General features: G+C 43.3%; 50 protein-coding genes and 3 pseudogenes. 34 read left to right on the top strand and 19 right to left on the bottom strand.

Annotated elements, in window-relative coordinates; translation table 11 throughout:
• Positions 1-828: 828 nt before the first annotated feature.
• The gene (locus V7K76_RS02160) at positions 829-1,029 is read right to left on the bottom strand and encodes an IS1-like element transposase (protein WP_334775164.1); all 201 of its coding nucleotides are present in this window, start codon (positions 1,027-1,029) and stop codon (positions 829-831) included.
• Between the two features lie 92 nt (positions 1,030-1,121).
• Between V7K76_RS02160 and nifH the strand changes: the two genes are divergently transcribed.
• From nifH to V7K76_RS02105, 11 genes are all read left to right on the top strand, one after another.
• Positions 1,122-2,021, top strand: a complete 900-nt coding sequence (nifH, locus tag V7K76_RS02155; protein ID WP_334775165.1) for a nitrogenase iron protein — start codon at positions 1,122-1,124, stop codon at positions 2,019-2,021.
• Between the two features lie 167 nt (positions 2,022-2,188).
• A complete protein-coding gene (locus tag V7K76_RS02150) occupies positions 2,189-2,575 on the top strand; it encodes a hypothetical protein (RefSeq protein ID WP_334775166.1) in 387 nt (128 codons plus the stop codon).
• 219 nt (positions 2,576-2,794) lie between these two features.
• Entirely contained in the window at positions 2,795-2,947 is a 153-nt protein-coding gene (locus V7K76_RS02145) for a hypothetical protein (RefSeq protein ID WP_334953409.1), read from the top strand.
• A gap of 28 nt (positions 2,948-2,975) precedes the next feature.
• Positions 2,976-4,184 (top strand): substrate-binding domain-containing protein, encoded by a 1,209-nt coding sequence (locus V7K76_RS02140; RefSeq protein WP_442936244.1) that lies wholly within the window; start codon positions 2,976-2,978, stop codon positions 4,182-4,184.
• 384 nt (positions 4,185-4,568) lie between these two features.
• Entirely contained in the window at positions 4,569-5,687 is a 1,119-nt protein-coding gene (gene nifV, locus V7K76_RS02135; RefSeq protein WP_334953381.1) for a homocitrate synthase, read from the top strand.
• A gap of 131 nt (positions 5,688-5,818) precedes the next feature.
• A complete protein-coding gene (locus V7K76_RS02130; protein ID WP_334775169.1) occupies positions 5,819-6,016 on the top strand; it encodes a hypothetical protein in 198 nt (65 codons plus the stop codon).
• Between the two features lie 371 nt (positions 6,017-6,387).
• On the top strand, positions 6,388-7,098 hold the full coding sequence (locus tag V7K76_RS02125) for a 2OG-Fe(II) oxygenase (protein WP_334775170.1): 711 nt from the start codon (positions 6,388-6,390) through the stop codon (positions 7,096-7,098).
• Between the two features lie 163 nt (positions 7,099-7,261).
• Entirely contained in the window at positions 7,262-8,083 is an 822-nt protein-coding gene (locus V7K76_RS02120; RefSeq protein ID WP_334775171.1) for an NADPH-dependent oxidoreductase, read from the top strand.
• 650 nt (positions 8,084-8,733) lie between these two features.
• Positions 8,734-8,967 (top strand): hypothetical protein, encoded by a 234-nt coding sequence (locus V7K76_RS02115; protein ID WP_334775172.1) that lies wholly within the window; start codon positions 8,734-8,736, stop codon positions 8,965-8,967.
• 300 nt (positions 8,968-9,267) lie between these two features.
• On the top strand, positions 9,268-9,768 hold the full coding sequence (locus V7K76_RS02110; RefSeq protein ID WP_334775209.1) for a phosphate-starvation-inducible PsiE family protein: 501 nt from the start codon (positions 9,268-9,270) through the stop codon (positions 9,766-9,768).
• A 439-nt stretch (positions 9,769-10,207) separates the two neighbouring features.
• Positions 10,208-10,657 carry a hypothetical protein gene (locus V7K76_RS02105; RefSeq protein WP_334775173.1) on the top strand — a complete coding sequence of 150 codons (450 nt, stop codon included), beginning with the start codon at positions 10,208-10,210 and terminating at the stop codon, positions 10,655-10,657.
• Positions 10,658-11,176: 519 nt separating this feature from the next.
• On the opposite strand, the gene V7K76_RS02100 is transcribed toward V7K76_RS02105, so the two are convergent.
• Complete coding sequence (locus V7K76_RS02100) at positions 11,177-11,782, bottom strand: flavin reductase family protein (RefSeq protein WP_334775174.1); 606 nt, start codon at positions 11,780-11,782, stop codon at positions 11,177-11,179.
• 294 nt (positions 11,783-12,076) lie between these two features.
• On the opposite strand from V7K76_RS02100, the gene V7K76_RS02095 reads away from it, so the two are divergent.
• From V7K76_RS02095 to V7K76_RS02065, 7 genes and pseudogenes are all read left to right on the top strand, one after another.
• Positions 12,077-13,387 carry an LLM class flavin-dependent oxidoreductase gene (locus tag V7K76_RS02095; RefSeq protein WP_334775175.1) on the top strand — a complete coding sequence of 437 codons (1,311 nt, stop codon included), beginning with the start codon at positions 12,077-12,079 and terminating at the stop codon, positions 13,385-13,387.
• 273 nt (positions 13,388-13,660) lie between these two features.
• Positions 13,661-14,716, top strand: coding sequence for an LLM class flavin-dependent oxidoreductase (locus V7K76_RS02090; protein WP_334775176.1), 1,056 nt, complete (start codon positions 13,661-13,663; stop codon positions 14,714-14,716).
• 354 nt (positions 14,717-15,070) lie between these two features.
• Positions 15,071-16,165, top strand: coding sequence for a phosphotransacetylase family protein (locus V7K76_RS02085; protein WP_334775177.1), 1,095 nt, complete (start codon positions 15,071-15,073; stop codon positions 16,163-16,165).
• A 118-nt stretch (positions 16,166-16,283) separates the two neighbouring features.
• Positions 16,284-16,850, top strand: a pseudogene (locus V7K76_RS02080) (PadR family transcriptional regulator).
• Positions 16,851-16,934: 84 nt separating this feature from the next.
• Complete coding sequence (locus V7K76_RS02075) at positions 16,935-17,438, top strand: hypothetical protein (RefSeq protein ID WP_041565591.1); 504 nt, start codon at positions 16,935-16,937, stop codon at positions 17,436-17,438.
• A gap of 87 nt (positions 17,439-17,525) precedes the next feature.
• The gene (locus V7K76_RS02070) at positions 17,526-17,924 is read left to right on the top strand and encodes an MAPEG family protein (RefSeq protein ID WP_334775178.1); all 399 of its coding nucleotides are present in this window, start codon (positions 17,526-17,528) and stop codon (positions 17,922-17,924) included.
• Positions 17,925-18,027: 103 nt separating this feature from the next.
• A complete protein-coding gene (locus V7K76_RS02065; RefSeq protein ID WP_012411046.1) occupies positions 18,028-18,519 on the top strand; it encodes a YajQ family cyclic di-GMP-binding protein in 492 nt (163 codons plus the stop codon).
• Positions 18,520-18,568: 49 nt separating this feature from the next.
• Here the strand turns inward: V7K76_RS02065 and V7K76_RS02060 are convergent, their stop codons facing one another.
• Together V7K76_RS02060 and V7K76_RS02055 are read right to left on the bottom strand one after the other, a co-directional pair.
• The gene (locus V7K76_RS02060; RefSeq protein WP_334775179.1) at positions 18,569-19,126 is read right to left on the bottom strand and encodes a glutathione S-transferase family protein; all 558 of its coding nucleotides are present in this window, start codon (positions 19,124-19,126) and stop codon (positions 18,569-18,571) included.
• Between the two features lie 6 nt (positions 19,127-19,132).
• Positions 19,133-19,597 (bottom strand): hypothetical protein, encoded by a 465-nt coding sequence (locus tag V7K76_RS02055; protein ID WP_334775180.1) that lies wholly within the window; start codon positions 19,595-19,597, stop codon positions 19,133-19,135.
• Between the two features lie 570 nt (positions 19,598-20,167).
• On the opposite strand from V7K76_RS02055, the gene V7K76_RS02050 reads away from it, so the two are divergent.
• Entirely contained in the window at positions 20,168-20,887 is a 720-nt protein-coding gene (locus tag V7K76_RS02050) for a tetratricopeptide repeat protein (protein WP_334775182.1), read from the top strand.
• Between the two features lie 235 nt (positions 20,888-21,122).
• Here V7K76_RS02050 and V7K76_RS02045 read toward each other — a convergent pair whose 3' ends face one another.
• Both V7K76_RS02045 and psaM read right to left on the bottom strand, forming a co-directional pair.
• Complete coding sequence (locus tag V7K76_RS02045; protein WP_334775183.1) at positions 21,123-21,533, bottom strand: hypothetical protein; 411 nt, start codon at positions 21,531-21,533, stop codon at positions 21,123-21,125.
• Between the two features lie 482 nt (positions 21,534-22,015).
• Entirely contained in the window at positions 22,016-22,114 is a 99-nt protein-coding gene (gene psaM / locus V7K76_RS02040) for a photosystem I reaction center subunit XII (RefSeq protein ID WP_334709783.1), read from the bottom strand.
• A gap of 190 nt (positions 22,115-22,304) precedes the next feature.
• Between psaM and V7K76_RS02035 the strand changes: the two genes are divergently transcribed.
• From V7K76_RS02035 to V7K76_RS02025, 3 genes are all read left to right on the top strand, one after another.
• A complete protein-coding gene (locus V7K76_RS02035; RefSeq protein WP_334775184.1) occupies positions 22,305-23,567 on the top strand; it encodes an FGGY-family carbohydrate kinase in 1,263 nt (420 codons plus the stop codon).
• A 308-nt stretch (positions 23,568-23,875) separates the two neighbouring features.
• Positions 23,876-24,142, top strand: a complete 267-nt coding sequence (locus tag V7K76_RS02030) for a hypothetical protein (protein ID WP_334775185.1) — start codon at positions 23,876-23,878, stop codon at positions 24,140-24,142.
• Positions 24,112-24,852, top strand: coding sequence for a dienelactone hydrolase family protein (locus V7K76_RS02025; RefSeq protein ID WP_334775186.1), 741 nt, complete (start codon positions 24,112-24,114; stop codon positions 24,850-24,852). The genes V7K76_RS02030 and V7K76_RS02025 overlap by 31 nt, the downstream gene beginning before the upstream one ends.
• Positions 24,853-24,878: 26 nt before the next feature.
• On the opposite strand, the gene V7K76_RS02020 is transcribed toward V7K76_RS02025, so the two are convergent.
• From V7K76_RS02020 to V7K76_RS02010, 3 genes and pseudogenes are all read right to left on the bottom strand, one after another.
• A complete protein-coding gene (locus V7K76_RS02020; protein WP_334775187.1) occupies positions 24,879-25,838 on the bottom strand; it encodes an N-acetylglucosamine kinase in 960 nt (319 codons plus the stop codon).
• Positions 25,839-26,138: 300 nt separating this feature from the next.
• On the bottom strand, positions 26,139-27,404 hold the full coding sequence (locus V7K76_RS02015) for an MFS transporter (RefSeq protein ID WP_334775188.1): 1,266 nt from the start codon (positions 27,402-27,404) through the stop codon (positions 26,139-26,141).
• Positions 27,405-27,450: 46 nt separating this feature from the next.
• A pseudogene (locus V7K76_RS02010) lies at positions 27,451-27,873 on the bottom strand (GxxExxY protein).
• 57 nt (positions 27,874-27,930) lie between these two features.
• Between V7K76_RS02010 and V7K76_RS02005 the strand changes: the two are divergent.
• Positions 27,931-30,915 carry a valine--tRNA ligase gene (locus V7K76_RS02005; protein ID WP_334775189.1) on the top strand — a complete coding sequence of 995 codons (2,985 nt, stop codon included), beginning with the start codon at positions 27,931-27,933 and terminating at the stop codon, positions 30,913-30,915.
• 207 nt (positions 30,916-31,122) lie between these two features.
• Complete coding sequence (locus V7K76_RS02000; protein ID WP_334775190.1) at positions 31,123-31,557, top strand: hypothetical protein; 435 nt, start codon at positions 31,123-31,125, stop codon at positions 31,555-31,557.
• Between the two features lie 304 nt (positions 31,558-31,861).
• On the opposite strand, the gene V7K76_RS01995 is transcribed toward V7K76_RS02000, so the two are convergent.
• Positions 31,862-36,586: a beta strand repeat-containing protein gene (locus V7K76_RS01995; RefSeq protein ID WP_334775191.1), complete on the bottom strand. Its 4,725-nt coding sequence runs from the start codon at positions 36,584-36,586 to the stop codon at positions 31,862-31,864.
• A 68-nt stretch (positions 36,587-36,654) separates the two neighbouring features.
• Positions 36,655-37,755 carry a TIGR03032 family protein gene (locus tag V7K76_RS01990; RefSeq protein WP_334775192.1) on the bottom strand — a complete coding sequence of 367 codons (1,101 nt, stop codon included), beginning with the start codon at positions 37,753-37,755 and terminating at the stop codon, positions 36,655-36,657.
• Between the two features lie 1,388 nt (positions 37,756-39,143).
• On the opposite strand from V7K76_RS01990, the gene cysC reads away from it, so the two are divergent.
• Positions 39,144-39,683 carry an adenylyl-sulfate kinase gene (gene cysC / locus V7K76_RS01985; protein WP_334775193.1) on the top strand — a complete coding sequence of 180 codons (540 nt, stop codon included), beginning with the start codon at positions 39,144-39,146 and terminating at the stop codon, positions 39,681-39,683.
• A 304-nt stretch (positions 39,684-39,987) separates the two neighbouring features.
• Here cysC and V7K76_RS01980 read toward each other — a convergent pair whose 3' ends face one another.
• A complete protein-coding gene (locus V7K76_RS01980) occupies positions 39,988-42,000 on the bottom strand; it encodes an ABC1 kinase family protein (RefSeq protein WP_334775194.1) in 2,013 nt (670 codons plus the stop codon).
• Between the two features lie 525 nt (positions 42,001-42,525).
• On the opposite strand from V7K76_RS01980, the gene recN reads away from it, so the two are divergent.
• From recN to V7K76_RS01965, 3 genes are all read left to right on the top strand, one after another.
• Entirely contained in the window at positions 42,526-44,274 is a 1,749-nt protein-coding gene (gene recN / locus V7K76_RS01975; RefSeq protein ID WP_334775195.1) for a DNA repair protein RecN, read from the top strand.
• 369 nt (positions 44,275-44,643) lie between these two features.
• Positions 44,644-45,618 (top strand): DNA polymerase III subunit delta', encoded by a 975-nt coding sequence (locus V7K76_RS01970; protein WP_334775196.1) that lies wholly within the window; start codon positions 44,644-44,646, stop codon positions 45,616-45,618.
• 358 nt (positions 45,619-45,976) lie between these two features.
• Positions 45,977-47,170, top strand: coding sequence for a Coenzyme F420 hydrogenase/dehydrogenase, beta subunit C-terminal domain (locus tag V7K76_RS01965; RefSeq protein WP_334953399.1), 1,194 nt, complete (start codon positions 45,977-45,979; stop codon positions 47,168-47,170).
• A gap of 179 nt (positions 47,171-47,349) precedes the next feature.
• Here the strand turns inward: V7K76_RS01965 and V7K76_RS01960 are convergent, their stop codons facing one another.
• From V7K76_RS01960 to ldpA, 5 genes are all read right to left on the bottom strand, one after another.
• A complete protein-coding gene (locus V7K76_RS01960; protein ID WP_334953401.1) occupies positions 47,350-47,856 on the bottom strand; it encodes an ATP-binding cassette domain-containing protein in 507 nt (168 codons plus the stop codon).
• 34 nt (positions 47,857-47,890) lie between these two features.
• Positions 47,891-48,121, bottom strand: coding sequence for an ATP-binding cassette domain-containing protein (locus V7K76_RS01955; RefSeq protein WP_334775200.1), 231 nt, complete (start codon positions 48,119-48,121; stop codon positions 47,891-47,893).
• A 294-nt stretch (positions 48,122-48,415) separates the two neighbouring features.
• Positions 48,416-49,024 (bottom strand): hypothetical protein, encoded by a 609-nt coding sequence (locus V7K76_RS01950; RefSeq protein ID WP_334775201.1) that lies wholly within the window; start codon positions 49,022-49,024, stop codon positions 48,416-48,418.
• A 55-nt stretch (positions 49,025-49,079) separates the two neighbouring features.
• Positions 49,080-50,813, bottom strand: coding sequence for a R3H domain-containing nucleic acid-binding protein (locus V7K76_RS01945; protein WP_334953404.1), 1,734 nt, complete (start codon positions 50,811-50,813; stop codon positions 49,080-49,082).
• A gap of 88 nt (positions 50,814-50,901) precedes the next feature.
• Positions 50,902-52,062 (bottom strand): circadian clock protein LdpA, encoded by a 1,161-nt coding sequence (gene ldpA / locus V7K76_RS01940; protein WP_334775203.1) that lies wholly within the window; start codon positions 52,060-52,062, stop codon positions 50,902-50,904.
• A gap of 39 nt (positions 52,063-52,101) precedes the next feature.
• Here ldpA and V7K76_RS01935 point away from each other — a divergent pair, with 39 nt between their 5' ends.
• Entirely contained in the window at positions 52,102-52,299 is a 198-nt protein-coding gene (locus V7K76_RS01935) for a hypothetical protein (protein ID WP_334775204.1), read from the top strand.
• Positions 52,300-52,362: 63 nt separating this feature from the next.
• A complete protein-coding gene (locus V7K76_RS01930) occupies positions 52,363-52,740 on the top strand; it encodes a response regulator (RefSeq protein WP_334775205.1) in 378 nt (125 codons plus the stop codon).
• A 179-nt stretch (positions 52,741-52,919) separates the two neighbouring features.
• Here the strand turns inward: V7K76_RS01930 and V7K76_RS01925 are convergent, their stop codons facing one another.
• Entirely contained in the window at positions 52,920-53,081 is a 162-nt protein-coding gene (locus tag V7K76_RS01925; protein ID WP_334775206.1) for a hypothetical protein, read from the bottom strand.
• 115 nt (positions 53,082-53,196) lie between these two features.
• Here V7K76_RS01925 and V7K76_RS01920 point away from each other — a divergent pair, with 115 nt between their 5' ends.
• Together V7K76_RS01920 and V7K76_RS01915 are read left to right on the top strand one after the other, a co-directional pair.
• The gene (locus V7K76_RS01920) at positions 53,197-53,556 is read left to right on the top strand and encodes a VOC family protein (protein ID WP_334706020.1); all 360 of its coding nucleotides are present in this window, start codon (positions 53,197-53,199) and stop codon (positions 53,554-53,556) included.
• Between the two features lie 104 nt (positions 53,557-53,660).
• Positions 53,661-54,968 (top strand): recombinase family protein, encoded by a 1,308-nt coding sequence (locus V7K76_RS01915; RefSeq protein ID WP_334775207.1) that lies wholly within the window; start codon positions 53,661-53,663, stop codon positions 54,966-54,968.
• A 318-nt stretch (positions 54,969-55,286) separates the two neighbouring features.
• Here the strand turns inward: V7K76_RS01915 and V7K76_RS01910 are convergent, their stop codons facing one another.
• Positions 55,287-55,778: an RNA-guided endonuclease InsQ/TnpB family protein gene (locus tag V7K76_RS01910; protein WP_335029643.1), complete on the bottom strand. Its 492-nt coding sequence runs from the start codon at positions 55,776-55,778 to the stop codon at positions 55,287-55,289.
• A gap of 110 nt (positions 55,779-55,888) precedes the next feature.
• Between V7K76_RS01910 and V7K76_RS01905 the strand changes: the two genes are divergently transcribed.
• Positions 55,889-56,041 (top strand): hypothetical protein, encoded by a 153-nt coding sequence (locus V7K76_RS01905; RefSeq protein ID WP_334775208.1) that lies wholly within the window; start codon positions 55,889-55,891, stop codon positions 56,039-56,041.
• 263 nt (positions 56,042-56,304) lie between these two features.
• A pseudogene (locus tag V7K76_RS01900) lies at positions 56,305-56,739 on the top strand (transposase family protein); the annotation flags it as partial.
• Positions 56,740-56,833 lie beyond the last annotated feature (94 nt).

Raw genomic sequence — 56,833 nt, 5'->3', positions numbered from 1 at the left:
TCTTCTCCTTTTTCTTTAATATATATATGCTTCTCCCGTTCAGGGATAGTTTCGTCGCACTTAAACAACTTCATTGGCATGGCTGATTGCTCCTTTTGTGCAATAGCTGATAAGAAGACAGACTCTTCTAATCTTTATTTTTGTCAGAAACTTGTTGGAGTTCCTTGATTTCAAAATCCTATCAACCTTTTTAATTAATAATAGTAAAGCTGATAACAATAACGCGAATTAATATTGCAAAATAGCAAGAAAACTAGTTTACAATAGACAGTTCTGTCTAGATTTCAAGCAACACATATACTTCTATATATAAGACTTTTACTCAAGAAAATAGACAGACTATTCTAACTATATATAAGAGCGTAAATGATTTAATTGCTATCCTGATTCTAGATATCTCAATTAGATAGATCGGCGATATTTGCTCAGATCAAAACAATAGGAAAAACGCAATTGTTTGCTTTTAAGCTTTCTAGCTAATGAGTAATTGTAACCACGAATACTGTTTGTAAATTAGTTTGTCAGCGCAAGTAAATTGGCTCGATGTATGATATTCTTTATTTATAGGGAATCTAATACCAGAATAAAAACTCCTTAGATTCCTTTGAAGTGAGTATCAGCCAGCCTCATCAGTTATTGGTGACGGTATAACGTAAATCGAAGTGGAGCAAAACCGCCTAAAAATCGGTTTTTCGTTTGGCGAAGCTGTTGCCATAGCATAGGCTGGACTGATTTTTTTATGTATCTTCTTTGCAGCGAAAACAATGCTTGTCTTGCTGTGATGAAGTAAAAATTTCTCATGCACCTGCCGTATCTATGGAAGTTTTTTTAATTTTTGGTGACAGGATTGGAACTAATTTTTAGCACCCTTGTTGTATCTCGCATCCCACTAATATTTACTGCCATATCTGTAAGAAGTTGTTTAATTTCTAGCAAATAACTGCAATATTTATAGTGCTGAATAGACAGCTGATGTCCACTATCTAACAGCATCAATGCAGTCACAAACTGGGTAGTAAATACTTTCAAGAATTACAACTTCAATTTGATTCAGTACTCTGCTTGATTACACCATAATCTTGGAGGCGAATCAATAAGTCTGCGCCATTATTGAGGTTTTTATGCGGAAAATCGCTATTTATGGAAGAGGGGGAGTTGGCAAATCCACAACGACTCAAAATGTAGTGGCTGGACTCACTGATCTGGATCGTAAGGTGATGGTTGTAGGGTGTGACTCAAAAGCAGACTCCACTCGGCTCCTCTTGGGGGGATTTCACCAGAAGATTGTACTCGACACGTTGCGTAAAGAAGAAGATGATGATGTGAATTTAGAAGACTTCCGTCAGGTGGGATGGGGGAAGACGCTGTGTGTGGAATCGGGTGGGCCGGAACCTGGTGTGGGATGTGCAGGTAGAGGCATTCTGACATCAATTGGGTTGCTGGAACAACTTGGTGCTTATGATGATGCAGTTAGACTTGATTATACATTTTATGACGGTCTGGGTGACGTGGTATGCGGTGGATTTGTCATGCCCATTCGTGAACGTAAAGCTCAAGAAATTTACATTATCACTTCTGGGGAAATTATGGCAATGTATACCGTCAACAACATCTGCCGAAGCATTCAAAAGTATGCGCCCATAGGCGGTATACGTCTGGGAGGATTGATTTGCAACTCTCGCCAAGTCGATGAGGAAGATGATTTGATCAAAGCTCTGGCAGAGAAACTGGGGACTCAAATGATCTACTCTATACCCAGAGACAATATGGTGCAGCAAGCAGAGTTCCACCGCAAGACGGTGATTGAGTATGCTCCTGAGTCTGAACAGGCGCAGCACTATCGCAACCTGGCAATGGCAATTGACCAGAATACAGATTTTGTCACTCCGAAATCTATGTCTAATGAGCAGCTAGAGGAACTGCTAGTACAGTTTGGGTTGTTTAGACATCTCCAAACATTAGGTATCAGCCCAAACTCCACAAGGGTTGCAGATTCATTTTCAGAGATGCCTCTTGAATAGGACGATGCAGTAGGGGTTATCCCTCATACCAAGTGTCTGGAGCAATTGGCAATCTCTGACTCAAAAAAGCAGAAAAAACTGCGTAAACTTCTTAACACCATTTGAGAAATCGGCATTGGTGAACCACGCCAAAATTCGTCTACCTCATTGAAGGAGGAGAACTCATTATGTTGACCGAAGAGGTTTTAGTCCAAAAATTTATCACCATAGCTCAGGGGCGCTGTCCCAAAGTCGGTGAGTTGCTCCAGTACTGCCATGTCGAACTCGTAAACTCTTACTGGGGCTATCCCCCAAAACTTATACAACATTTTGTTGTTTATTATCCTAATATGCTGTTTGCCTCAGTTAATGCCTACCAAGACGTTTTCAGAAGCGTTGCCCAAGATTTGGGGATATGTGAGGCTATTTGCATAAATGCCACACGCATTATCCGCGATCGCTCCTCAAGGTTGAAGGAAAAGAACCCGATCTTATGGTTGGAACTCCAGTGGGTGGCGGTACCAACTAAAAAAGGCGATTGGCATTTAGATCAGGACTTACCGCACTCAGATTAAGGGATTTCCAACAAATAAATTATCCAATCTTGTAGGGTGGGTAAGATGAGTACCCTTGGCTAAGGGCGGGCGAGACGCCCACCCCACAATAAGTAGTTGGGTGTTTTTTTGCAAGTCCCTAAGTTTTCTCTTGATGACGGCAAGCTACGCTAAATTGCTAAATAGTATCTAAAAAGGCAAGTATGCTGGCAATATGTATGCTATGCTTGCAGCAAATAAGTGAAATTGTCAAAATATCAATATGTCTTTCAACAAAAACGGCAAACACTAGAAAATCTTGCGATTGACCCAACAAATTTAAGTTTATCTACTGCGGCTTTTTCTAACGGAGATATACAGCCTCATGAAACTGGATGTGAATCTTTGCAATAACCTGAAGTCAATTAGAACTCGCTTGGGCATGAGTCAGCAAGAACTGGCTAATATAGCTGGCGTAACTCGTCAGAGTATTGGTGGTGTGGAATTAGGACAATATGCTCCTTCTGTTGCCATGTCACTGCGTTTAGCCAAGGCCCTTGGCTGCCAAGTCGAGGACTTATTCTGGTTTGAGGAAGATTTACCAGAAATTGAGGCAATTCTTGCGGGATCACTCCCTAAGCAACAGCAATCACGAGTTAGTCTGGCGCGAGTTGGGAATCAATGGATAGCTTATCCTCTTGTTGGGAATGATGCTTTTCGGATCGAAATGATTCCAGCTGATGGTGAGACGCTTGCAGTGATCTATCCTGATGCTAGGGTTAGCGTTAGCGAAGCGGTAGCGAGTAATCGAGCGTCCGTAGGAGCGTCATCCGTAAGGGTGAAAGAGGTAGCTAGTAATGAGCGTCAATCGGAGGGTGAAGCACAAAGCCAAAACGGTACAAATAAAGTCCTGGTTCGGCTTCTGGATGATATAGACAAACTGCACAATACAGTTGTGATTGCTGGTTGTACACCTGTGCTTTCCCTTTTGGCAAGAGCAACTGAACGTTGGCATCCGCAACTGCGAATTCATTATCGTTTCGCCCACAGCAAGGCGGCATTGCGTAGTCTATGCCAAGGTGAAGTTCATATTGCAGGAATGCACTTATACGATCCCAAAACTAGAGAACATAACATTCCCTTTGTGCGGGAAGCCTTAACAGGCAAGAGTGCCGTTTTGATTACCCTTGGAGTTTGGGAAGAAGGTTTGTTAGTCCCACCAGGAAACCCAAGGGGAATTAAAACAGTTTCCGACTTAGTAGAATTTGGAGCAACTATTGTCACCCATGAAGCGGGTTCTGGCGGTCAGATGCTTTTAGAACGGAAACTCCAAGAAGAAGGAGTGCCATTTCCGACTGTGAAAGGATTTACCCAGATCGTCCACAGCCATCAAGATGTTGCCTTATCTGTAGTGTCAGGAATCGCTGATGCCGGGATCAGTACAGCATCTATAGCTGCTGCCTTTGGGTTGGGATTTATCCCCCTTCATAGTGCGCGATACGACTTGGTGATTATTAAAGAATACTTGGAAGAAGAACCAGTAAAACAGTTCCTCAGTATCTTGGGACATCAGCTAGTGCGATCGCAATTAGAGATTCTCGGCGGCTATGACACTAGCAAGATTGGGGAAGTTGTAGCAAATATTTCGTAATTCGTAATTCGTAATTCGTAATTGTTACCCTCCAGTGAAGAAATATGTCTTTTAGTTTCCACAACTCAAGTTAGCTGCTCTGTCTTTCAATTACTAATTACTCAAGCAAATCAAAATCACCGAATTTTAGATTTTAGATTTTAAATTTTGGATTGAATAATTCAAAATCTAAAATTTAAAAAGGTCTGTTCGCGTAGCGTCTCGTAGAGAAGCCCCTGAATTTAAACGCGAGAACAAATCTAAAATCCAAAATTCTTGATCGTTCGCGCAGCGTCCCGTAGGGAAGAAAGAGCATTCATACATGGGGTCAATCTAAAATCCAAAATCCAAAATCCAAAATTGAGTCACCCAACAATTTAGCCAATGATGAATCATGAGTTCACTATGAATAAACATCCCGTTCACATTAACGATACAACCTTGCGAGATGGCGAACAAGCTGCGGGTGTAGCCTTTAATGTTGAAGAAAAAATTGCGATCGCCACTTTCTTAGATGCCATTGGTGTTCCAGAATTGGAAATTGGCGTGCCGGCAATGGGGCAAGAAGAAGCAGAATCGATCCGAGCGATCGCTAATTTGGGATTAAATGCCCAATTACTTGGCTGGAACCGTGCTAAATTGTCCGATATTCAGGCATCTATCGATTGTGGTTTGGAACGGGTGCATATTTCCGTTCCCGTTTCAGAAATTCAGATTGCCGCCAAGTTTGGGGGTAAGCAACAGGTAATGCTGGATCTGCTGCGGGATGCAATTAATTTCGCTTGCGATCGCGGTTTATCTGTATCTGTGGGTGCAGAAGATGCTTCTAGAGCCGATGAATCTTTTCTACTGGATGTGGCGTATTATGCTCAAGAGTTGGGAGCTTTCCGGTTTCGCTTCTGTGACACTGTAGGAATTCTCGATCCTCTGACTACTTTCAGCAAAGTTCGCTCCCTTGTGCATCATCTATTCATTCCTATAGAAATGCACACACATAATGATTTTGGACTGGCAATGGCCAACTCCCTAGCTGGTATTGAAGCAGGGGCGCGATCGGTCAACACTACGGTAAATGGGATTGGCGAACGTGCAGGTAATGCGGCGCTGGAAGAAATGGTGATGGCACTGAAACACCTCTACAACATCCCAACGGGTATTAATACAAAACGCCTGCTGGAACTGTCACGGTTAGTTGCGAAAGCTGCCAATTGGCCGGTTCCTCCCTGGAAAGCGATCGTGGGTGAAAATACTTTTGCACACGAATCGGGCATTCATGCTCATGGTGTGTTGCAAAATCCCGGTACTTACGAACCGTTTGCGCCGGAAGATGTTGGCTGGGAACGTCGCCTTGTTGTAGGCAAACATTCCGGTCGGCATCTAATCATCAGTGTGCTGCAAGAACATGGAATCATACTCAGTCAGCCAGAAATTCAATCAGTGATGGATGCTGTAAAGCATGAATCAGTAAAAGTTAAGCGCAGTCTCACAGTTGAAGAACTCCTGAGTTTTGTTCCCCAAAGGTGAATTTAATGGGGAATGGGGAGTAGGCAGTGGGGAGTAGGGAGGGTTAAGAAAGCATCACAATTCTGTTTCCGTTAACGAGCGCAATCATTGTACCAACTGCTAGAATACTACCAATAATGTTGGTAGTAGCTATGCCGAGAAAAGAGCAAGGATGGATCACTTTTCAATTGTCTCTAGAAGAACGGCAACTTCTAGAGCAGTACTGTAAGCGGTTTCAACGCACTAAGACTGATGTTTTGCGCTCCCTGTTGCGTAGTCTCCAAGGACAATCACTCAAAGAGCAGGGAAAGCAGTTTGATTCTGAAGAGGTTGATCTTGACCTACTTTGAGCAGTGTTGAAGAATCGCTATCGGTAAAGCCAGTTGTTTTGTAACCAAAGAAATTTGTAATGGGGTGGGTAATCCCTCTGAAATCGTAAAAAAGCGTTCAAGTTCAAAAGTTGATTATGACAAATCCTACAAAATTATTGCGATCGGGGCGCTTCGGGACTGGGTAATGGGGACTGGGTATTGGGTACTGGGTATTGGGTACTGGGTACTGGGCAAGAAAATATGAATCAGATTTGCTTGGGATCTAAATTCCCATCTAAATCTTCCCAGTCCCTAGTCCCCAGTCCCCAGTCCCCAGTCCCTAGTTCAATACCAGTTGATATCCAGGGTAGTCAGGATTGGTTAATTTTAGTAAAGCATTTTTTTCTACCATGCTTAATTTTGATTCCATTCGTACCACAGCAATGCAAAAAGTCCCATACAATTGGGCTTTGATCAAAAACCTGCTTTCACCAGAAGCCAGCTTAGAACTAACTGCGAGTTTTCCCCACGAAGAGTTTCGCCTGTCGGAGGGAGAAGGATATGGATATTCTTGGGGAAAGATGCTTGCTACTAGCGAGGATATTTCCTTGATGCTCAAATCTAGTGATAATCGCTGGCGAGAGCGGATGGCACAAGGCAGACTTACTTATGACTTGAGACACCTTAGTAAAGTCTGGCGACAGTTGATAGAAGGGCTGTGGACAGATTCTTACCGCAAAGCTTTAGCTGAAATGTCTGGGTTAGAACTAAAGGACTGTCTAATGGATATTGGATTTCGCCGATATAGCTCAGGACAGTTGCATCACCCTCATACAGACGAGCCGAACAAAGTTTTAACTCATCTGCTATTTTTCAATCAACAATGGTCTGTAGACTGGGGGGGTTGTTTGCGAATTCTCAAAGACTCCCAGCCGGAATCTGTCTTTCAAGATATTCTACCCCTGAGTGAATCCTCAGTTGCGATCGCCCGTTCTGATAATTCTTGGCATACGGTAACTCCGCTTAATTGCCCTGCTTCTGAGTCTCGGCTAGCCTTACGAGTTGCTTTTTTTCGGAACGATCGCCTTTCAGATTTCGGAGAAACCCAGCTAGCTGCGTAGCAATCAAACAATTTTGGATTTTAGATTTGCAATTTTGGATTGAAAAAGACCATTCGGTACTTAGCCAAAAAACTTTTTAATCCCAAATCCAAAATCGGTACGTTTTTCGTCGTTAGTAATCCCTCCGAAATCGTCAAAAAGTGTTCAAATTCAAAAGCTAACTATGACTAATCCTACAGAACTACTGCGCGAGCGCTACGGTGAAGTTCCCTTCAATCACGAAATTGACTGGAACGAATCTCTAGAAACGCTAATAGCCCACCGTTCAGTCCGGTCTTATCTATCTAAGCCTTTACCACCAGGAACCCTGGAATGGCTAGTTGCTGCTGCTCAATCTGCTCCTAGTTCAGCTAATATGCAAACCTGGAGTGTGGTAGCAGTTGAAGATCCAGAGCGCAAAGCCGAATTATGCAGGCTGGCTAATAACCAAGTATGGATTAACCAAGCTCCCGTATTCTTCATTTGGTTAGCAGATTTAGGTCGTCTGGCTCATGTTGCTGACAGTCGCGGACTAACTCCCGTAGCTCTGGATTATGTAGAACTGTTGGTTAAAGCAATAGTCGATGCTTCAGTCGCAGCCCAAAACGCGATTGTCGCTGCTGAATCTGTTGGTTTAGGAACAGTATATATCGGTGCAATCCGCAAAAGTACTCAAGAGGTAGCCACGTTATTGAATTTGCCACCTTTTGTGTTCCCTGTGTTTGGGTTGTGTGTGGGTTATCCCAATCCTGAAGCACAACCTGTTGTTAAACCACGTCTACCTCAGCCAGCTGTATTCCATCGGGAAACTTATAAATTGGCAGAGCAAGATGAAGCGATCACTCACTATAATGATATCATGAAAGAGTTCTACACTGAACAAAAGATGAATGTCCCTGGTGATTGGTCACAACATTCAGCCGAGCGAATCGCCACTTTAGACTATTTAAAAGGGTGCAAGGATTTGCGTGAGACTCTGAATAACTTCGGCTTCAAGTTGTTATAAAAGGAGTCAACAGCCAGAAGAGACAGAGAACTCTAAGCATTCACCGTACCTCTAGTAGTCTGTCAATAAATAATTGATGGATAAATCCCTTGTAGAGACGGCGATTTATCGCGTCTCTTTAACCGTCAAAATGAATTTGACAGACTACTCGTCTCAAGAAAAGTACACGCTGCGGCGACCAGAGGAGAACTTCTGATATCTGCACCAAAGCTTTTGACACTTCAAGACTCAAAACCCTACACTTCAGTCTCAAAAGATGATTTCGGTGCGTAAGTCTAAGAAATAGATGTATAACTTACGCACCATGACAAAATTATGTCATCGCGAGTGCTGCGATCGCATTCGCGTTGGCGAAGCCTCTCGTAGAGAAGCGTCTCGTAGAGAAGTAATCTCAAACCTTAGTTTTCAGTGCGTAAGTCCTAAAATAGACTCGCTAACTTGTCAGATATAGCAATATCTCCTGCTTGAAACCTTTGTACGAATTTGGGGAATCTGAAGGCATTTAAGCAGTCAACAGGCGAACAATTTAATTGGTATTCCAGCAAGTTTTATCTTTCAAAAAAGGGCTGACCTGTAAGAATCGCTCTTTGACTGAGAATTGCTGACCAAAAATGTAGAACTAACCCGCGAAACCAAAGGAACTTCAAACAATGAATAATCTATCTACCAAAGACCTCAACAGACTACGCTCTCAAAGCAAAATAATCATGAATCGAGTGGAGATTTTCATAGAAACTTACTTATTAGAAGCTCCCCCAGATGAAAGACTGATTAACGAAACCTTACAAGAGATTATCAAGGCTGCGAATAACTTAACAACCGCAGCATCCAAGATGAAAACTGCCGAAACCGCACATAACCTCAACGTCAATGGTTCAAAATAGTTTAACAAACTCCGTGGGTTTAAGTCCCCCGGTTCAATAACCGGCAAGTTTTGGGTCGGGGTCTAAATCCCCGGACGCGACGCTCGAGTACTCGCTAACGCTGCGCTATCGCAGACTCGCTAACACAAAACTTACTTGCGACTTGCGACTTGCGACTTGCGACTTGTTTTAATAGGGCTGAGTTGAACCTCATAGCTAAATGGGGATTGAATACAGTTCCAAGTGCTGAGTAATCGATGCTAGATACTCAGCACTATTTCAGTTATGGAAATAAATGAATTTAGACTGTTAGGAAATACGATGCTCAAAGGGCTAACCTTAAACTTAAATGACTGGTTACAAAGAAATACAATTGTACGTAACCTGGAATTTTTCCAAGACTTTATTATCATTTCTCTATGCGTTGGTTTATTCTGTGTGATGCTCATTCGGCTGGGAGATATGTTCTTCTCCTTTTTGAGTCCATTAGATTTACGGCAAGTAACATCTGATATCCTGTTCATTTTGATTTTAGTAGAGTTATTCCGCCTGTTAATTGATCATATACAACAACAACGGACATCCGTGGCGGCAGCAGTAGAGATTACTATGGTTTCTGCTTTAAGAGAAGTAATTTTACGCGGTGTTCTTGAAATTCCCCGTGACCAAATTTTTGGAATTGCAGTATTTTTAGTAGTATTAGCGGGAATTCTTGTGGCTTTACCTTGGGTATCTAACTTTTTTGAACAGATCAGAATTCCTCACACTGAAACAAAAGAAAAAACGCAATTATTAGCTGATAATCCTCTAGTTCATGATTAATTGTAACCACACATACTGTTTGAAAATTAGTTAGCGATCGCAAGTAGTTTTAACAAATATTATCAAGTAGGAACAACAAAAATATTTACAACAGTAGCCATAAAAGCAGCCCATAAATTCCAAGTAGAAAGCAAGAGTATCCATTTAGATAGGGCAAATTGAAAAAAATCTACTGCAACTCGTAGAACAATTAGCTCAAAGTTAGTAGCAAGGCGATAGGCGATCGCTCAAGTTTCCTCTCTACGAGAGGCTGAACGCGAACGCTTGAAAAATGGGCAGGCTACATCCCCTGAAACGGGCAAAATGTTGGGATTTGAGGGATTGACATAGATCAAACCGATGATTTCTCTAAAATCTGCATAAATAGCGAAAAATCAGCAGATAAGACTATTGAGTGTATATCCAGAGAATTTGTAAAAGTTAAACAAGGAGAATCATCATGAATTCATTGAAAATGTTCAGAAATCCAGCAAAGATTTTGGCATTTGCCCTGTCATTTATTATATTCTGTTTCACCACAGAGGCGATCGCAGCGCCAAGTACCTTTGCCACTTTAATTATCACGGAAAAAGCTCCAATTACCGGAGGTAATTTCAGTATCAACACAACAACTACCCCTTTACCAGCTACAACAGTTATTCGCTCTGCTAAACTTTCCTTAGCTGCTGGTGAAACTGGAACAATCAAGAAGATTAAAATTACTGGCCCAAATGGACTTGAATTTGGTTGTCAAGATATTAAGGTGAAGGACGGCGTTGATTTAATTAAAGCCTGTGGTGGCCCTGCTGTTTTAGAAGCAGGAGGAGCGATTACTTATGTAGCTGAAGGAAGTAGTTTTGCACCAAAACTTAACACCAACCTAACAGTTGTTTTATCGGATGATTTTTAGACACCATTTTTAACCGGAATTACAGCCACAAGTCTGGTGAATAAATTGATCTAACTTTTATTCCAAGCACAAATTAGCTGCATCAAATTCAGCACTCAATATTTGTGCTTGGAATAGATAGAGCTATCGAGTTGGTTCCAGTCTGGGTAGTCTAAACGGCAACCGATGGTAAAATTTGACTCTCCCTGATGGTAGAGATGCTGAATAGCGAAAGCTGATACCATTTTGGATTATGAAAGAGTCATCCAACAGGGAGTAGGGAACTCTTAGTTGGGTGTAGGGAAGACGGCATTGGTCGGGGCTTGAAACATTCATTAATTTTGAATTTTGTTAGCGCAGCGTTAGCGAGTCTTCTCCCTTGGCGTTAGCCTCTCCCTTTGGGAGAAGGGGAGACGCTAAGAGCGATAGCGCCGGCGGCAAGCGAGTCAGACGCTCCTACGTCGCTAACGCTGCGCTATCGAGCGTCACGAGCGTCATTTTGAATTTTGAATTCCGCCTTGCAGTACTAGTCCTAACTTTTTAAGTTGGGCGAGTAATTTCATACAAATCCTGAGTGCGGGTGTACCAGTTACCCGATAGACGACCGATCGCGTGCAATTTTTCGGCATCGATTGTATTTTGCGGTGTCAGTAAATCATCCCGAATATGCCACAGCACCGCCTCAGCAATAATTAATCCCGATTGGCTACCTTCATTCCCTACATAAACTACTTGCTTCAGCACACACTCAATATTAATGGGTGATTCTGCAACTCGTGGCGGACGCACCAGTTTTGAGGGAGCAGGAGTTAGTCCCGCTACTTGAAATTCGTCTACATCTGGCGGAAAGTCGCCAGATGTGGCGTTCATCTGTTCCCCCAATTCTTCAACAACTATGTTGACTACCAGTTCACCCGACTGCTCTACATTCAATAAAGTATCTTTTTTAACACCGCGCCGCAGTCCTGTGGAAATGGCTAGAGTCGGTGGGTTAGCTGTCACACCCATAAAAAAACTGAAAGGCGCGACATTAGGCGTATCATCGCTAGCGATCGTTGACACCCAAGCGATCGGTCGAGGAACCACTGAACCAACAAGTAATTGATAGGTATTTCGTGGGTCGTTCTGGGAGGGATCGATAATCATTGAGATTTTCCTCGCTAAAAATTACAGTTTTTCAAAACTCGATCTTGCCAAAGAGAAGCTTTCCGCCTTAATTGTGCGTAATTTTCATTGCCGCATCTTGCTTTTTCTCGCTATCTGTGAGATGTTCGTACTCAGTCATAAACTACGGTTAGTCTATCAAATTACTGTAGTTTTAATAGGTTAATTAATCCCAATGCTCACCTATTGAGTCTCATTTATATGTTAGAGCTACCAGCACAAGGGTGAAGCCAGTTATGTCAGAAAAACGTTGGAAAAAAGACAGGAGCTTTCAAGATGAAACAAATACATCTAGCAGGTTTCTTACTTGCTTCACAAGTTGTTCACTCTCATGCCGTTTGGCGTCACCCCAGAACTCAGCTAGGCTTTCTCGAACCTGAATATTATCAGAATATTGCCCGTGTTCTGGAACGTGGCAAGTTTGATTTAGTGTTTTTCGCTGACTCTTTAACGATGCCCGATACATACGGCGGTAGTTTTGTCGAGAGTCTGAAATATGGCGCTCAAGGGGCACTCAGGCTAGATCCACTAGTGCTTGCAACTGCGATGGCAGTTGTTACCAAGCATATTGGTATTGGTATCACCCGTTCTACTACTTACTATCAACCCTACGATCTGGCGCGGGGATTTGCCACCCTTGACCACATTAGCCGGGGGCGGGCTGCTTGGAATGTGGTGACATCCAGTAGGGCTAGCGAGGCAGGGAATTTTGGCTTCGATGAGCATCTAGAACACGATCTCCGCTACGATCGCGCCGATGAATTTCTCGAAGTTGCCTCCAAACTTTGGGGTAGCTGGGAAGAAGGGGCATTAGTTCTAGATCAAGAAAACGGCATCTTTGCTGACCCCTCAAAGGTGAATTATGTCCATCATGTAGGGAAATGGTTAAAGTCACGGGGACCGTTGACAGTGCCTCGCTCTCCCCAAGGTCGTCCGGTGATTATTCAAGCCGGTGCTTCTAATAAAGGTAGAGAGTTTGCTGCCAAATGGGCGGAATTAATTTTTGAAATTAGTCCCAATCCCACAGCCATGAAATCTTACTACCAAGATATTAAAACCCGTATGGCTAAATATGGGCGTAACCCAGATACCTGTAAAATTCTACCTGCGGTGATGCCTTTTGTTGGTGAGACAGAAACTATTGCTAAAGAAAAGCAAGTTTTTCACAACGAATTAGTGCATCCGATGGCTGGTTTATTAACTATGTCAAATCATTTAAATGTTGATTTATCGCAATATTCTTTAGATGAATCTGTAGAAAAAGTTGAAGCTCAAGATTATCAAAAACTGTTATCTGTGCTTGAAAGACTGAGTTTAGATAAAACTATAACACTGAAAGAGTTAGGCAAAATTTATGGCAGAAGTCTAGCTGTACCTCAACTGGTTGGGACTCCTATTCAAATTGCTGACAAACTAGAAGCCCTATTTCGTGAAGAGGCTGGGGATGGTTTTGTGATTTCACCTGCTTATCTTCCCGGTTCTTTTGATGAGTTTGTCGATTTAGTGATACCAGAATTACAAAAACGTGGATTATTCCGCAAAGAATATACGGGCAATACTTTAAAGGATTCTTTAGGACTCAATTAAATAATTCATAATTCGTAATTCGTAATTCGTAATGGGGATTTATACCATTTATTTGTGAGGCTGCGCCAAATTTTCTTTCTTTCTTTCTTTCTTTCTTTCTTTCTTTTTTTCTTTGTGTCCTTTGCGCTCTTTGCGGTTCGTTTTTCTTTCTTATACATCAGTCCTAATATGGTTTAGCGCATCTTCATACAGAATTGGTATTAGACTCCTAGAACTAGTTAATAGTTGGATCGGAATTTGTGACTAACTTGTTTATTTTACTAGGAGGTAATTATGACAGAACCACGTTATGGGATTTGGGCACCTGTTGGAGGTAATTTTGGCCCTCTCAACACACCAGAAGAACCTGTGGATGCGAGTTATGAGCGCACGCGATCGCTTATTTTAGAAGCAGAGCGTTTGGGATATGCCAGCACTTTGGTAGCACAGCATATCGCTAACCCCCGCAGTCTAGAACTGGAGCAGCTAGAAACCTGGACGGCATCTGCGGCCTTGGCTGAAGCCACAGAACGAATTGAGATCATCGCTGCCATTAAGCCTCTGCTGTTCCATCCGGCAGTTTTGGCGAAAATGGCGCTGGGCATTGATGCCATTAGTAATGGACGTTTTGCCATAAATTTAATCAGTGCTTGGTTCCGCCCAGAGATGGAACGGACTAATATTCCCTTCCCGCCCCACGATGAACGTTACCGCTATTCGGGTGAGTGGCTGCGGGTTGTTAAGTCCCTCTGGAGTGGCGAGAGGGTTAACTTCCAAGGCCAATATTTCAAAATAGAGGATTTGAGTTTTCGACCAACTCCCATTGCCCAACCCCATCCTCCTATCTACCTTGGCGGGGCATCTGATCCGGCGCAAATACTAGTTGCAGAACAGGGAGATATCTATTTCATTAACGGTCAACCCATTGAGGATGTTCGCAAGGTAATTAAACAAGTTTTAAGTAGACCGCGAACCCTACCCAAACCAGTGCGCTTTGGTTTATCAGCCTTTGTAATTGCTCGTCCCACGGATGCTGAAGCCCAAGCAGAACTTGAGCGACTTTTGGCACTCCAGAAGCAAGAAGAACACTTGAAATTAAGTGTTGCCAAAGGAGTTGATCCAGAAGCCGTGATGTTTCAACTCTTCGCCAAAAATCCTGCTGTTGGCGGCAATGGTGGCACAGCAGCAGGGCTGGTTGGTAGTTACGACACTGTGGCTACACGAGTTGCAGATTTTGTTGATGCCGGAATCGAGACTTTCATGCTGCAATTCAATCCCTTTGTCCCGGAAATGACACGCTTTGCCCAAGAAATTATGCCGCGAGTGCGCTCTTTACAACTTGTGGCTTAAAATTACAGCGCCTTTCAAGTTAGGAGACGCGATAAATCGCCGTCTCTACAGGGAATTTATCCATCAATGATTTAATGGGTGAACTTTAATGGGTGAACTCATTCTTAACTTTTCTTCCTTTGCGCTCTTTGCGTCCTTCTCTAACGAGACGCTGCGCGAATGCGGTTCGTTCTTTTAACCCATCAAAATTAATTCGATAGACCACTACTCCCCATTCCCCACTCCTGCTTGTTCAATCAAAAGGTAATTCTGGGAAACCTTAATTAGTGAGAGCGAGAGGCTTTTGCCAGAAGGAACTAGAATTAGGAAACACCTAGCTGGGTTCTTCTGACTTTTGAAATTAGGAGTGCATGTGTGCCAAAATCCCCTAAATATTTGCTGATTGGATCTACCGAGACTTACAGCGGTAAATCTGCAACTGTTCTGGGTTTGTCTCATCAGCTACAGCAAAAAGGTCTGGATATTACCTACGGTAAACCGCTCGGTACGTGTTTCAATTCGTCTAATGGAGCCGTAATTGAAGAAGATGTCCAGTTCATCGCTCTTAGCCTCAATTTGCCGGAAAACCGCGTTGCACCTACAATGGTGGCTTTGGATGAACCAAATGTGCGAAAGCGCTTGCGAGGGGAAGACAAAACCGATTATCAGCAGTCCCTAATACAGCAATATTTACATAAATCTCAAGGAGATTTGGTATTACTGGAAGGGCCTGGTGATTTATCCGAAGGCAATTTGTTTGACTTGTCTTTGCTGCAAATGGCTGAAGTATTGGATGCTGCTGTGCTGTTAGTAGCCCGCTATAAATCGTTGCTTTCGGTTGAGTCCCTATTGGCTGCAAAACAGCGTGTAGGCGATCGCTTAATTGGAGTTGTAATCAATGATATCCCTGTCACCCAACTAGAAGCGGTTGACACTATCTTGCGCCCATTTTTGGAACAGCAGGGGATTCCGGTGCTAGCAAGGCTGCCAAATAGCGATTTGCTCCGTAGCGTGAGTGTTGGCGAACTAGTCAAGCAGTTAAAGGCTGATGTTCTCTGTCGCAACGATCGCATGGATTTGTTGGTAGAAAGTCTGGCAATTGGAGCGATGAATGTCAATTCAGCTGTGAAATATTTCCGCAAACGCCGAAATATGGCAGTAGTGACAGGAGGCGATCGGGTGGAAATTCAGCAAGCGGCTTTGGAAACTTCTACCCAATGTTTAATTCTCACCGGGCAACTACCCCCGCCGCCGTTCATTCTCAGTCGTGCTGAAGAACTAGAAATACCCATTTTGTCTGTTGACTTAGACACTCTCACAACTGTAGGAATTGTTGACCGCACTTTTGGTCAAGTCCGTGTCCACGAGCCGATTAAGGTTCAGTATATTCGTCAGTTGATGTCCGAGCATTTTGACATTGACCGCTTGTTATCCAAACTAGGTTTAACTCCCGCAGCGGCATTGTCTTAGATTCATGAGTGTATTGAAGGAGGCAGGAGGCAGGAGACAGAAGGAGTAAATCATCCGGGATCGAATCCCGGATGATTTGAAGCTACTGAAGTAAGAATTCAGTGGGGTCTTATTAGTGATGGCTATAGAAGTCAAAGGTAGCAAATTAGCGCACGCAATCTTAGCGGCTCTGGTTGACGCACCCTGTAGTGGGTATGATTTAGCAAAACGATTCGATGGCTCTGTGGGCTTTTTCTGGTCAGCAAGTCACCAGCAGATTTATCGGGAGTTAGCGAAGCTAGAAGATCGAGGATGGATCAGTTCTGAGTCGATTCTTCAAGCAGGACGGCCAGATAAAAGACTCTACAGCGTTACAGACTTGGGAGAACAGCACCTCAAACAGTGGATTACTCAACCTTGTGAACCCACACCAATTAAAGATGATTTACTGGTTAAAATTTTTGCTAGCCATATTGTTCCTAAGGAAATTATCTTGGCGGAGCTAGAAAATCACCAAAAAGCCCATCAAAAAAAATTGTCTACGTACCATAACTTAGAACAACATTACTTTCAGAATCCGCAATAACTGCCAGAATCAGGCAAATTTCAGTATTTAACTCTCCTAAATGGCATTAGTTATGAAACACATTGGCTAGCCTGGTGTAACCAAGTAATGGAGTTACTGAACCAAAGAATCGAAAATTAGTTGCAATGTCTAACTTAAGTTTTCTTCGCATCTACACGCTGTTTGGTAAAATATCTGGGTCGTTTAGTCTGATTATCTCCATCTTTGAGCCAATCAACAGACCTTATTAACCTCGATACATTAGCCCAAGAATTGGCGACAATCCAGCAAACAGGTTCTAAAAGAATTGCTTTGCTAGGTTCTCGTCACGTCCCGATAACGCATCAGAATCTTATTGAAATGATGACTTATGCCCTAGTTTTATCGGGTAATCGAATCATTACTTCTGGTGCTACAGGGACAAATTCCGCAGCTATCAAGGGAGCAACCCGGGCTGATGCAAATTTGTTGACAGTGATTCTACCCCAAAGCCTGGAACGCCAGCCTTTGGAATCGCGCCAGCAACTAGAACAGGTAATGCATCTAGTCGAAAATCCCAGTAATGATAATTTGTCTCTGGCGGAAGCTAGTTATTTGTGCAACAAGGAAATTGTCTCCCGTTGCCAGCAACTAATCTGCTTTGCATTTCACGACAGTCGCACCCTGTTACAAACTTGTCAGGATGCAGAAGAACAAAGAAAAGTGGTGACGCTTTTCTACTTTGATTAGTCATTTGTCATTTGTCTTTTGTCATTTGTATTTGACTAATGACTTATGACCGATGACTGATGACTAATAACCAACGACTAATAAGTAATGATAATTTTTTTGTACTCGATCGCGGCTGCTGCCGTTCTCATTTATGTGCCATTTTTGCTAGTAGCTTATGCCCGTGCGCGTATTGGGTATGAAATGCTTTCTACTCCTCGCGCCCTGTTTGATAAATTGCCACCTTATGCCCAACGGGCTACTTGGGCACATCAGAACACCTTTGAAGCCTTTATGATATTTGCCGCAGCCGCATTAATGGCTTATGTAACTGGTATAAATTCTTTTACAGCCCAAGTAGCTGCGATCGCCTTTGTGGTAGTCCGTTTCCTATACTCGATTTTTTATATTTTGAATATACCCCTTTTGCGCTCGCTGATGTTTGCCATTGGCATCTCTAGCTGTGGCACTCTCTTTTTCTTGAGCATCATCCAAGCTACTAGCTAATTGGCGACTGGGGATTGGGGACTGGGGATTGGGGAAAAGTTTTCCCAATTCCAAATATCCAACACCCAATCCAAAATCCAAAATCTAAAATCCAAAATATTTTATGGCTTCTACTTTTTCCTTTGACATTGTGAGCGACTTTGATCGACAAGAGTTGGTTAACGCTGTCGATCAAGTTATACGAGACATCAAAGGTCGTTACGACCTCAAAGACACTGAAACTACTGTCGAGTTAGTCGAAGAAAGCATTAACGTTAGCACTGACAGCGAGTTTACCTTAGATTCTGTACACACCATTCTGCGAGAAAAAGCCGCCAAGCGTAACCTCTCCCAGAAAATCTTTGATTTTGGCAAGGTTGAATCAGCCAGTGGTAATCGCGTGCGTCAAGAAATCAAACTCAAAAAAGGCATCAGTCAGGAAATCGCCAAACAAATTTCCAAATTGATTCGTGACGAATTCAAAAAGGTACAAGCTTCAATCCAAGGTGATGCTGTGCGGGTTTCTGCCAAATCTAAAGATGACTTGCAAGTTGTCATGCAGCGGCTAAAACAAGAAGACTACCCAGTTGCTTTGCAATTTACAAATTATCGTTAAAAGATTCGTAATTCGTAGTTAAAAATTCAATTACGAATTACGAATTATTTTAAGTCCGTCCGCCAATACTTCTTTGAAATGCCGGACGCTCAGATAACTGCTTGATATAGTTCAACACGGCTGCGTAGGGGCTGAGGTCTAGCTTCAGTATCATAGGAATATAATTCAGAATAGACCCCACTGCCACATCAGCAACAGTGAACTCATTGCCAAGTAAAAAAGGTTGCTTACTGAAAATTTCATTTAATGGAGTCAACAAGCGGGGCATTTCCCGTTCCCGATTCTCCTCTCCAAAAATTCCTGGAGCAAGGGTAGCATTAGCAAACAACACCCATTGAGAAAGTACAGCACGTTCCTCTGGTGAAAGTGAAGTTTTACCGTATTTATCGGCAAGATACAGCAAAATTGTCCCAGATTCCCAAAGCTGAAAATCCCCATCCACAATAGCTGGAACTTTACCAAATGGGTTAATTGCCAAATATGCAGGCTTGAGATGTTCACCCGCCTGCATATCAAGCTTGATGAATTCGTAAAGAATTCCTAATTCTTCTAAATACCAGTGAACAATTGACGCTCGACTACGAGCGCCGCCGTAAAGTTTTACCATAATTACTTAAAGAACTTTGTGAGTGTGAGAATGCTGTTTAACGTTGTCTTCTTTGGTAACAACTCTAGCGGCGTTTAATACCCGCTTGCGCTCAATGGAATACTTAAAATCAGTGTAGTTTGTACCTAAGGGAATCAGAGATTTTGCAGATTCACGACGTTTATAGGTACGAGCTGCTGCAAATGCCCGTGGCACAAATTCCTCTCCAAACTGAGCCGACTCTGGGAAGCCATCTGGCAGCAGTTGTGAATCGCCATCCAGCACAGATCCCAAAGTTGTGGCATGAGCCAGCTTATAGGAGGTAGGAATGCCTTTTAACAGCGCTTCTAAAGCCGCAGAGGGGATCGGTTCTATAACTTCTATTTGATAAACTTCTCCATCTTCTTTGACGAAGCAGGTTGCCAAGCCGATGACAATGTAATCATCGGTTGCTAAATCAGGGGCATTGGAATAAAAAGTTGCGGTTGTCATCGGGAAATTTCTCAAAAAAATTGAATATGGGGATTGGGGATTAGGGATTGGGGATTGGGGATTGGGGATTAGGGATTGGGGATTAGGGATTGGGGATTAGGGATTAGGGATTGGGCATGGAGAGAGAGGGTAGTGAATTCTTTGCAGTCCCAAGTCCCAAGTTCCCAGTCCCAAGTCCCAAGTCCCAAGTTCCCAGTCCCCAGTTCCCAGTTTCCAGTCCCCAGTTCCCAGTTTCCAGTCCCCAGTCCCCAGTTTCCAGTCCCCAGTCCCCTCTTTAACGAACAGCTTGTTGGCATTCTACCAATTTGTCGCTCTCACTACTTGACTAGTCTTTGAGATTCACGTCTGCTATTTCTGGAATTCACCTTCGGGATCGAGTATCCATAATTAGGTTTAAGGAGCAATTGTTTATTTAGGGCGTAGATTTCTACTGGTGTGGGTAGTTAAGTTCAGTCTTGAGATGGCTTCCAAGTAACCATAAATACCTTAAAAATAGAGACAGTGGTAAAACCACCAGCAGTAAAAAACTAGATTTTTATTTCAAAAAGCAGGGCTTTAATGTAGGTAAAGATGAATATTCACTCATTTTTAGCTGACGATAACCAGCAAAGTAAGCAATATAAGTATGTTCTAGATACTACAAACAAACTTCAAGACCGGAGTACAAGCGATCGCAGCGAATCGATTTTTGAAGATAGCGATTTACGCTCTTGTGCTTTGAGGTTGGCTCAACAAGGAGATTATACCGAAGCGATCGCACTTTTAACCCAACTAATCTGCCGCCACCCCGATAATGCTGTTGATTACAACAATCGGGGGCTGATTTATTTTCAAAGTGGCGAAAGGCAAAAAGCGCTTTACGACTATAACAGCGCCCTTAAACTCGATCCCTATTTGGCTAGTGCTTATAATAACCGAGCAAATTACTACGCGACTTGTGGAGAATTAGCAGTAGCACTTGCCGACTACGATCAAGCGATTAATTTGAATCCTCGCCATGTCCGAGCGCGGATTAACCGAGGCATTACCTGGCGCGATTTGGGGCAATACGAGGAGGCAATTGAGAATTTTGAGGTAGCACTGCTTTTCGGTCAACTAGAAGGTCATATCTGGGCTGAACGCGGCAAGACTTACCATCTTTGGGGCGACTGGAATTGTGCGATCGCAGATTATCGTCGCGCCCTCACTCAACTGCCCTCTCAGGGTAACAGTAATGATATTACTGGTTGTCGTTTGCGTTTACAACTCGAAAATCGGCTAAATGAGTTGCTATCTGAATCAGCGTCCTAATTGGTAGATTAATTCTTTTTGCAAATTCAAGATTCAAAAAGTAGATTCTTCATTTTGAATTTTGAATTGGAGCGGAGCGACGCTGTATCGCTAATGACTAATAGATGATAACTACATAGCTATTCAAAAATTAGCTATTAACCATTATTTATTAGCAATAATATAAATTAACACCCAGTTTATACATAGCCAGAATTACAAGAAACCTAAATAATCCTAAAATTCGCTATTTGTCTTAGGGTGATGACTCTGTTGGATCATATTCTTGGCGATCTTGATTCATCAACACCACCTGACGCTGGCTGGGATCAAATCGGTATCCTTGCTGTTGTCTAATACTTTTAGCTTGTTGCGGATCAAAGTTACGGCTAAATTCCGCCTGCAAACCATTGACATGTCCTTCCATCTGCTTAACTTCAGTACTGATTTCTCGCAACTTTTCTTGCTGTAACCAATGATAAGGCAAAAGTTGTGCTAACGCAGATGCGGCAACGGCTGTAATGACGAAATTAACTGCTATTTTGGCTGTGCTTTCCAGTGCCATCACCTGGTAAGAACGTTGACGAAGATGCCGCTTTGGTCGAGGAATGACCCGGCGTTTTTGTATCGGTTGTGACGGTGGTCTGGACGGTTGAATTGCGTTCATGATGCTAAAAGATAACCTCGCTTAGTGAAGAGAAGCACTATGAAGAGTGCTGAGTTATGAGTGGTGAGTGGTGAGTGAGATTTACAACTCAATACGTACTAAACGTCCCGCTACTGCTAACAGCACTCGATACTTAGAACTGAATTAGAACTTAGCATCAAATCAGTTCAGAGTAGCTACTGTCTCGACTTAGAGTGGGAAGATTCAAAAGTACTACTTCTTACTCATTACTTCTTCCTGTCCACTCAGCACTCAGCACTCAGAGATCAGCACTCAGAGATAGGCACTCCTGAATGCTTGATTTAGCTGTCATATTACTTCATTTTTTTAAAATAGCTACAAGTGTTGCACCAGTTAAAAAATAACCTGGCTTACGTAAGTGCAAGGTTTCTAGCTACTTGTGGCATAAAACCACAAGTTTCTGGAAATTGCACCCCGTACTGCCAGGATTATTAGCTTTTTAACTGTGTCACATGGGAGTGTTATTTGTAAAGTTCTGTGGCTAATCGCCAAGCTAGAACTCCTGGAATCAAGGCTACAACTAGAGCGATGTAGACTTGAGTATCTGAGAGAGAAGATATCTGAGCGATGTACAGAGTATCTAAGATAGGCATGGCTAAAAACCTCCTAACCTGAATAGATTTTGAACAGTTCGTTTACTACTTTTCCTTGTTTTGCCAAGATTGTGGAATATCTTGTTACAAGATGCAACAAAAGCAGTTATTAGTCAGTAGTCTTTATTTATTTTCCCTTAAAAAAATTTATAAAAATATGAATTTATATCTGGGTATCGACTTCGGCACATCTGGCGCGCGCGGCGTGGTGATTGACGAGGAAGCTTCTTGTATTCAAGCTGAGGTGCGATATCCTTTCCAGGACTCACCAGCCGCCGTTACGCCAAAAATTTGGCAAGAGGCTTTGTTTGTGCTGGTGGAACAAATACCTGACCAATTACGGCGAGAAATTAAAGCGATCGCAATCAATGGTACTTCTTCCACTGTCTTGCTAGTCGATGCTGCTGGCAATCCTGTAGATGCACCACTTTTGTACGACGATACGCGGGGATCATCTGTCCTAGAGCATTTGAGGAGTATCGCACCCCCCAATCATACCGTGTTGAGTGCCACCTCCAGCCTGGCCAAACTTTTATGGATGAGACAATTACCCTCTTTTAGTGAAGCTAAATATTTTTTGCATCAAGCAGATTGGCTGGCGTTTCTCTTACATGGACAATTGGGTATTAGCGATTACCATAATGCTTTAAAGCTGGGTTATGACGTGGAGGAGTTAAAATACCCAAAATGGCTAGAATTGTTACAAATATCGATTCAGCTACCCAAAGTTTTAACTCCTGGGACTCCGATAGCCCAATTGCGCCCTGAAATTGCGGATAAGTTCGGTTTCCGCCGTGATTGTCTGGTGTGTGCTGGTACAACCGATAGTATTGCCGCTTTTCTCGCTAGTGGGGCAAAATTACCAGGTGAAGCCGTGACTTCCCTTGGTTCCACGTTGGTACTAAAGTTGTTAAGTCGTGGCCGTGTAGAAGATGCCAGATATGGGATTTACAGCCATCGATTGGGTGATTTATGGCTGACTGGGGGTGCTTCTAATACTGGAGGTGCAGTACTCAAGCAATTTTTCACAAACGCTGAGTTAGCAAGCCTTAGCCGGGAGATTGACGCATCAAAAGCCAGCGAGTTAGATTATTATCCGTTGTTGAAGGTAGGCGATCGCTTTCCCATTAATGATCCCGATTTATCCCCACGATTGGAACCACGCCCAGAGAATCCAGTGGAATTTCTGCATGGGTTGTTAGAAAGCATTGCCCGCATAGAAGCACGAGGGTATGAATTATTACAGACAATGGGAGCAAACAAATTGAGCCGTGTTTATACTGCTGGTGGTGGCGCAGCGAATCATACTTGGACTGCAATTAGAGCGCGTAATTTGCAGATTCCTGTAGTAGCGTCACTATACACAGAAGCAGCTTACGGGACAGCGCTATTGGCGATGGGAGAGAGAAAAAGGGGTTAATCAACAGTGCATCTTTTAGTAAATATCTTCTAAATCAGTATCTATCCCAGTGACAATCCATATATCTCGGACGATACTTGGATGATTAGATACCGGACTATAGATTCCAGGTTGATCATCTGGGCAGCTATTCGGGGATGGGTGCTTCGCAGCAAGCGAATGTCATCTATCCCCTTTATTAATTATTGGTATGATTTATAACTAGTCTACACTAATAAGTAATCGGTGCATTAAGGCAAACATGACAAACTTTCACTGGGGATATTAAGCGATCGCACTCTTAACCTCTCTGTGTTCTCTGTGCCTCTGTGGTTCGTAAAAAATTTGTGAAAATGCGATCGCTTCCTATTTCGCTTCTCGCGCTAACCTCTGCAACGCCAACAAACCAGCACCGTAAGCAGGCTCATACCTCGGAAAACTTCGGTGATATTAAGCGATCGCAATCATGGCAGAAAAACCCCAAATTGTGGATTGAAAGTAACCGGATGCTGCGGCGTTACAGTGTAGAAGCTAATGACAGCAAGCGGAACACGGAGACAAAAAAGTGCAAATCACTAAGCGCAATGTTGAATTAAGAGTAGATGGCAGCTTAATGCGTGTTTATGTTGCAGCTCCCAAAGCCGCCGGAAAATACCCTGGTATTGTCTTCTACAGTGATATTTATCAGTTAGGTGATGCAATGATTCGTCTAGCTAACTACTTAGCAGGATACGGCTATGTAATAGCAGCCCCAGAAATTTTTCACCGAATTGAGCCAGTTGGTTTAATAATTGAGCCAGACGATCTGGGAAGGATGCGCGGTAATGACGATGCGCGTCGAACCTCCGTAGCTGATTATGATGCCGATTGCCTTGCTGTAATTGAATTTCTGAAAACAGAGAGTGCGGTTTCTCCAAATCAAATAGGCACTCTCGGCTTTTGTATTGGTGGACATTTAGCTTTCCGCGCAGCATTTCAAAGTGAAATTCGGGCTTGTGTCTGCTGTTACCCGACTGGTATTCCCAGTGGTAAACTGGGTAAAGAGGTAGCCGATACAATCCAGAGGGTAAGTGAAATCAAAGGCGAGATGCTAATAGTGTTTGGTACTCTTGACCCTCATATACCAGAGTGCGATCGCCAGACCATAATCAAAGCAATTCAAAATGCTAACATACCTCACCAAGTTTTCTTGTATGAAGCAGAACATACATTCATGCGCGACGACGGTTATCGTTATGATTCGAGTGCTACCACTGCTGCTTGGTCTGAAATAGTAACTTTTTTGGGGCGCATATTCGCAGACTGAAAACTTATGTTATTGCTTTATTCGCATCAATTTTGAGTTGTTTGTAACGCTAACAAACCAGCACCATAAGCAGGTTCATGCCTCGGAAAAATCACATTTACATTAGGAAACTCCTTAACAAGAGACGCTGCAAATCTCTCATGAATTTTGCATCTACCGCGCCACACACTTCCTGTTGTCACGACTTCTAAAACTGAGTCGGCAGTAAAAATTGCATCAATTACTGTAGATGTAGCTTTGACTAACTCTTTTATAGCATCATCAATTATGATATTCGCTACTATATCACCTGAAGCTGCTGCAAAATCTACAATTGGTGCTAAAGCAGCTATCTGTTTAACTCCCCATTCTCGCCGATATATTAATTCTATTAAATCTTCTATATTTTCCAAACCAAGATGCTGTTTGAAAGTTTCTACTAAACTCGTTGACATTTCCCGTCCATCATAAGATTTTAATGCTGCATTCATACCTGCGATCGCAATTTTATAGGCACTACCTTCATCTCCTAGAATATACCCCCAGCCGCCGACTCGCTTAGTATGTCCCTGATGATTTCGTCCGAAAACTATCGAGCCAGTACCGGCTGCAACTACAATTCCTACAGGCTGACCAATTCCACCAAATAAAGCAATTAAAGCATCGTTACAGATTACAATATTTCCTGGCTGTAATACCCAATTGATAGACAGAGATTTGTTATTTTGTAACTCTTGTACTAAACGTTTTACTACTTCTATATCTGCTGCACGACCTACACCCGCTAAACCCAAACATATCGCATCAATATTAACAGTATTTGTAATTATTACTGCCTCAACCGCATTATGAATTGCAGATTGAATAGATTGTAAAGTTGCTTCGATACCTATACTCTGATAATTAGATGGGCCTGCTTCACCACGACCTAGCACTTGAAGCCAATCATCCATCAAGACACAAACAGTCTTGCTACCACCACCATCTATTCCCAAAACATAACTCATATAGCAGTTCTGAATCTTTGTTAAAATCTCTATTTATTATCTCTCTGTGTTCTCTGCGCCTCTGTGGTTCGATTAGAAACCTATTTTTCATAACTCATTTACAATTGCTATAAGTAAGTCGGTGAGAAAAATTCAATGTATATGAAGAAATATAAATTAGCTGTAGGGTGTGTTATGCCGTAGGCTAACTTCCTTGAGATTATTGACGGTGCGTTGTGCTTTGCGACAACACACCCTACATTAAAATTCCTTAACATAGCTGGAAATATTAGCACCGACTTACTTAAATCTGTAATAACATTAACTATTTTGACGCTTCGGTTCTTTTTTTAAAGGTATAAAAAACAGAGCAATCATCCCAGGAATAGTTAACAAACAAACTAAGAGAAAAAATAATGGATAGCCAAAAATTTTTTGCAGATAACCGCTAATTAAACCTGGTAGCATCATCCCTAAAGCCATGATGCCAGTGGAGATAGCAAAATGAGAAGTTTTATATTCGCCTTGGCAAATATACATTAAATAAACACTAAAAGCGGTAAAACCAAAACCATAACCAAATTGCTCCAATGAAACCAAGGGATAAACTAATATTAGTGAAGGTTTAGTGTAAGCCATATACACATAAAAAATATCAGGTAAATTCAAAGCTAAAGCCATAGGAAACAAACACTTTTTTAATCCATATTTTGAAATTAATAAACCTCCTATAATTCCTCCACAAATTAAGGAGATTACCCCAAATGTTCCGTAGACTAAGCCGACATCTGACGTTGATAGTCCTAAACCACCTACTTCTGGTTTATCCAATAAAAACAAAGAGGCTATTTTCACAAGCATTGCTTCGCCAAATCTGTAGAGTAAGATAAATGCTAAAATGTTTATAATTTTATCCTGAGCAAAATATGAGCTAATGATTGACCAAAAGGGTATATTTTCCCTAGCTTGTATTTGTCGTTGTTTGTCTGATTCGGGTAAGGGTAAAATTAGCCGATGGTAAATAAACAAAATTGCTAAAATTAAAGCTGAGAAGCCAATAGCTATAGTCCAGCTTAAAGGAATATTATTGAGATATATTTCAAGTTGACCTGCTAAGACTACTAATATTCCAGAACCAAAAATGACAGCCATTCGATAAAATAGTGAGCGAATGCCGACAAATAAGGCTTGTTGTTCTGGAGATAAAGCCAGCAGATAGAAGCCATCTGTAGCAATGTCATAAGTTGCAGAAATAAATGCTCCTATTGTTAATGCTGCGAGGGAGATGAAAAAGAAATTTGGCAGTTGTAAGGAGAAGGCTATCAAACCCAAGCAGCAGAACATGGCAAATTGGGTGTAAATTATCCATTTACGTTTGGTAGAGTAAATATCAACAATTGGGCCCCAAAACATTTTGATGACCCAAGGTAGATAGAGAAAGCTTGTCCATAAGGCAATTTGAGTGTTATCTATTCCGAGTTTTTTGTAAAAGATTACGGAAACTGTGTTGATGATAATGTAAGGTATGCCGGAGGTGAAATATAGGGTGGGGATGAAAGTCCAAGGGGAGGTTGTTTGGTGTTTCATGGGTTTAGGGGACGAACCGCAGAGGCGCAGAGGGCGCAGAGAGAGATTAAGAGAGGATGATGCGTTTGATGCCGTCTTTGAGGAGGGGGACGTTAAAGTTAATGAGAAGGGCTAAGGGGTAATTAGTCATTTTAAGTTATGAAAGGACTTGAGCTTCGTGGATTGGGGCTAAATTTTGGATAGCTTTTAATTCCACAATTAGACAATTGGCAACCAGAAAATCTAATCTACCCTTGCCTACTTCATGTCCTTTGTAATTTACTGTTACCCCCTTCTCAACCACATGAGGTATCCCACACCTAAAAAATTCTATAATTAGCGCTTCCTTATACACCTCCTCCAAAAATCCAGGCCCCAACACCCTATGCACCTCAATCGCCGCCCCAATCACCTCACCCGTAAGCCGATTCATATCCTCTCCTAACTCTCTTCCCTCCGCGTTCTCTGCGCCTCTGCGGTTCGTTTCCATCAATCCCTCTCCAACCCTATGGCAAAATTTATTAAAGTCCTTCCTTAGTTTTCCCGCATGACCGCAACTATTCCCAATCTCCCCAGTCTCTACGACCCCTTTTCCACTGAAGCCAAGTGGCAAAAATTCTGGGAAGACAACCAAGTTTACAAAGCTGACCCCAACAAAGGCGGCGAACCCTACTGCATCGTCATTCCCCCCCCCAATGTCACCGGTAACTTACATATAGGTCACGCATTTGAAAGTGCGTTGATTGATACCCTCGTACGCTACCACCGGATGCAGGGGCGCAATACCCTATGGCTACCCGGAACTGACCATGCCAGCATTGCTGTGCATACTATGCTGGAAAATCAACTCAAGACAGAGGGTAAGACTCGTTACGAGTTGGGGCGCGAAAAGTTCCTAGAACGCGCTTGGCAATGGAAAGCGGAGTCTGAAGGAACGATTCTGAATCAGCTACGACGCTTGGGTGTCTCAGTGGACTGGTCACGGGAAAGGTTTACCCTGGATGAAGGTTTATCTAAAGCTGTTGTCGAGGCATTTACTCGTCTCTACGAGGAAGGCTTAATTTATCGTGGTGAATATTTAGTTAACTGGTGTCCCGCTTCTGGGTCGGCTGTGTCTGATGTGGAAGTAGAAAATCAAGAGGTGAATGGAAATCTCTGGCACTTCCGCTATCCCCTCACCGATGGTTCTGGTTTTGTGGAGGTGGCGACAACGCGACCAGAAACGATGCTGGGCGATACAGCAGTAGCAGTTAATCCCAATGACGATCGCTACAAACATCTCATTGGCAAAACTTTAACTCTGCCCATTCTACAACGAGAAATTCCCATCATTGGCGATGAATTCGTTGACCCCACTTTTGGCACAGGTTGCGTAAAGGTAACTCCCGCCCATGACCCGAACGATTTTGACATGGGTAAGCGTCACAATCTGCCGTTGATCAACATTATGAACAAAGACGGCACTCTCAACGCCAATGCTGGGGAGTTTCAAGGACAAGACCGCTTTGTTGCGAGAAAAAATGTGGTTTCTCGCCTAGAAGCAGATGGCTTTTTGGTGAAGATCGAAGATTATAAGCATACCGTTCCCTACAGCGATCGCGGTAAAGTACCTATTGAACCTCTCCTCTCAACTCAGTGGTTCGTCAAAATTCGCCCCCTAGCTGACAACACTCTCGAATTCCTCGACCAACAAACTTCTCCAGAATTTGTCCCCCAACGCTGGACTAAGGTCTATCGTGATTGGCTAGTAAAACTCACTGATTGGTGTATCTCTCGCCAATTATGGTGGGGACACCAAATTCCGGCTTGGTACGCTGTCAGTGAAACGGGTGGGCAAATTACCGATAATACGCCGTTTGTGGTGGCGAAATCGGAAACTGAAGCTTGGGAAAAAGCTAAATCACAATTTGGTGAAAATGTCAAGTTAGAACAAGACCCAGATGTGCTAGATACTTGGTTTTCTTCTGGACTTTGGCCGTTTTCAACTCTAGGCTGGCCGGAACAAACTCAAGATTTAGCAACTTACTACCCGACTACTACTTTGGTGACAGGCTTTGACATCATCTTTTTCTGGGTAGCCAGAATGACCATGATGGCTGGGCATCTTACTGGACAAATGCCTTTCCAAACAGTTTACATCCACGGCTTGGTGCTGGATGAAAAAGGTCAGAAGATGTCTAAGACCAAAGGTAATGGTATTGATCCGTTGTTATTAATTGACAAATATGGTACTGATGCCCTGCGATATACACTAATTAGAGAAGTGGCTGGTGCTGGTCAAGATATCCGCTTAGAATACGATCGCAAAAAGGATGAATCTGCATCGGTGGAGGCATCCCGCAACTTTGCAAACAAGTTGTGGAATGCTGCTCGGTTTGTGATGATGAATTTGGATGGACAAACGCCGCAACAATTGGGGAACCCAGTCGCTATCGAATTGAGCGATCGCTGGATCATCTCGCGGTATCATCAAGTTATCAAACAAACCACCAATTACATCGATAATTACGGTTTAGGGGAAGCAGCAAAAGGACTCTACGAATTTATCTGGGGTGATTTCTGCGATCAGTATATTGAACTGGTGAAATCCAGATTGCAAGCAGATGCCGATCCAGTATCGCGGCGGGTAGCACAGCAAACCCTCGGCTACCTACTGGAAGGAATTTTAAAACTGCTTCATCCGTTGATGCCTCATATTACCGAAGAAATTTGGCAAACTCTCACCCAACAATCAGCAGATTCCCCGCAAACTTTACCGTTACAAATCTATCCTCAGATAGACACAAACCTAATTGATCCAGCTTTAGAAGAACAGTTTGAATTGCTGATTGCTACTATCCGCACAATTCGGAATTTGCGTGCTGAAGCGGATATTAAGCCAGGGGTAAAAGTGACAGCGAATTTGCAAACCCAAAGCCAGAAAGAGCGGGAAATTCTGACTGCTGGACAGGATTATATTAAAGATTTGGCGAAGGTTGAGACTTTAACCATTACTGACAAACAAGAAAACCAAACTGTTGCTGCGAAAAAACCTCAAAGGGGTTTGAAGACAATTGGCTTAATTATTGTGGCCATTATCTTTGGTAGATTGGGTTTAGCTGTAGGGTATGCCATTGATGACATTCCCATCATCGGAACTTTCTTTGAACTAGTTGGTTTTGGTTACACAACTTGGTTTGTTAGCCAAAATTTCCTAACTGCTCAAGCGAGACTTAGGTTATGGAGCCGATTTTTTCCGCAGAGAGAATTAGAACAACCGCAAGAACCAGAAAATGCGATCGCAGGTGTAATTGGTACAATACAAGTGCTAATTCCTCTTAGCGGTGTGGTAGATATTGAAGTTGTGCGTGCCAAGCTAGAAAAAAGCTTGAGCAAAGCTGAAGCTGAAGTTCAATCCCTGAGTACCAGATTAAACAATCCTAGTTTCGTAGATAGAGCTAGGGCTGACGTGGTACAGGGAGCGCGGGAAGCCTTAGCAGAAGCACAAAAACAAGCAGAAATTTTGCGCGTACGCCTGAATGCGTTGCCGTAGCGATCGCCTGCATGACTTAGGATAACTGTAATGGGTAATATGAAGAGTTATTAATTCCCAATTACCCATTACCAATTAACAAAATCCAAATATAAATTCTGGCACTTATTTTTTATTAAATTTTTTATTAATTTTGAATTTTGTTAGCGCAGCGTTAGCGAATCTGTGAGCGTCATTTTGAATTTTGAATTGGAGCGAAGCGACTTCATGCTGTATCTAGCCCAGGTGCGTAAAAACGATTTTTTAGACCAGCACCAGTTACGCTTGTTGGCGCGTCAAGAAGCTGATAACTTGTGGGCGATAATTCCCGAAGAGGCTTTCATTTTGCTGGGAAAGGGAAAGATCATGAGTGAAAACTTGCTTGTCTTAGTGGAACTTTCCCCTACAGGCGATATTCAAAAAATAGAAGATGCCACCAACTGGGTACTCCATCTGGTACAAAGCTACCTCACCATCGGCATTACCCCGGAATTTTTGCAGCATGAAGCCGAGCGAGCAGAACATTGGCGACAATCCCTGACGTTGCAAAATCAAGACTTAGCGCGGCGTTCCTTGGAATTAGAAGCTCGTCGCGAACAAATTCAAGCCTTAGAAGAAAGCCTCAAACGCGAGAAAAACGGTTATACCCAAGAGGAAAGTTAAAAATTTGCAGTTGTGTTGCCTATAAAGCAATACAGTTCAGAATGAGCAACAAAACACTTGTAGAGACGGCGATTTATCGCGTCTCTACATTAGGTTGATTTTAGTTTAACCGAGTACCGTGGGTTTAAATCCCCCGGTTCAATAACCGGCAAGTTTTGGGTCGGGGTCTAAATCCCCGGACGCGACGCTCGAGTACTCGCTTGCCGCCGGCGCTATCGCAGACTCGCTACCGCAACGCTTTCACAAAACTTAATTACGAATTACGAATTACGAATTACGAATTATTTAATTGTTTGAGCTTTCGTTAGGCAATCACAGTAATATTTGCACTACTAAGCAGAGCATTATTCGAGAACTGGGCTATTTGAACTTGGGCTGTACCACCAACTCCATCTTTATCAAAGAATAAGTTACCCGTAGTTTGATTATAGATGAAGCGATCGCTTGCGGTTGTAGCAATAGTCCCAAGTCGGAACAAGCCAGAATCAAGTACAGTATTCTGAGATTGGCTGAGTCCGAATTCTGCCTTAGAAATGAAGATAGTATCATCTCCAACAGTAAAATCAGTGATGGTATCGTAGCCTCCAGTGCGGGTATCAGTCAGATATAAGCTATCTTGCCCAGTTCCACCAGTCAGCACATCTCGACCAATTCCACCAATCAGTACATCGTTACCTGCACCACCTAACAAGGTATCATTGCCTGAGTTGCCATAGACGGTATCATTACCATCTCCTCCGCTCAAGGTGTTAGCACCAGCATTTCCTATCAGGATGTTATTAAGGCTATTACCAGTACCATTGATTGCCCCAGTTCCAGTCAGGGTCAAATTCTCTAGGTTATCTCCCAACGTCCAAGTCACCGAAGAGTTAACTGAATCTATGCCTGCATTTAAGCCTTCAGTAATAATATCGCTAACGTTGTCTACGGTGTAGATGTCATTGCCATCTCCACCAATGAGACTATCAATCCCTGCACCTCCATCCAAGGTGTCATCGCCTGCACCGCCTAACAAGGTATCATTGCCTGAGCTACCAAAGAGGCTGTCTTTGCCATCTCCTCCGCTCAAAAAGTTAGCGCCAGCATTTCCTATCAGGATGTTATCAAGGCTATTACCAGTACCATTGATTGCCCCGCTTCCAGTCAGGGTCAAATTCTCCAGGTTATCTCCCAACGTCCAAGTCACCGAAGATTTAACTGAATCTATGCCTGCATTTAAGCCTTCAGTAATAGTATCGTTCAGGCTGTCTACGGTGTAGATATCATTGCCATCTCCACCAATGAGACTATCAATCCCTGCACCCCCATCCAAGGTGTCATCGCCTGCACCGCCTAACAAGGTATCATTGCCTGTACCACCAATTAGGCTGTCTTTGCCATCTCCTCCGCTCAAAAAGTTAGCGCCAGTATTTCCAATCAGGATGTTATCAAGGCTGTTACCAGTACCATTGATTGCGGCGGTTCCAGTCAGGGTCAAATTCTCCAAGTTATCTGCCAACACGAAAGTCACCGAAGATTTGACTAAATCTATTCCTGCATTGGCGGATTCAGTAATAACATCGTTCGCGTTGTCTACGATGTAAGTGTCATTGCCGTCTCCACCATTGAAAATATCAGATCCTAAACCTCCATCCAAGGTGTCATTGCCGGAACCCCCCAACAAGGTATCATTACCTGCACCACCAATGAGGCTATCATTCCCATCTCCTCCGCTCAAAAAGTTAGCGCCAGTATTTCCAATCAAGATATTATTAAGGCTGTTACCAGTACCATTGATTGCCCCGCTTCCAGTCAGGGTCAAATTCTCCACGTTATCTGCCAAGACGAAAGTCACTGAAGACTTAACTAAATCTGTGCCTGCATTTAAGGCTTCAATAATAGTATCGTTTAGGTTGTCTACGATGTAAGTATCATTACCAAGTCCACCAATGAGACTGTCAGATCCTAAACCTCCATCTAAGGTGTCATTGCCTGCACCACCCAGCAATGTATCATCGCCTGAATCACCAAAGAGATTATCGTTACCATTGTCTCCGCTCAAGATGTTAGCAGCAGTATTTCCAATTAAGATGTTATTAAGGGTGTTACCAGTACCATTGATTGCTCCAGTTCCAGTCAGGGTTAGATTTTCCAGGTTACTTCCCAACACCCAACTAACTGAAGACTTGACTAAATCTGTGCCTGCATTTAAGCCTTCAATAATAGCGTCGCCGATGTTGTCCACAATATAAGTGTCATTGCCTTTACCGCCAATGAGACTGTCAGATCCGGCACCACCATCTAATAAATCATTCCCATCGCCACCATCAAGGGTGTCGTTATCACCTAGTCCTTGGAGGGTATCATTGCCCTGCAATCCTGAGATGATATCCATATTCACCGTACCAGTCAGGTTATCTGCACCAGAAGTGCCATTAATCGGAGGGGTGATTTGATTAATGGTCAAGTTTACGGTGGCAGTACTGTTGCCACCGTGCCCATCACTTATAGTGTAAGTGAAGCCGTCGGAGCCATAATAGTTTTGGGAAGGGGTATAAGTGTAAGTACCGTTGCCGTTGTTAATTACGCTTCCCTGACTAGGTTGAGTGAAGCTGGTAATGTTCAGTACGTCATTGTCCGCATCTGTATCATTACTCAACAGAGTAGTAGCGCTAATGATAATAGGTGTGTTTTTGTTTGTGGTGATGCTATCGTTAACAGCAACAGGAGTATCATTTACCGCCGTAATATTAATATTGCGGGTAACGGTAGTACTATTAGTACTCCCATCATTAACCACAAAGCTGACGGTACGAGGTGTAGTAGTGGGATTATCACTGCCGTTGGTATAAGTAACAGAACGTAGTGCGGTTTGATAATTTGCAACACTGGAACTGCCAGTTAAGGTTAAAACACCTGTGGTGCTGTTATAGCTGCCCGTAATCCCATATTGGTCGGTGAAAGCGAGGGTGTCTTGAGCAGAAATAAAGCCACTGCTAATTCTGATAGTAGCACTGGAGAGGTTAGCAGAGTCTACATCGCTGACTGTGATACCTGAATCGATCGCTATAGTAGCGTTCTCGGTGTATGCCAGAGCAGAGTTGGTGGCAGTAGCAATGGGCGCATTGTTCACCGCCGTAATATTAATATTGCGGGTAACGGTAGTACTATTAGTACTCCCATCATTAACCACAAAGCTGATGGTACGAGGTGTAGTAGTGGGGTTATCACTACTGTTGGTATAAGTAACAGAACGCAGTACAGTTTGATAATTAGCAATGCTAGAACTGCCAGTTAAGGTTAAAACACCTGTGCTGCTGTTGTAGTTGCCCACAATCCCATTCTGACTGGTGAAGGCGAGGATGTCTTGAGTAGAGACAAAACCACTGGTAATGCTGATAGTAGCACTGGAGAGGTTAGCAGAGTCTACATCGCTGACTGTGATACCTGAGTCGATGATTGTAGTAGCATTCTCAATGTATGCCAGAGCAGTATTAGTGGCAGTAGCAATGGGCGCATCATTCACCGCCGTAATATTAATATTGCGGGTAACGACGGTACTATTATTGCTCCCATCATTAACTATAAAGCTGATACTACGAGGTGTAGTACTGGGGTTGTCGCTACTGTTGGTATAAGTAATGGAACGCAGTGCGGTTTGATAATTCGCAACGCTGGAACTACCAGTTAAGGTTAAGACACCTGTGCTGCTGTTGTAGCTGCCCTTAATCCCATATTGGTCGGTGAAAGCGAGGGTGTCTTGAGCAGAAATAAAGCCACTGCTAATGCTGACAGTAGCACTAGCTAGGTTAGTGGAGTCTGCATCACTGACGGTGATGCCTGAATCGATGGCTGTAGTGGCATTCTCGGTGTAGGCCAGAGCAGAGGCAGAACCAGAGGTGACTATCGGGGGAACCCCATTGTTCTTGTATAGTTGGGCATATATCCCATCACTAGACCCGTCTTGCTCAAAGCTTTGCCAGGAAATGACAAAGTTCCCATCAGCAGCGATCGCTACTGATGGGTTACTTTGATTATCGGTGGTGGTGTCATTGACCAGAAATTCGCTCCCTTGAGCCACCCCAGAACTGTTGTAGCGTCGGGCATATATCCCATTATTATCCCCATCCTGACCATAGCTTTGCCATGAAATAACAAAATCCCCATTTGCATCCATCGCTACTGTGGGGTTAGTTTGATTGGATATGGTAGTGTTATTGACTTGGAATTCGACCCCAACAGCTACCCCAGCATTGTTGTAGCGTTGGGCATATATTCCATAACCAGATCCATCCTGACCAAGGCTTTGCCAAGAGACTACAAAATCCCCACTCGCATCCATCGCTATTGCGGGGTTAAATTGATTACGGATGGTGGTGCTATTGACTTGGAATTCGACCCCAACAGCTACCCCAGCATTGTTGTAGCGTTGGGCGTATATCCCATAGTAATCCCCGTCCTGACCATAGCTTTGCCAGGAAACTACAAAGTCCCCATCTGCATCTATCGCTATTGTGGAGTTATTCTGATCGCCGCTAGTGGTGTTATTGACTCTGAATTCGCTCCCAACAGCTACCCCAGCACTGTTGTAGCGTTGGGCATATATTCCACTGCCAGAAGCATCTTGACCAGTCCAGGAGATGACAAAATCCCCAACTGCATCTATAGCTATGGTGGAGTTATTTTGATTGCCGCTAGTGGTGCTATTGACTCTAAATTCGCTCCCAACAGCTACCCCAGCACTGTTGTAGCGTTGGGCATATATTCCACTGCCAGACCCATCTTGACCAGTCCAGGAGATGACAAAATCCCCATCTGCATCTATGGCTATTGTGGGGCTATTTTGATCGCCGCTAGTGGTGCTATTGACTCTGAATTCGCTCCCTTGAGCTACCCCAGTGCTGTTGTAGCGTTGGGCATATATCCCATTCTTATCCCCATCCTGGCCAAAGCTTTGCCAGGAAATAACAAAATTCCCATTTGGATCTATCGCTACTGTGGAATTAGATTGACTATTGCTGATGTAATTATTAACTTGAAATTCAGTCATGAAAAAACCTCTCTTAAAAACTAAAAGTTTGATTTCAACAATTACGCACTAATTAAGGAGACTCCCTACTAATTAGGAATCACCGCACTTGGTCGCAGCCAGTAGTTCAACTCTGGTGCTGTAAATGCTTGGCGGATTTCTTTTCGTTCCTGATTCAAAACCATCGGACGCTGTACACCAGCAAGAAACTGCACATCATAAAGTTCTTGACAACCAATGGTGAACTTCAGCATCCCCACTTGCTGCCCATTTCGTAAATCCACGACTGCTACACCACAGAGCAACTGCTCAAACCGTTGGGTAATAGGCAACCCACCAAAAATATGCCGTTCCCGAATTTGGCATAGTCCCACTAGGGCGTAATAGCCCACGCAGCACAACCCACGCAGAAATCCAGGCAGCACACAGACTACCTGTTTGTCTCCTGATTCTGGGTGAATACGCCATATTTCTCCAGCACCAGAGTTGAGTAGCCACAAAAATCCGTCATGCCAGATTGGGGAATGGGGCATTGATAATCCATCTACAATAATTTCATTACTCTCCACTTCCATCACGACCCCACCGTTGGCTTTACCTGGTCGCCACCCACCGACGCTATCCGTTGCACCGAGGGCAGTCACATACTTGGGTTTGCCATCCACCATCGCTAACCCATTCAGGTGGCAACGGTCTTCTGGCACTACTTCAGAAATAAATTTGGGATGCCAGCGCGGTACAAAGCTAAAGTCTGGACTCAAGGTGGAAAGACACGAAAAGCGGGTGTTGACAATCCACAGCCCTTCTCTGCCAAATTCCAGGTCGTGAATGTTTAGGTCGCCTGTAAAATATGTCATCCGTGGCAGATAAAGGGCATCATAGCGTCCGGGCTGGTCTTCTAAAAACTCATAAGCTAATACCGGAGCATTGGCTAGTAAACAGACTTCATGCTGGCTAGCCAGTGCTAAACGTGAACCATGAACCGCTAATCCCATTGGTTTGGAAAATTGGCGTAACAGCATGGTTATCTGTTGACCATTCCAGCCCGCAACTGCCAGTTTTCCAGCTTGGTAGGTGGTGATGGCAACTGAGCCTCCGGCTTGACTCAGCCAGGAGATAAATCCCTGATCGGCATCACACTGAATTAAGTTATTCTCTTCTGGGGCAGTAGTGGTAGAGGTGGCTAACATAAATAAGTTGAATTAAATTTCAAATTTTGTTGGGGAAATTTCGATAAATCGCTCGCTACGAATCTCTCAGAATTAAGGACAAAGACGATCAGGCGTGCCATCATTGTCAATAAACAAACCTGCACCAAAGACAGAACCCAAAAGAGATAGTCTCTAGATGGCAGGTCATACCACAATAAAGCTGCACTGTATCTAACTTTGCAGAGATTTTGAATTTAGTTTTTATAGTTTCCTAGCCCTAAATCTAATTTTGCAACCTATTGTTATATTAAAAACTCTTTATTCAAACAAAATCTGTATATATACTGAATATGTAATTTGCTTAAAACTTTAATAATTTGCAAGCTGGAACAGTAGAATTTATTTGTATAGAAGCGATTTTTGTCGTTAGTTTTAAGAAAATGCGTAGGTGTGTAGCTCATCACAAACATTGCTATTGAATGTATTAAATATTGAAATAAAACTAAATGTAGTTAAGTAGTTATTCACTTACAATGAGTCAAAGAGTGTTCCACGAAATAAATGATGTTGTGATTGCGGGAACATCGCAATTTTGTAGATTTACCAAAACCGTTACTTGTCATTGCGAATGAAGCGTACCCCTACGGGGATCTTGCTACGCGGTAGCGTTTCCAAGAGTTGCAAAATAAAGCGATCGCAACATCTGTAGTTTGCGATTGCTTTGCTTCACTGCGTTCCGCTCGCAATGACAAATTATGTTTTTACACATTTGGGATGCTCCCGTGATTGCGAGCAAAGCCATTCATGTCAACTTAATGTGAAAGCAAGCCTAGTACCGCAAGGCGGAATTCAAAATTCAAAATGACGCTCGTTCGCGTAGCGTGTCGCAGACAAGACTCGCTAACGCTGCGCTAACAAAATTCAAAATGAATACAGCGTAAGGTTTTCAGGGATTTAGAATGGTATATCTATTTACGCCGTGCTGTACTAGAACCAGCTTTTAGATATTGTCTCGTTCCCAGTCTCCGACTGGGAATGCCGTCTTAAAGGCTCCGCCTCCCTTGCTGGCGGCTCTGCCGCTTTTGAGTTGCATTTCGCGACTCTGGCTGGAAACGAAGTTTTAAAGCAATACCGTTCAGTTAGCGCCAAAAACCCCTCAGATGCGTAGGTTGGGTGGAGGAACGAAACCCAACATTTTCGAGGGTTTGTTGGGTTTCACTTCGTTCTACCCAACCTACGATTATCCTTAACTGAACCGTATTGAGTTTTAAAGGAGTTTCAACTTAAGTTGACACCATCTGTAAAGCAACGCCTGAAATTACTGCTAAAAAAAGATTATAAAAATAAAATTGCTATCTGAATCTGAAAAATTACCTAAAAAAGCTTTTTTGGGTTTGCCATTTGAAGTATAAGGCGGAGGTAAGATTATGCAACAAGATTGTGGTGTGACGGTATGGTTCACTGGTTTGAGTGGTGCAGGTAAAACTACTATCTGTAAATTCGTGGAGAAGGAATTGCGGATACAGGGACACAGAGTTGAAGTTCTGGATGGCGATGCGGTACGTCAAAACCTATGCAAGGGGTTGGGTTTCAGTAAAGAGGATCGAGAGGAAAATATTCGGCGCATTGGCTTTGTTGCTCACCTTCTTACCAGAAATAATGTAATTGTTTTGGTTTCGGCAATTTCACCGTACCGCGAAATTCGGCAAGAAGTGCGCCAAAGTATTCCATCTTTCGTTGAAGTTTACGTCAATGCATCGTTAGAGGTTTGTGAACAGCGAGATGTAAAAGGGTTATATAAAAAAGCAAGAGCCGGGGAAATTAAGCACTTCACTGGTATTGATGATCCTTATGAAATACCACTCTATCCTGAAGTCGAATGTCAAACTAACCAAGAAAGCGTTGTTGAAAGTGCAACTAAGGTTTTGGAAAAGCTGCAAGAGTTGGGTTATGTAGTTGCTAATTGATTTATGAATTACAGCAGTTTTCATGTATTTGAACTACATCTGTCGTAAGGGCACAGCATTGCTCATTGGTGTCAACTTAAGCTAAAACCCTTTTCAAATCTCGTTTCTAGCCTCTGGCTGGAAATGCAACTCAAAAGCGCCTCTGCCGCCAGCAAGGGAGGCGGAGCCTCAACGACAGGCATTCCCAGTCTCCGACTGGGAACGAGGCAACATCTGTCGTAAGGGCACAGAAATGCTGTGCCCCTACCGCATGGTCTATTTACCTGAAAATAGCTGTAAAGAAAGTTTTAACTCATAACTTTTACTACGATGCTAATAATTGCCGAATTAATCTAGCTACAGCCTTTTGCGTGAAGCGGTTGGCAATTTGTTGACCTAAACGTTGTACATCTGAATTTACCAATAACTGAGCAATTTGTGATGCTAGTTGAATTGGATCAAAGCCTTGTGTTTCTCGGAGAATACCTAATATACGTTTGATATGCTCTAAGGTTTGTTGTTGCTCAACTGTCGCTGCTGGAGTTTCATTAACTGCTGTCAATCCTACCCGTTCCCGCAACAGGGAGGTAAAGTTATGCAAAACATTTTTACTTAAAGCATCCAGTCCGTTAACAGATTCATCTACTAGTTTGTCACGAATGAAAGCGCCGCGTTCAGATGACAGAAATTCTATGCCCTGATTCAGCACTAAATTAAAGTCGTAATCTTGACTGTTACGCGCATTTTTTAACAAGTTTTCTAAGCGATTCCAGCGAAATCTGCCATCTTTAAATAGCAAATCTTGCAATGATGCTCTTAATTGCGGTGCTGGATCTGTTAAAAGGCGTTTAGAAACGTAGGGATAAGCTTCGCTGAGGACTTTAAAGTTGGGATCTATAAATATTGCAATACCTTCCAGCGTCACGAGGGAACGAATAATTAAGGCGTAGTAGGGTGGTACGCGGAAAGGATATTCGTACATCAAAGCCGATAGTTCATCAGTGATGCTTTTAATATTAAGATCGGCAACACTGGCTCCTTCGGCATCAGCAAAGACTCTCGCAAAAGCTGGGATAATTGGTGTTAAATCGGTTTCTGGTGATAAGAAATCTAATTTAACGTAGTCTTTTGCTAATCCTTCAAAGTCGCGGTTGACAACGTGGACGATCGCTTCAATTAAACCATAACGCTGTGGTGGCTTAATCTCGCTCATCATCCCAAAGTCGAGATAGGCTAGTTTACCATCTGGTGTTGCTAACAAATTACCAGGGTGGGGATCTGCGTGGAAAAATCCATGTTCTAGCAACTGACGCAGCGAACATTGCACACCCACTTCAATGAGGTAACGAGCATTTATGCCTTGGGCACTAATTTCTGCTGTCTGGGTTAATTTTGTACCGTTAATCCACTCCATCGTCAAGACGCGACGATTGGTATATTCCCAGTAAATTTTCGGTACGTATATGTCTTTTATATGACCGTATAGCTCGAAGAATCGTTCAGCATTTTCGCCTTCGTGGATGTAGTCCATCTCTTCAAAAATGCGATCGCCTAATTCATCGAGAATCCCAACTAAGTCACTTCTTACCCGTTTGACCTTTTTCTGCACCCAACCAGCGAGGTTACGCAAGATATATAAGTCAATGGTGATTCGCTCTCTTAAGTCGGGGCGTTGGATTTTAACGGCGACTTCTTCACCAGTTTTTAGCTTACCTTTATAGACTTGGCCCAAAGAAGCCGCAGCAATTGGCTGGGCCGAGAGTTCGGCGTAAACATCTTCTGGAGGTGCGCCTAGTTCTTCCTTGATAAACTGGTAAGCAATTTCGTTGGGAAAGGGTGGTAATTGGTCTTGTAGCTTAGTTAATTCTTCTAAGAAGACGGGAGGAACTAGATCCGGTCTGGTGGACAAAGCTTGCCCAATTTTGATGTAAGCAGGCCCCAATTGAGTCAGCAATACTCGTAGCTGAGTGGCTCGGCGGCGGTCATTTTTGACGACAATTCCCCGTTTACCATCCGACCACAACCCGAAAGCAAAGGATAGAGTCGGCCCCAGCACAGCAAAAATTCGCTGTACAACTTGCAGCGGTCTGCTTTGGTAATGCGCCGCTATAGCCACGGGATCGTAAAGCGTCTCAGGTTCGGCTGTTGTCCTTACCTTTTGGGCACTTAAGAGTCTTGGTGATGTGTGCGACGAGTCTATCTGCGGCACAACCAAGCTTTGTCTACCATTTTTTTCTGGCACTATATCAATAACGTCCAGTTCACCCCGGCGATTTGTGCCGTTGTGACTGTCCTCCTGAATCGGTCGGGAACTAGGGGGAAGTGTCTTAACAATCATGAAAAAGGCCACCAGTCAGAACGATCACATTAAGTATTGTAACAATATGTTTAGAAATTGGGAATGGGGCATTGGGCATTGGGCATTAAGGTTCAACTAATTTTTTTTCTAGCCCCCAGTACCCAGTACCTAGTCCCCAATCCCCAGTCCCTACTAGTTTGTTACACTGAAATGAGCATACTAGTACAACACGGCGTAAATAAACCACCCCTTCGGGTGACGCTCGCAGACTCGCTAACGCTGCGCTAACGGCAGTTCCTCATGGGGGAAACCCCCAAGACCGGACTGCCTCACCATTCAAAATTAATGAAACGCTTACGATCTATTAATTTTGAATTTTGTTAGCGCAGCGTTAGCGAGTTTTGTCTGCGACACGCTACGCGAACGAGCGTCATTTTGAATTTGGAATTCCGCCTTGCGGTACTAGTCCAATAGTAGTAGGTATTGCTAGTTGCTGAAAGATTATACTTATTGTCCTGTAAATTGGAATTATCCGGCATCTGCCCTCATGGAGAATTTGGCTTGATGTTGCTCTGCCTACGAATTGAAAACTTTGCCCTAATTGACCAACTGGAATTAGAATTTGGCGCGGGACTAAATGTGTTGACAGGTGAAACCGGCGCGGGAAAATCGATTATCTTGGATGCCATTGATGCTGCTTTGGGCGGTAAAGTCTCTAGTCGAGTCATTCGCACGGGGACAAGTCGGGCGATGGTAGAAGCGACTTTCACCTCAAATGCACCTCTAGCGGCTTGGTTGACTGAACAAGAAATAGATTTGCTTGATGAAAATTCTGTAGTCATTAGCCGAGAAATCACGGCGACTGCTAGTAATATCCGTAGTCGATCGCGGGTGAATGGTGTGTTGGTAAATCGGCAGATTATGGGAGGAATGCGCGATCGCTTGGTGGAAATCACAGCCCAAGGTCAAACTGTACAAGTGGGACAATCTGCCCAAGTCCGGGACTGGTTAGATTTATATGGTGGCGACTCCTTGATGCAGCAGCGTCATAAAGTTGCTACAAGCTTTAGTACTTACCAACAGGCGCATTTAGCACTAGAAAAACGCCGGACATCAGAACGGGAAAGGTTGCAACAGCTAGATTTGCTCACTTATCAAGTGCAAGAATTGGGAGCAGCCAATCTCAGCGAACCGAATGAATTGGAACAGTTGGGACAAGAACGGGAACGCCTGAATCATGTCGTCGATTTGCAACAAATGAGTTACAAGGTTTATCAGGCTTTGTATCAAAACGATCATGAAACTCCCGCCGCCGGAGATTTATTGGGAGACAGTGAGGCGATATTAAATGACATGGTGGAATATGATGCCCAACTACAACACCTGTTGGAATTGGTGCGGGACGCGCAAGCTGCGGTAATGGAAGTGGGAAGGCAGATTAATGCTTATGGGGACGGATTGGAAGCCGATCCGCAGAGGTTGGAAGAGGTGGAAGAACGGATTCAGGAATTAAAGCAAATTTGCCGCAAATATGGGCCGACACTGACAGAAGCGATCGCATATTACCAACGTATCCAAGGAGAATTAGCCCAACTGAACGACAGCGAACAATCTATTGAAAACTTGGAACAGCAAGAAAAAGCGTGTTTTGAAAAACTCACCCAAGCAACTAATCAGTTAACTCAACTGCGGAGTAAAGCAGCTGCTAATTTAGAGTCACGTTTGATAGCTGAACTCAAGCCCCTAGCGATGGAAAAGGTGAAGTTCTTGGTTGAAATATTACCAGCTTTCCCAACTGCGATGGGAGCAGATAAAATTACCTTTACATTTAGTTCCAACCCTGGAGAACCACTGCAACCGTTAACGGAAGTTGCCTCTGGCGGGGAAATGAGTCGCTTTTTATTGGCGCTGAAAGCTTGTTTTTCTCAAGTTGATGTGGCTGGAACAATGGTTTTTGATGAAATTGATGTTGGGGTTTCGGGAAGGGTAGCCCAAGCGATCGCAGAAAAATTACACCAGCTAAGTCAACGCAATCAAGTATTATGTGTTACTCACCAACCTTTAGTTGCGGCAATGGCGGATCGGCATTTCCGCGTAGATAAGCAAACTATTAATCAAGGCAAGGGTAAAAAAGCCAACAATGTCAATGCTGAACAGCGTACCGTTGTTAGAGTTACTGCGTTGGATAATTTAACCACACGCCGGGAAGAACTAGCGCAGTTAGCTGGTGGTAAATCTGCAAGTGATGCGATCGCTTTTGCCGAATCTCTGTTATTACAAGCTGCTAACCACCGTCGTGGAGAGCATACTTGAGCGAAGAGCTAGGGCAATACTGCGTAGGTTTTGGAATTTCTTGGTTGAGGCAAGCTGTTCTTGAGCAGAGGGAGAAACGGAGGCAGGAGGAAGAAAATATATTTTTTGCCCTCAGCAATCAAGGGTTTAAAGCCCCTAAATTTATTTATCGTGATGTGTATTAACGAAAATGTGTTGTTTCAGGCTTTTCTAAATTATCCTTATGATTGCCAATAGACCACGCTGTAGGGGCAATTCATGAATTGCCCCTACGAAAAATATGGTTTTTGACCTCTTACATATTTGACGTTTATTGTCAATGTGTAAGTCCTATTAATTTTGAATTTTGAATTCGGAGCGTTCGCCCTTAGCGTCTCGTAGAGAAGCGACATGATTGTTAACCCATTTGCGCCAGTTGTAGCACAACAGCAAGCTATAGAATTACTCACTCAAGCTGTCAGACAAAATCGGGTTCCTCCAGCTTACCTATTTGTGGGGCCAGATGGTGTCGGCAGAAGTTTAGCAGCCAGATGCTTTGTGGAATTGCTATTTTCTAGTGGGATGGAAGTTACTACGTCTTTACAAAACCGTTTGCGTCAAGGCAATCACCCAGCTTTATTGTGGGTGCAACCAACGTACCAACACCAAGGACAACGATTAACAGCAGCAGAAGCAGCCGAAAAAGGACTCAAGCGTAAAGCACCACCTGTAATTAGACTAGAGCAAATTCGGGGAATTACTGAGTTTTTAGGTCGTCCGCCCTTAGAAGCGCCGAGAAATGTGGTAGTGCTGGAGGAAGCCCAAACAATGGCAGAAGCAGCAGCCAATGCTTTACTTAAAACCTTGGAAGAACCAGGACAGGCGACGTTAATTTTAATTGCACCTACACCTGAGTCTGTATTGCCGACTTTAGTATCACGCTGTCAACGCATTCCTTTTTATCGCTTAGATGCACAGTCTTTGGCTGTTGTACTCACACAAACAGGTCATCAGGAAATTTTGCAAAATCAGGCAGTATTGAGCATAGCAGCTGGCAGTGCCGGAAGTGCGATCGCATCTTATGAGCAATTACAAGCTATTCCCCCGGAGTTACTCGAAGACTTGAAAAAAACGCCTAAATCTTACCGTAACGCCTTGGAGTTAGCCAAAAAAATTGATAAGGATTTAGATACAGAAGCACAACTGTGGTTAGTTGATTATCTTCAGCAATTTTACTGGCAGCAGTGGCATCAATCTAGTATAATTAACCAACTAGAACAATCTCGTAAACACTTGCTTTCTTACGCTCAACCACGACTAGTTTGGGAATGTCTACTTTTATCTGTGTATCAAAAATCAAATTCTATTTCCCAGACTCATCGCTGAGTGCAATTGTATTTCTATAGTTCTTCATAAAAGTCTCAGTACAATAGACATCTCCGATAAAGAATGTAGAGACGTAGCATTGCTACGTCTCTACAAGGGTTCTGGGTAATGCATATTTAATTTCTGGAGATGTCCAATATTTAATTAATTCGTAGCGAAATAAATTAAGCAAAACTCTGCGTTCCTACCCTGCGGGAAGGCGTTCGCGTAGCGTCTCGTAGAGAAGCGCCTATGCGTTTACTTTGCGTCCCTCTGTGTTTCAAAATATTATAATGTCTTGTTCATCCTCTATCGTCAAGTTCATAGCGAGTGAAGGTATTGTAATAAAAGCGATTCCTGGATAAAACAAAAAGTTTATATGACCTCAGTTTCTCCTCACAAAAAAGCCAGAGCCTTAAAACCTACCAGCCGCCGCCCTGCGAAAGAACTGTGTAGCGAGTGCGGACTATGCGATACATACTATATTCATTATGTCAAGGAAGCCTGCGCTTTTATTAATCAGCAAATAGGCGAACTTGAAGAAGAAACGCACACGCGATCGCGCCATCTTGAAAATCCTGATGAACTCTACTTTGGTGTTCACCAAGACATGATAGCGGCGCGAAAACAACAACCCATCGAAGGCGCACAATGGACGGGAATTGTTAGCAGTATTGCCATTGAAATGCTCAATCGTGGCTTAGTTGAAGGTGTCGTCTGCGTGCAAAACACTAAAGAAGACCGCTTTCAACCCATGCCCATCATCGCCCGGACTCCAGAAGAAATACTAGCAGCGCGGGTAAATAAACCAACACTTTCACCTAACCTTTCGGTGTTGGAACAGATAGAAAAATCGGGGATGAAACGACTATTAGTAATTGGGGTTGGTTGCCAAATTCAGGCATTACGAGCCGTAGAAAAACAACTTGGTTTAGAAAAGCTGTATGTTTTGGGTACGCCCTGCGTAGATAATGTTAACCGCGCCGGACTGCAAAAATTCTTAGAAACCACCAGCCGATCGCCTGATACAGTTGTGCATTACGAATTCATGCAAGACTTTCGGGTTCACTTCAAACATGAGGATGGCTCATCTGAAACCGTGCCTTTCTTTGGCTTGAAGACTAACAAACTCAAAGATGTCTTTGCCCCATCTTGTATGAGTTGCTTTGATTACGTCAACTCCCTAGCTGATTTAGTCGTTGGCTACATGGGCGCACCCTTCGGCTGGCAGTGGATTGTAGTGAGAAATGACACCGGTAAGGAAATGCTAGATTTGGTGAAAGACCAGTTAGACACTCAACCAGTGACATCTAAAGGCAACCGCAAAGAAGCCGTGCAGCAAAGTATTCCCGCTTACGATCAAGGCGTTACTCTGCCGATGTGGGCAGCAAAACTGATGGGTGTGGTGATCGAAAAAATCGGCCCCAAGGGTCTAGAATATGCGCGGTTTTCCATTGATTCTCACTTTACTCGGAATTATTTATATGTGAAGCGAAATCATCCAGAGAAATTAGAAGCGCATGTTCCAGAGTTTGCCAAGCGTATTGTTGGGCAATATAAGTTACCAGAATAGGGGGCATTGGGCATTGGTTATTCTTCTTGTCCCCCCGTTCCCGATTCCCGATTCCCAATTCAATACAGTTCAGAATGAGCAACAAAACACTTGTAGAGACGGCGATTTATCGCGTCTCGAAAACCCAAAATTGTTACCAGTAACCCTTAACCCAAGCGTATTGATTCCCGATTCCCAATTCAGTTATAACTACTAGCTTGACGAGTAAACATCAAGTGATACTGTCCGCCTAGTGCTATGAGTTCGTCATGAGTGCCTACCTCGATAATTTGACCGTGTTCTAGTACTACTACTCGGTCTGCTAGTTTGGCTAAGGCGAGGCGATGGCTGACTACAACGGCTATTCTCCCCTTCGCCAAGCTGTGCAAAATGTTGTAAATCTCATGTTCTGTTTTCGGATCAAGGTTCGCTGTTGGTTCGTCAAGTATGACTAGTTCGGCTGGAGACAGTCGCAGCAAAGCACGAGCGATGGCTAATCTCTGCCATTTTCCCCCAGATAGATCAATACCACCTTCTAGCTGTTTGCCTAAGAGGGTTTCTAAACCGTGATCTAGCTTTTGAATGACTCTAGCCAAACCAGCCTCAGCGATCGCTTCCGTAATCGCGGCATCATCCTTCATTTTTGGTAAATTCCCAAAGGCAACATTCTCCCGTACAGTAGTCGGAAAACGAGCGTAATCTTGCATAAATACATCAATATTCTTCTAAGGGTAGCGATGCCTACGGCGGGCTACGCCTACGTAATTCTTGCCCATTCCAAATAATCGCACCTTGACTAGGATCGTAAAGGCGACATAATAGCTTTGCTAATGTGGTCTTACCAGCACCATTCTCACCCACTAGTACAATCATCTCGTTGGGGTGAATCGTCAGGTTGATGTTTTTCAAGGTTGCGCGGTCGCTATTGGGATAGGTAAAAGATAAATTTTTGATGTCAATACCTGTCTGCAATGCTTCAGACTTAGTTGTATTCCCTTTTCAGTCAACTGCACCAAATTCAGCAAATCGGGTGTTTCAAACAGGGCAATATCTTCAAAAGTGGCAACCTTCTCAATAGATATTCAACAGGCACTCAAATACGCCGCTTGGGTTGTTTCCGATCAAACTCAGATAGTCCCAACTGCTTGAGGAACACCTGTGAATGCTGATATCAAGCTACTAGCAGACATGAACATTTCACCTCAGACTGTAGCTGCGTTGCAAGGTGAAGGATGGGATATTATTCGCTCTTGGTGAAACTTAAACTTAAGTTGATTGTGACTGAATCATCCACACCAAAATACCTAAGATTGGCTCTACTGGCGGAATTAAATATTCAGTTAAATCAATAGTTATAGTGCTATCCTCCAACTTGAGGAATGTCCACAGATTGCCACTAGTAACACTACCGTAGATAGTAGCAATAGGTTTTTCGTATTTGAAATTAAACCTTTGGGCGGCGATCATTTCTGCGATACATTGCCCCAAACCACCTTTAAGATTTTCCTTTTTGGCTTCCACAATCACCACTGCTGGAGCTTCAATAAATAACTGTTCTGGCGAAATGCTAATTAGAAAGTCGCAAAATCCCGCCAGTCCAACTTCTGGTTCTACGTTAAATTCTTCTCCCGAAAAAAAACTGATTTGTCTGTTGAGAATTTTTCGGACTTCAAACAATATTGGACTGATAATCAATTCTGATCTAGCTTTCTCAGAACCCATTGCAATTGCTAGCTGGATACTTTCTGCTAAAAATTCAGCCAGTAGAGGACTAGGTGAAATTGGTTCTATAGGAGGTAAAAATCGCCCACCTTCTACTAAGGTGAGATTAAAGTCTTGTTTTACTTTTCTTAAAGAAAACTCTCTATAGGACATCAAGTGTCTCCTAGTGACATCCCCTCTCCAAATCGGAGAGGGGTTAAGGATAAAGTTACGCCGGATAAATCCGCAATCTGCGATTTGGTTCTTCACCAAAACTATGCGACTTGAGGCGATAATGTTCTACCAACTCATGTTGCATTTTGCGGACTTGCGGGGAACGCGGCAATAACTCCACTGGCTGTCCTTTTGGAATCACAATTTGCTCAACAGCAAGTCTAGCTTCTTCCAAGGCATCCATCTCATCATCGCTACCATTGTGCAAAAATAATTGCAGTTCTAGGTCATCGGCCATTTCTGGATCGTCGATGTTCAGCAACCGCCGCAAACCACGGGTAATTTGGGGAATGGTGCTGGACTTAATCATGTGGATGGGTACATGACGCGCTTTGGCCATTTGGCGTAATTTGGCGTGATTTTTGACGTGCGATCGCAGTGCTAAAATTGCATCAGCACTATCTATGTCTTTTGTCAATACCACAGGCAAAGTTAGCACGCTAATCACCTGTTCTAGTTGGTGACGGCTAACGCCATAAGGGTAAACGTGCAATGGCAAATCTTCACCATTAGGCCCTGGCTGTCTGGTAGCAGCATCTAAATCAATGCTTTCAGAATAATTGAAGGATTCATCCAGCAAACGATCAAACTCACTGCGCCCAGTTAACCGCTCTACAGGCAATTGTGGCAGTGCTACCATTTGTCCAGATGAACGCCAGCCATTAGACGGTCGCGCCGGTGGAAAAGATTCTTCCACTGTCCCTAGCTGGCTACCGCGACCATTGACAACAGCTAACTGGCGTGTAACACCAATCTTACCCTGATCATCAACGGTTCTTGTTTGTGGGGTAGGCTGACGACCCCGCAACAGATTATCTACGGTGTCAGCGACACTTTCGTGTACTGTCCAGCGTTGGCGTTCCAACATTTCCACAGCAATTTCAAAGGTAGGCGGGGCTTTCCGTTCTAAAACAGTCTTTTGAGAGCCTCGCCGTCTAGCTTCATCGTCTCCCAGCGTCACAGCTTGGATACCCCCAACTAAATCAGCCAGGGTGGGGTTTTTAATCAGATTTTCGATCTGATTTCCGTGAGCAGTACCTACCAACTGTACACCCCGTTCCGCAATGGTACGAGCCGCTAAAGCTTCCAGTTCCGTGCCAATTTCATCAATGACAATGACTTCTGGCATGTGGTTCTCCACTGCCTCAATCATCACCTGATGCTGTTGATTTGGATGAGCTACCTGCATCCGCCGAGCGCGACCAATGGCGGGGTGAGCAACATCACCATCCCCAGCGATTTCGTTGGAGGTGTCAATAATGACCACTCGCTTATTTAGATCATCCGCCAAAACACGGGCGATTTCCCGTAAGGCGGTAGTTTTGCCCACGCCTGGACGCCCCAGCATGAGAATCGATTTACCAGTTTCTACCAAATCGCGGATCATGCCAATGGTTCCGAATATCGCCCGACCAACGCGACAAGTTAAGCCAATAATCTTACCCGTGCGGTTGCGGATGGCACTGATCCGATGCAAAGTTTGCTCAATTCCTGCCCGATTATCTCCGCCAAAGGTTCCAACTCGTTGAATGCAATCATCTATCTGTTCTTGAGTAACGGGTGCTTCGCTCAAATACTCAGCTTGATTAGGAAAGCGAGCCTCTGGGCGACGACCCAAATCTAAGACCACTTCAACTAAACTATCTCGTTTGGGATGACTCTCTAGTACTTGTCGCAGGTCTTGGGGCAAAATGTCTAATAACTTTTGGAGATCGTCTGTAATCGTCATGCTTTCTATTGGTCGGTGACGTTTTTAGAGATAGTGAGGACATTTGCGTGCAGGAGTACCCGCCCTGGGTATTTTTCCGAACGAGCAATTAATGCTCCTGCTGTGACTTGATCTGGGAAACGAGAGAATGGGCAAGTTCTACAGCTTGCCAAAGTAATACCTCATCTTCTTCTAGGCGAAGATTCGCCTTCACATTAGTGTTACTTACCTCCTTATTCTCTAACTGTTCGAGAATTGGTGACAGCAGTACACGGGCGTAGCTACCGTAGGCGACTCCAGAAATTTTGGATTTTGGATTTTGGATTTTAGATGGTGGATTGGCATCTTCTAATCCAAAATCTAAAATCGGCAATCTAAAATCGTTCAGCAATTCCATTGCCTTTAACTTAGCAACGGTATAGCTATTTGTGCCGCCTGCTAACTGCACATATCCCGGTAACTTAGCTGCCAAAACTTTTTGCCCTAATTTCACCGTGGCTATTGTGGTGCCATCGCCAATATCACCACTCATAGAACGACCATCGGTTTGCCAAATTAAAGCACTCTTGAGTGGGGTAATCAGGTCATAGATAGCTCTTAGGTAGTCAGTCATCCCCTCGCCATCGGGACAACTGATGGCTAGTAACTTTAGTTGATCGGCCCACGGTGAAATTGTTTGCCATAATTGTTCAAATTCTGCCAACCGCCCGACTTTTGTATGGATTTCTACGGCATCTACTCCCGTTGACATTACCAATGGCGCGATCGCTCCCGGCGTTGACATGTATGAATTTGTATAAATTATATCATAAGGACAAATTGGTATACAACGACCACAGCCGTAACATTTTTCCGATACTACTCCCGAAAAGTCTTCTTTTGTACTATTAAATACAATTGCTTGTGCTGGACAAATCCGTTCACAGGGTCTAGAGCAGTCTGTTGGACACTCAGTAGGATTAAATTCTGCTTTCCGAAAATGGGGGTCTTCTCCATCATTCAGGCTGACCATCAAAAAAGGTGAGTTGCCTTTGTAGTCAAACCCTCGTTTTTGGGCATCTTTAGCCAAAGATTTGGCTACAAGTAGCCCTGCTTGCGCTGCTGCAATCACTGCCGGATCAGCTGCAACATCTATGCAGTCAGCGCCCGCCAAAGTATAGGCTAACGTTAAACTTCTGACTGCCGGCAAATGCTGGAAGCTGGCTCCGCAGATCAGCTTGAACCAGTCACCTTGTTTGAGAGATTGTAAAGGGGCGAACAGATCAGTCACTATTCTATTATGCGTTTATACGACTAAAAATAGTAGTCTGTGATCAAGAAAAAGTCTGGATTTTCTGATTTTGGGGATTGGGGATTGGGGACTGGGGACTGGGGATTGGGGACTGGGGATTGGGGATTGGGGACTGGGGATTGGGGATTGGGGATTGGGGACTGGGGATTGGGGATTGAGGACTGGGGATTGGGGACTGGGAATTGGGGATTGGGGACTGGGGATTTTAGTTATTAATTATTCTCCTCTGTTCCTCTGCTCTCCAATCCCGCAGTTGGGTTAGGAAGGAGGCCAAGATAGATGATAACTGTATTTTTTGTGGAAGACTCTGCTGAAGACAAATTTGTATATCGATGCTTCCTGGAGCGGGATGAGCAGTACAGCTACGATATTTACGAATTTGAGTCTGGCGAGAAGGCATTGCAAGGCTGTCAAGAGAAAATACCGGATGTAATTCTATTAGACTACCGATTGCCAGATATAGATGGGTTGGAATTTCTCAATCAGCTACAACGGCAAACCCAAGGTAGCCAGACATCTGTGATTATGTTAACTGGGCAGGGGGACGAAGCGATCGCAGTCCAAGCGATCAAGAGTGGGGCGCAAGATTATCTAGTCAAGGGAAAATTGACCCCTGATAATTTACGTCGAGCGGTTTATGGGGCGATCGAGCAGTGAAGCTATTTGCAGCCTCTAGTAACTCCCGGTTCGCCCATTTTAAATTGAGTTAGAAAAAAGCTGAACGATTTAGTAGGGGTTCTAATCTACAATACAAATGTACTATAATTCCACCTTTGCGCGTAGTTTACCGCCGTAGGCATCGCATAAAAATAGAGTTTTTAGAACAGGGTGGTAGTTCAAGGTAAATTTAGGGGAATGGCTAAAACCATTACTACACCAAGATTTTCTGTTTTTCGGCAATTTCTCGAACTCCAAAAAAAATGAACGAACCGGGAGTTACCAGTTATCACGACTGGACAAGGTTTAGAGTTCAACTGCCATTGAATTTGTAATTGCATTAGTCATTTGTCATTTGTCATTTGTCATTGGTTATTTCCCCTCTGCTCTCTCTACTCCCTAAAATAATCCAAACTAAGTCAAAATCTAAATAAACGCGATCGCTTCTTACCGACAATGCAGATTAACCAAAGTCTCCATACAGCAATTCTTGTGACTGACTTAGAACGCTCCGAGCAATTTTATGGCAAAGTATTGGGATTATCTAAAATAGATCGTTCCTTAAACTACCCTGGTGCATGGTATCAAGTCGGCGACTACCAACTTCACCTGATAGTTGCACCTGTTGTCCCCACAGAAAACCCAAACGAAAAATGGGGGCGCAATCCCCACATTGCTTTTTCTGTTGCTGACTTAGACACCGCCAAACAGGAATTACTCAATCATAATTATTCCATTCAAGCCAGCGCCTCCGGTCGCCCTGCCCTATTCACTCAAGATCCCGATGGGAATATTATCGAGTTAAGTCAGCAGTGAGGGGATTGGGGATTGGGGACTGGGGATTGGGGAGATCAGGAGAATAACCTATCCAATGCCCAATGAGTAATGACAAATGACAAATGACAAATGACAAATGACAAATGAAAATCATTGCCTACTCTTATACCGATCCACTATTAGAATCTTCTCCCGATCAAGGCGATTGGGGATGGGAGGTGGATCGGGTTTATGAAGATTTGGGCAAGCCAGAGTCTTCTGGACGATCGCAATTACAACAATTATTCACCGATTGCGAAACTGAAGCAGCAGATTATCTCCTGATCCGTCGGTTGGAAGAATTGGGGGATACTGTAGAAGAAATTAGCGATCGCTTAAATCAACTCGAAGTCATGGGAATAGCTGTAATTGCCACCGAACAGCCCTACACTTCCGAAAATTACCCTCTGGGCGCTGATTTGCTGAATTTGCTACACGCAATCCAACGTCAGCAACGTAGTCGTCGCATCCGCCAAGGACACGCCCGTAATCGTCTTGAGGTTGCACCACCACCAGGCAAAGTTCCCTACGGCTATCGCAGAGGTAAGGGAAAATATACCATTGACCGCAGTACTTCACCAGTAGTCAAAGATTTTTTTGAACATTTTTTACTCTATGGTTCCCTGCGGGGTTCAGTTCGTTATCTGGCAAAAAAATACGGTAAGAAAATCTCTGTCACCACCGGAAGACGCTGGCTAACTAATCCAGTCTATCGCGGCAATACAGCTTACCAAAATGGCGAAATTATCTCCAATACCCATATTGCGATCGTTTCTAAAGAAGAAGCTGCCCAAGTTGACCGACTTTTACGCCGTAACAGCCGTTTACCATCTCGAACTGCTAGTGCGCCTCGTTCTTTGGCTGGGTTGGTTGTTTGTGGTAAATGTCAGTCACATCTGACAATTACCCGTGTTACCCAACGCAACCAAGATAAAGAGTATCTTTATTTACGTTCTACTAGCTGCCCCCAAACCCCCAAGTGTAAGGCTATTCCTTACCAAGAGGTGTTGCAACATACAATTGAAACAGTTTGCCGTGATTTACCTCTGGCAGTAGCGGGGATGAATTTTCCCCAATTGGATGCAGTCAAGAATAGTTTAGGACAAGCGATCGCTCGTCAACAAGAAATACTTGCTCAGTTACCCGCTTTAATTGAAACTGGAATTTTAGATGCCGAAACAGCAAAGTTAAGGACTTACAAACTCCGCACAGAAATATCTGCACTCGAAGCAAAGTTGGCGACTCTCCCCCCGGTTAACTTACGTTCTGTTGCTCAAGCTGTTTCAATACCACAATTTTGGTTAGATTTGTCAGAAACAGAGCGACGATTTTACTTTCGAGAATTCATCAGGCAAATTGAGATTGTTTTTCAGAATAAAGAATTAAAACTACAAGTTATTTTTATTTTTTAAATTACAGCTATTTTCAGATGAAGAGTGCTGAGTATGGTAAATATACCACGGGGTAGGGGCACAGCATTGCTCATACGTGTCAAGGAGGCAGGAGGCAGGAGAGGAGCCACCCACAAGGGGTGGGGCTTGAACCTTCCCCCAAAAATGTTAATCGCCCACAAGGGGCGCGGCTTGAAACCCTCTTGGCTTTGTCAACTTAACGCGAAACCGCTTGTCCGCCGGGAATTTCAATTCCCGTCTCATAGCTAAAGCTGAAGATCAGTGACATACTCCACACACTCCCCTTTCAGGGTGAGTGTGGGCTTCTCAACGACTCCTCTATGAGGACATTAATTGAGCTTTAAGGGCGTGTGTCCCACGCGCCTTTATGTTTAGAGAGGCATTTAGATCCCTACACAAACCGATATTACAATTAGGGCAATTGTGCATTCTTTGAGATAACGGCTTTTTAACCTTGTGACCACAAATAGAACATTCAAGGCTAGTGCCATTTGGGTTTACAGCTATTACTTTTAAACCAGCATTTTCGGCTTTGTTTGAAAGTATTGTTATAAATTGTCCCCAACCAGCGTCATTAATACTTTTAGCTAGTCTTGTTTTAGTCAGTCCTTTGATATTCAATTTTTCAACAGCTATGACATCATACTTATCAAGTAGTGATTTAGATATTTTAAAGTGAAAATCTTTGCGAGTATCAGCAACTTTTTTGTGCTTGACACCCAATTGTTTAATTGCTTTTCTACGTCGGTTAGAACTCTTTTTGCGTCTTGATACCCTTCGCTGTGCTGACTTTAATCTACGTTCAGCTATTGGTACGAAATTTTCATTTTGCCCTTTGTTATTTTTCGACCTGAATACAGGATAACATAATATGTATCCATTGTGTAACCAGAATGAAAAACAAACAATTAAGGTTGAGAATGTCAGAACGTCGGTTTAATAAGCTTCAAAATTATGCCATTTACGCAGATAAAACCATGACTCAGGTGATTGATGAACTCATTGACTCGTTGCCAAACACAGAAAATGGCAATTCCTTATCGACCCACTGCCCTGTCAATCCTGCGGATTGAATTGGTTGTAGGTCAATTCGTCATTGCCCAAAAATTCATCTCGTCACCTACCCTTCGGGTAGGTGACGAGATGAATTTTTGTTTAAGCTAAAAATCTCCAGTCTACTGAAGTAGACTTTTTACTTTTTACTTTTGCCTTATTCGGTGATGTTCCGACGGAGGGTTTTGATACTCCTATTTTCACTCTTCAGTAGACCTCTTGCAAAAGTTTTTTGTGATATAATATTTGGTTTGAATTTCTAAGTATAATTGCTGAGTTAAAAATGAAATACTCTCAAACCAAACAATTGTCTTCCACAAAATTTAAACGACTGACAGGAGTTAATCGTAAAACTTATCGATTGATGGTTCGTATAGTTAAAGGTAAAAAAGCATTGCACAAAAAATCTGGACGTCCTCCGGAATTAATTGTGGAAGATCAAGTTTTAATGGTTCTTCAGTATTGGAGAGAATATAGAACTTATTTTCATATAGGGCAAGATTTCGGAATTGCAGAATCGACAGTTTGTCGGATAGTTCATAACATTGAAAACATTTTAATCAAGTCAAGAAAATTCAGTTTACCAGGGAAGAAAAAATTATTAAATACAACTGGAGCAGAGGACTTAATTGTCATGGATGTTATGGAAAGTCCGATAGAAAAACCACAAAGACATCAAAAAGCATTTTATAGTGGTAAACAAGAAGAACATACTTTAAACCCACATTCCGCACTTCATGATGTAGTATATAAAGTTACGTAATTCCGTTCTGATACGAGTAGATAAAAATACTCATAAGCTTTAAGTAAGT

The sequence above is a fragment of the Nostoc sp. genome, assembly GCF_036917975.1.
Classification (GTDB): domain Bacteria; phylum Cyanobacteriota; class Cyanobacteriia; order Cyanobacteriales; family Nostocaceae; genus Nostoc.
This window is presented reverse-complemented; position numbering and strand designations above follow the sequence as displayed.

Coding starts and splice junctions, on each gene's coding strand:
- nifH (WP_334775165.1), top strand. CDS start 1,122: ATGCGGAAAATCGCTATTTATGGAAGAGGGGGAGTTGGCAAATCCACA.
- V7K76_RS02150 (WP_334775166.1), top strand. CDS start 2,189: ATGTTGACCGAAGAGGTTTTAGTCCAAAAATTTATCACCATAGCTCAG.
- V7K76_RS02140 (WP_442936244.1), top strand. CDS start 2,976: ATGAGTCAGCAAGAACTGGCTAATATAGCTGGCGTAACTCGTCAGAGT.
- nifV (WP_334953381.1), top strand. CDS start 4,569: ATGAATAAACATCCCGTTCACATTAACGATACAACCTTGCGAGATGGC.
- V7K76_RS02130 (WP_334775169.1), top strand. CDS start 5,819: ATGCCGAGAAAAGAGCAAGGATGGATCACTTTTCAATTGTCTCTAGAA.
- V7K76_RS02125 (WP_334775170.1), top strand. CDS start 6,388: ATGCTTAATTTTGATTCCATTCGTACCACAGCAATGCAAAAAGTCCCA.
- V7K76_RS02120 (WP_334775171.1), top strand. CDS start 7,262: ATGACTAATCCTACAGAACTACTGCGCGAGCGCTACGGTGAAGTTCCC.
- V7K76_RS02115 (WP_334775172.1), top strand. CDS start 8,734: ATGAATAATCTATCTACCAAAGACCTCAACAGACTACGCTCTCAAAGC.
- V7K76_RS02110 (WP_334775209.1), top strand. CDS start 9,268: ATGCTCAAAGGGCTAACCTTAAACTTAAATGACTGGTTACAAAGAAAT.
- V7K76_RS02105 (WP_334775173.1), top strand. CDS start 10,208: ATGAATTCATTGAAAATGTTCAGAAATCCAGCAAAGATTTTGGCATTT.
- V7K76_RS02100 (WP_334775174.1), bottom strand. CDS start 11,782: ATGATTATCGATCCCTCCCAGAACGACCCACGAAATACCTATCAATTA.
- V7K76_RS02095 (WP_334775175.1), top strand. CDS start 12,077: ATGAAACAAATACATCTAGCAGGTTTCTTACTTGCTTCACAAGTTGTT.
- V7K76_RS02090 (WP_334775176.1), top strand. CDS start 13,661: ATGACAGAACCACGTTATGGGATTTGGGCACCTGTTGGAGGTAATTTT.
- V7K76_RS02070 (WP_334775178.1), top strand. CDS start 17,526: ATGATAATTTTTTTGTACTCGATCGCGGCTGCTGCCGTTCTCATTTAT.
- V7K76_RS02065 (WP_012411046.1), top strand. CDS start 18,028: ATGGCTTCTACTTTTTCCTTTGACATTGTGAGCGACTTTGATCGACAA.
- V7K76_RS02060 (WP_334775179.1), bottom strand. CDS start 19,126: ATGGTAAAACTTTACGGCGGCGCTCGTAGTCGAGCGTCAATTGTTCAC.
- V7K76_RS02055 (WP_334775180.1), bottom strand. CDS start 19,597: ATGACAACCGCAACTTTTTATTCCAATGCCCCTGATTTAGCAACCGAT.
- V7K76_RS02050 (WP_334775182.1), top strand. CDS start 20,168: ATGAATATTCACTCATTTTTAGCTGACGATAACCAGCAAAGTAAGCAA.
- V7K76_RS02045 (WP_334775183.1), bottom strand. CDS start 21,533: ATGAACGCAATTCAACCGTCCAGACCACCGTCACAACCGATACAAAAA.
- V7K76_RS02035 (WP_334775184.1), top strand. CDS start 22,305: ATGAATTTATATCTGGGTATCGACTTCGGCACATCTGGCGCGCGCGGC.
- V7K76_RS02020 (WP_334775187.1), bottom strand. CDS start 25,838: ATGAGTTATGTTTTGGGAATAGATGGTGGTGGTAGCAAGACTGTTTGT.
- V7K76_RS02015 (WP_334775188.1), bottom strand. CDS start 27,404: ATGAAACACCAAACAACCTCCCCTTGGACTTTCATCCCCACCCTATAT.
- V7K76_RS02005 (WP_334775189.1), top strand. CDS start 27,931: ATGACCGCAACTATTCCCAATCTCCCCAGTCTCTACGACCCCTTTTCC.
- V7K76_RS02000 (WP_334775190.1), top strand. CDS start 31,123: ATGCTGTATCTAGCCCAGGTGCGTAAAAACGATTTTTTAGACCAGCAC.
- V7K76_RS01995 (WP_334775191.1), bottom strand. CDS start 36,586: ATGACTGAATTTCAAGTTAATAATTACATCAGCAATAGTCAATCTAAT.
- V7K76_RS01990 (WP_334775192.1), bottom strand. CDS start 37,755: ATGTTAGCCACCTCTACCACTACTGCCCCAGAAGAGAATAACTTAATT.
- cysC (WP_334775193.1), top strand. CDS start 39,144: ATGCAACAAGATTGTGGTGTGACGGTATGGTTCACTGGTTTGAGTGGT.
- V7K76_RS01980 (WP_334775194.1), bottom strand. CDS start 42,000: ATGATTGTTAAGACACTTCCCCCTAGTTCCCGACCGATTCAGGAGGAC.
- recN (WP_334775195.1), top strand. CDS start 42,526: ATGTTGCTCTGCCTACGAATTGAAAACTTTGCCCTAATTGACCAACTG.
- V7K76_RS01970 (WP_334775196.1), top strand. CDS start 44,644: ATGATTGTTAACCCATTTGCGCCAGTTGTAGCACAACAGCAAGCTATA.
- V7K76_RS01965 (WP_334953399.1), top strand. CDS start 45,977: ATGACCTCAGTTTCTCCTCACAAAAAAGCCAGAGCCTTAAAACCTACC.
- V7K76_RS01960 (WP_334953401.1), bottom strand. CDS start 47,856: ATGCAAGATTACGCTCGTTTTCCGACTACTGTACGGGAGAATGTTGCC.
- V7K76_RS01950 (WP_334775201.1), bottom strand. CDS start 49,024: ATGTCCTATAGAGAGTTTTCTTTAAGAAAAGTAAAACAAGACTTTAAT.
- V7K76_RS01945 (WP_334953404.1), bottom strand. CDS start 50,813: ATGACGATTACAGACGATCTCCAAAAGTTATTAGACATTTTGCCCCAA.
- V7K76_RS01930 (WP_334775205.1), top strand. CDS start 52,363: ATGATAACTGTATTTTTTGTGGAAGACTCTGCTGAAGACAAATTTGTA.
- V7K76_RS01925 (WP_334775206.1), bottom strand. CDS start 53,081: ATGCAATTACAAATTCAATGGCAGTTGAACTCTAAACCTTGTCCAGTC.
- V7K76_RS01920 (WP_334706020.1), top strand. CDS start 53,197: ATGCAGATTAACCAAAGTCTCCATACAGCAATTCTTGTGACTGACTTA.
- V7K76_RS01915 (WP_334775207.1), top strand. CDS start 53,661: ATGAAAATCATTGCCTACTCTTATACCGATCCACTATTAGAATCTTCT.
- V7K76_RS01905 (WP_334775208.1), top strand. CDS start 55,889: ATGTCAGAACGTCGGTTTAATAAGCTTCAAAATTATGCCATTTACGCA.